The organism is Williamsia serinedens, from assembly GCF_024171725.1.
Classification (GTDB): Bacteria; Actinomycetota; Actinomycetes; order Mycobacteriales; family Mycobacteriaceae; genus Williamsia_A; species Williamsia_A serinedens.
The window spans coordinates 115343-173013 of sequence record NZ_JAMTCG010000007.1 but is presented as its reverse complement, the minus strand read 5'-3'; the positions used below and the strand labels follow the sequence as shown (position 1 = coordinate 173013).

Annotated in this window: 55 protein-coding genes (2 of these 55 running past the window's edge); 41 read left to right on the top strand and 14 right to left on the bottom strand. The window is 72.3% G+C overall.

From position 1 onward, the window contains the following. The 7 genes from LX12_RS18800 to LX12_RS18770 all read left to right on the top strand — a co-directional run. Positions 1–136: the 3' end of a glycosyltransferase family 4 protein gene (locus tag LX12_RS18800; protein WP_253656118.1), read on the top strand. The gene continues 998 nt to the left of window position 1, outside the view; only the last 136 of its 1134 coding nucleotides appear in the window; the start codon falls outside the window, past its left edge; it ends in the stop codon at positions 134–136. Between the two features lie 62 nt (positions 137–198). Beyond that, the gene (locus tag LX12_RS18795; protein ID WP_253656117.1) at positions 199–609 is read left to right on the top strand and encodes a hypothetical protein; all 411 of its coding nucleotides are present in this window, start codon (positions 199–201) and stop codon (positions 607–609) included. 1 nt (position 610) lies between these two features. Beyond that, entirely contained in the window at positions 611–1057 is a 447-nt protein-coding gene (locus tag LX12_RS18790) for an SRPBCC family protein (protein WP_253656116.1), read from the top strand. A 23-nt stretch (positions 1058–1080) separates the two neighbouring features. Further along, positions 1081–2244, top strand: a complete 1164-nt coding sequence (locus LX12_RS18785; RefSeq protein WP_253656115.1) for an ArsA family ATPase — start codon at positions 1081–1083, stop codon at positions 2242–2244. Between the two features lie 71 nt (positions 2245–2315). Further along, positions 2316–2699, top strand: a complete 384-nt coding sequence (locus LX12_RS18780; RefSeq protein ID WP_253656114.1) for a hypothetical protein — start codon at positions 2316–2318, stop codon at positions 2697–2699. Continuing rightward, entirely contained in the window at positions 2696–3667 is a 972-nt protein-coding gene (locus LX12_RS18775; RefSeq protein ID WP_253656113.1) for an ROK family protein, read from the top strand. Before LX12_RS18780 ends, LX12_RS18775 begins: the two co-directional genes overlap by 4 nt. A 113-nt stretch (positions 3668–3780) precedes the next feature. Further along, entirely contained in the window at positions 3781–4506 is a 726-nt protein-coding gene (locus LX12_RS18770; protein ID WP_253656347.1) for a lysophospholipid acyltransferase family protein, read from the top strand. Here LX12_RS18770 and LX12_RS18765 read toward each other — a convergent pair. Continuing rightward, positions 4464–5774: a glycosyltransferase 87 family protein gene (locus LX12_RS18765; RefSeq protein WP_253656112.1), complete on the bottom strand. Its 1311-nt coding sequence runs from the start codon at positions 5772–5774 to the stop codon at positions 4464–4466. The two genes, LX12_RS18770 and LX12_RS18765, sit on opposite strands and share 43 nt — an antisense overlap. Positions 5775–5818: 44 nt before the next feature. On the opposite strand from LX12_RS18765, the gene LX12_RS18760 reads away from it, so the two are divergent. Next, positions 5819–6304 carry a polyadenylate-specific 3'-exoribonuclease AS gene (locus LX12_RS18760; protein WP_253656111.1) on the top strand — a complete coding sequence of 162 codons (486 nt, stop codon included), beginning with the start codon at positions 5819–5821 and terminating at the stop codon, positions 6302–6304. Positions 6305–6372: 68 nt separating this feature from the next. Next, a complete protein-coding gene (locus LX12_RS18755) occupies positions 6373–7773 on the top strand; it encodes a class II 3-deoxy-7-phosphoheptulonate synthase (protein ID WP_253656110.1) in 1401 nt (466 codons plus the stop codon). On the opposite strand, the gene LX12_RS18750 is transcribed toward LX12_RS18755, so the two are convergent. Continuing rightward, on the bottom strand, positions 7729–9066 hold the full coding sequence (locus tag LX12_RS18750) for a protein kinase domain-containing protein (protein WP_253656109.1): 1338 nt from the start codon (positions 9064–9066) through the stop codon (positions 7729–7731). The genes LX12_RS18755 and LX12_RS18750 overlap by 45 nt on opposite strands. 124 nt (positions 9067–9190) lie before the next feature. Between LX12_RS18750 and LX12_RS18745 the strand changes: the two genes are divergently transcribed. Next, positions 9191–9556 carry an Rv2175c family DNA-binding protein gene (locus LX12_RS18745; RefSeq protein ID WP_253656108.1) on the top strand — a complete coding sequence of 122 codons (366 nt, stop codon included), beginning with the start codon at positions 9191–9193 and terminating at the stop codon, positions 9554–9556. 33 nt (positions 9557–9589) lie between these two features. On the opposite strand, the gene LX12_RS18740 is transcribed toward LX12_RS18745, so the two are convergent. The 4 genes from LX12_RS18740 to LX12_RS18725 are packed head-to-tail and all read right to left on the bottom strand — an operon-like array spanning position 9590 to position 14770. Continuing rightward, a complete protein-coding gene (locus tag LX12_RS18740) occupies positions 9590–10624 on the bottom strand; it encodes a phytoene/squalene synthase family protein (protein WP_253656107.1) in 1035 nt (344 codons plus the stop codon). Then, on the bottom strand, positions 10621–12153 hold the full coding sequence (locus LX12_RS18735; RefSeq protein WP_253656346.1) for an alpha-(1->6)-mannopyranosyltransferase A: 1533 nt from the start codon (positions 12151–12153) through the stop codon (positions 10621–10623). The genes LX12_RS18740 and LX12_RS18735 overlap by 4 nt, the downstream gene beginning before the upstream one ends. Next, positions 12150–13688 (bottom strand): phytoene desaturase family protein, encoded by a 1539-nt coding sequence (locus LX12_RS18730; protein ID WP_253656106.1) that lies wholly within the window; start codon positions 13686–13688, stop codon positions 12150–12152. The genes LX12_RS18735 and LX12_RS18730 overlap by 4 nt, the downstream gene beginning before the upstream one ends. After that, entirely contained in the window at positions 13688–14770 is a 1083-nt protein-coding gene (locus tag LX12_RS18725; protein ID WP_253656105.1) for a polyprenyl synthetase family protein, read from the bottom strand. The genes LX12_RS18730 and LX12_RS18725 overlap by 1 nt, the downstream gene beginning before the upstream one ends. A 60-nt stretch (positions 14771–14830) precedes the next feature. Here LX12_RS18725 and metF point away from each other — a divergent pair, with 60 nt between their 5' ends. Beyond that, the gene (metF, locus tag LX12_RS18720) at positions 14831–15799 is read left to right on the top strand and encodes a methylenetetrahydrofolate reductase [NAD(P)H] (protein ID WP_372505095.1); all 969 of its coding nucleotides are present in this window, start codon (positions 14831–14833) and stop codon (positions 15797–15799) included. A 25-nt stretch (positions 15800–15824) separates the two neighbouring features. Here metF and LX12_RS18715 read toward each other — a convergent pair whose 3' ends face one another. The 5 genes from LX12_RS18715 to LX12_RS18695 are packed head-to-tail and all read right to left on the bottom strand — an operon-like array spanning position 15825 to position 20883. Continuing rightward, positions 15825–17012 carry a glycosyltransferase family 2 protein gene (locus LX12_RS18715; RefSeq protein ID WP_253656103.1) on the bottom strand — a complete coding sequence of 396 codons (1188 nt, stop codon included), beginning with the start codon at positions 17010–17012 and terminating at the stop codon, positions 15825–15827. A gap of 5 nt (positions 17013–17017) precedes the next feature. Then, entirely contained in the window at positions 17018–17758 is a 741-nt protein-coding gene (locus LX12_RS18710; RefSeq protein ID WP_253656102.1) for an LppM family (lipo)protein, read from the bottom strand. Next, positions 17755–18612 carry a carotenoid biosynthesis protein gene (locus LX12_RS18705; protein ID WP_253656101.1) on the bottom strand — a complete coding sequence of 286 codons (858 nt, stop codon included), beginning with the start codon at positions 18610–18612 and terminating at the stop codon, positions 17755–17757. Before LX12_RS18705 ends, LX12_RS18710 begins: the two co-directional genes overlap by 4 nt. Beyond that, positions 18609–20252: a phytoene desaturase family protein gene (locus LX12_RS18700; RefSeq protein WP_253656100.1), complete on the bottom strand. Its 1644-nt coding sequence runs from the start codon at positions 20250–20252 to the stop codon at positions 18609–18611. Before LX12_RS18700 ends, LX12_RS18705 begins: the two co-directional genes overlap by 4 nt. Before the next feature lie 46 nt (positions 20253–20298). Then, positions 20299–20883, bottom strand: coding sequence for a GNAT family N-acetyltransferase (locus LX12_RS18695; protein ID WP_253656099.1), 585 nt, complete (start codon positions 20881–20883; stop codon positions 20299–20301). Between the two features lie 286 nt (positions 20884–21169). Here LX12_RS18695 and LX12_RS18690 point away from each other — a divergent pair, with 286 nt between their 5' ends. From LX12_RS18690 to ileS, 23 genes are all read left to right on the top strand, one after another. Further along, a complete protein-coding gene (locus LX12_RS18690; RefSeq protein WP_253656098.1) occupies positions 21170–21622 on the top strand; it encodes an SAV_6107 family HEPN domain-containing protein in 453 nt (150 codons plus the stop codon). A 165-nt stretch (positions 21623–21787) separates the two neighbouring features. Further along, the gene (locus LX12_RS18685) at positions 21788–22195 is read left to right on the top strand and encodes an SCO2097 family morphological protein (protein ID WP_253656097.1); all 408 of its coding nucleotides are present in this window, start codon (positions 21788–21790) and stop codon (positions 22193–22195) included. 382 nt (positions 22196–22577) lie between these two features. Next, positions 22578–23009 (top strand): division/cell wall cluster transcriptional repressor MraZ, encoded by a 432-nt coding sequence (gene mraZ / locus LX12_RS18680; protein WP_253656096.1) that lies wholly within the window; start codon positions 22578–22580, stop codon positions 23007–23009. A gap of 212 nt (positions 23010–23221) precedes the next feature. After that, complete coding sequence (gene rsmH, locus LX12_RS18675; RefSeq protein ID WP_253656095.1) at positions 23222–24196, top strand: 16S rRNA (cytosine(1402)-N(4))-methyltransferase RsmH; 975 nt, start codon at positions 23222–23224, stop codon at positions 24194–24196. A gap of 70 nt (positions 24197–24266) precedes the next feature. Next, positions 24267–25148, top strand: coding sequence for a cell division protein FtsL (gene ftsL / locus LX12_RS18670; RefSeq protein WP_253656094.1), 882 nt, complete (start codon positions 24267–24269; stop codon positions 25146–25148). Between the two features lie 110 nt (positions 25149–25258). Beyond that, entirely contained in the window at positions 25259–27205 is a 1947-nt protein-coding gene (locus tag LX12_RS18665; protein ID WP_253656093.1) for a peptidoglycan D,D-transpeptidase FtsI family protein, read from the top strand. Positions 27206–27296: 91 nt separating this feature from the next. Next, positions 27297–28904 (top strand): UDP-N-acetylmuramoyl-L-alanyl-D-glutamate--2,6-diaminopimelate ligase, encoded by a 1608-nt coding sequence (locus tag LX12_RS18660; RefSeq protein WP_372505094.1) that lies wholly within the window; start codon positions 27297–27299, stop codon positions 28902–28904. Continuing rightward, entirely contained in the window at positions 28901–29383 is a 483-nt protein-coding gene (locus LX12_RS18655) for a UDP-N-acetylmuramoyl-tripeptide--D-alanyl-D-alanine ligase (protein ID WP_253656092.1), read from the top strand. The genes LX12_RS18660 and LX12_RS18655 overlap by 4 nt, the downstream gene beginning before the upstream one ends. A 62-nt stretch (positions 29384–29445) precedes the next feature. After that, entirely contained in the window at positions 29446–30543 is a 1098-nt protein-coding gene (gene mraY, locus LX12_RS18650; RefSeq protein WP_253656091.1) for a phospho-N-acetylmuramoyl-pentapeptide-transferase, read from the top strand. A 1-nt stretch (position 30544) separates the two neighbouring features. Beyond that, positions 30545–32089, top strand: coding sequence for a UDP-N-acetylmuramoyl-L-alanine--D-glutamate ligase (gene murD, locus LX12_RS18645; RefSeq protein WP_253656090.1), 1545 nt, complete (start codon positions 30545–30547; stop codon positions 32087–32089). Beyond that, positions 32086–33660, top strand: a complete 1575-nt coding sequence (gene ftsW / locus LX12_RS18640) for a putative lipid II flippase FtsW (protein WP_425581060.1) — start codon at positions 32086–32088, stop codon at positions 33658–33660. The genes murD and ftsW overlap by 4 nt, the downstream gene beginning before the upstream one ends. Next, positions 33654–34781, top strand: coding sequence for an undecaprenyldiphospho-muramoylpentapeptide beta-N-acetylglucosaminyltransferase (gene murG, locus LX12_RS18635; RefSeq protein WP_372505110.1), 1128 nt, complete (start codon positions 33654–33656; stop codon positions 34779–34781). Before ftsW ends, murG begins: the two co-directional genes overlap by 7 nt. Further along, positions 34778–36271, top strand: coding sequence for a UDP-N-acetylmuramate--L-alanine ligase (murC, locus tag LX12_RS18630; RefSeq protein ID WP_253656088.1), 1494 nt, complete (start codon positions 34778–34780; stop codon positions 36269–36271). The genes murG and murC overlap by 4 nt, the downstream gene beginning before the upstream one ends. After that, positions 36268–37035, top strand: a complete 768-nt coding sequence (locus LX12_RS18625) for a cell division protein FtsQ/DivIB (RefSeq protein ID WP_253656087.1) — start codon at positions 36268–36270, stop codon at positions 37033–37035. Before murC ends, LX12_RS18625 begins: the two co-directional genes overlap by 4 nt. Positions 37036–37206: 171 nt before the next feature. Further along, positions 37207–38478 (top strand): HNH endonuclease signature motif containing protein, encoded by a 1272-nt coding sequence (locus LX12_RS18620; protein ID WP_253656086.1) that lies wholly within the window; start codon positions 37207–37209, stop codon positions 38476–38478. 229 nt (positions 38479–38707) lie between these two features. Beyond that, positions 38708–39877, top strand: a complete 1170-nt coding sequence (gene ftsZ, locus LX12_RS18615; protein WP_253656085.1) for a cell division protein FtsZ — start codon at positions 38708–38710, stop codon at positions 39875–39877. A 5-nt stretch (positions 39878–39882) separates the two neighbouring features. Then, positions 39883–40611: a peptidoglycan editing factor PgeF gene (pgeF, locus tag LX12_RS18610; RefSeq protein ID WP_372505093.1), complete on the top strand. Its 729-nt coding sequence runs from the start codon at positions 39883–39885 to the stop codon at positions 40609–40611. Next, positions 40608–41363 carry a YggS family pyridoxal phosphate-dependent enzyme gene (locus LX12_RS18605; RefSeq protein WP_253656084.1) on the top strand — a complete coding sequence of 252 codons (756 nt, stop codon included), beginning with the start codon at positions 40608–40610 and terminating at the stop codon, positions 41361–41363. The genes pgeF and LX12_RS18605 overlap by 4 nt, the downstream gene beginning before the upstream one ends. An 86-nt stretch (positions 41364–41449) precedes the next feature. Next, positions 41450–42160 (top strand): cell division protein SepF, encoded by a 711-nt coding sequence (locus tag LX12_RS18600; protein ID WP_253656083.1) that lies wholly within the window; start codon positions 41450–41452, stop codon positions 42158–42160. 45 nt (positions 42161–42205) lie between these two features. Continuing rightward, positions 42206–42493 carry a YggT family protein gene (locus tag LX12_RS18595; RefSeq protein WP_253656082.1) on the top strand — a complete coding sequence of 96 codons (288 nt, stop codon included), beginning with the start codon at positions 42206–42208 and terminating at the stop codon, positions 42491–42493. A 303-nt stretch (positions 42494–42796) separates the two neighbouring features. Next, the gene (wag31, locus tag LX12_RS18590; RefSeq protein WP_253656081.1) at positions 42797–43645 is read left to right on the top strand and encodes a DivIVA-like cell division protein Wag31; all 849 of its coding nucleotides are present in this window, start codon (positions 42797–42799) and stop codon (positions 43643–43645) included. Between the two features lie 48 nt (positions 43646–43693). Then, positions 43694–44149: a hypothetical protein gene (locus tag LX12_RS18585; RefSeq protein ID WP_253656080.1), complete on the top strand. Its 456-nt coding sequence runs from the start codon at positions 43694–43696 to the stop codon at positions 44147–44149. Positions 44150–44447: 298 nt separating this feature from the next. After that, the gene (ileS, locus tag LX12_RS18580) at positions 44448–47690 is read left to right on the top strand and encodes an isoleucine--tRNA ligase (protein WP_253656079.1); all 3243 of its coding nucleotides are present in this window, start codon (positions 44448–44450) and stop codon (positions 47688–47690) included. Here the strand turns inward: ileS and LX12_RS18575 are convergent, their stop codons facing one another. Continuing rightward, on the bottom strand, positions 47691–48362 hold the full coding sequence (locus LX12_RS18575) for a TetR/AcrR family transcriptional regulator (RefSeq protein ID WP_253656078.1): 672 nt from the start codon (positions 48360–48362) through the stop codon (positions 47691–47693). Positions 48363–48472: 110 nt separating this feature from the next. On the opposite strand from LX12_RS18575, the gene LX12_RS18570 reads away from it, so the two are divergent. After that, positions 48473–48952, top strand: coding sequence for a nitroreductase family deazaflavin-dependent oxidoreductase (locus LX12_RS18570; RefSeq protein ID WP_253656077.1), 480 nt, complete (start codon positions 48473–48475; stop codon positions 48950–48952). A 60-nt stretch (positions 48953–49012) separates the two neighbouring features. Continuing rightward, positions 49013–50485, top strand: a complete 1473-nt coding sequence (locus LX12_RS18565; protein WP_253656342.1) for a DNA polymerase IV — start codon at positions 49013–49015, stop codon at positions 50483–50485. On the opposite strand, the gene LX12_RS18560 is transcribed toward LX12_RS18565, so the two are convergent. Further along, positions 50451–51380, bottom strand: a complete 930-nt coding sequence (locus LX12_RS18560) for an asparaginase domain-containing protein (protein WP_253656076.1) — start codon at positions 51378–51380, stop codon at positions 50451–50453. The two genes, LX12_RS18565 and LX12_RS18560, sit on opposite strands and share 35 nt — an antisense overlap. A 199-nt stretch (positions 51381–51579) precedes the next feature. Between LX12_RS18560 and LX12_RS18555 the strand changes: the two genes are divergently transcribed. Beyond that, positions 51580–52110 carry a WKL family lipoprotein gene (locus LX12_RS18555; protein WP_253656075.1) on the top strand — a complete coding sequence of 177 codons (531 nt, stop codon included), beginning with the start codon at positions 51580–51582 and terminating at the stop codon, positions 52108–52110. A 77-nt stretch (positions 52111–52187) separates the two neighbouring features. Here the strand turns inward: LX12_RS18555 and LX12_RS18550 are convergent, their stop codons facing one another. Continuing rightward, the gene (locus tag LX12_RS18550; protein ID WP_253656074.1) at positions 52188–53171 is read right to left on the bottom strand and encodes a hypothetical protein; all 984 of its coding nucleotides are present in this window, start codon (positions 53169–53171) and stop codon (positions 52188–52190) included. Between the two features lie 32 nt (positions 53172–53203). Between LX12_RS18550 and lspA the strand changes: the two genes are divergently transcribed. The 4 genes from lspA to dnaE all read left to right on the top strand — a co-directional run. Then, positions 53204–53812, top strand: a complete 609-nt coding sequence (gene lspA, locus LX12_RS18545) for a signal peptidase II (RefSeq protein ID WP_253656073.1) — start codon at positions 53204–53206, stop codon at positions 53810–53812. Then, positions 53805–54731: an RluA family pseudouridine synthase gene (locus LX12_RS18540; RefSeq protein WP_253656072.1), complete on the top strand. Its 927-nt coding sequence runs from the start codon at positions 53805–53807 to the stop codon at positions 54729–54731. The genes lspA and LX12_RS18540 overlap by 8 nt, the downstream gene beginning before the upstream one ends. Next, entirely contained in the window at positions 54721–55434 is a 714-nt protein-coding gene (locus tag LX12_RS18535) for a hypothetical protein (protein ID WP_253656071.1), read from the top strand. The genes LX12_RS18540 and LX12_RS18535 overlap by 11 nt, the downstream gene beginning before the upstream one ends. 172 nt (positions 55435–55606) lie before the next feature. Beyond that, positions 55607–57671, top strand: the 5' portion of a protein-coding gene (dnaE, locus tag LX12_RS18530) for a DNA polymerase III subunit alpha (protein ID WP_253656070.1). Its footprint extends 1478 nt past the window's final position; the window shows 2065 of its 3543 coding nt (coding positions 1–2065); the start codon lies at positions 55607–55609; its stop codon lies beyond the right edge, outside the window.

Sequence of the window (57671 nt, the reverse complement as noted above, 5' to 3'; positions counted from 1 at the left end):
GATCGGCGGTCTGCTCGCCGACCGCGACCGTGCCGCGCGGATGGGCCGTGCCGGTCGGGCATGGGCCACCGGCACCTGGGAATGGGATGCCATCGCCGAGCGGATGCGCGAGCTCCTCGGGGGAGGACCGCGGTGACGGTGCTCGCAGCGCGCCACGCGGGGGTCGGCGACCGCGACGGGGTATGTGAAGCTAGACCGGTGAACAGCGTCCAGGTGGCCGACGAGACCTTCGTGGCCGCGTCGCCCCGCGCTGTCGCCGCCGTCGTCGGCGACCGGACACGCTGGCGACGCTGGTGGCCCGACCTGCACCTGGAGGTGGTCGAGGATCGCGGCGAGCAGGGCGTGCGCTGGCGCGTCGGCGGTGCTCTCACCGGCACGATGGAGATCTGGTGCCAGCCGGTGCTCGACGGCTTCGTGCTGCACTACTTCCTCCACGCCGAACCGACCGGCGGGGCGGCGGGCCGTGCGGGCGCGGAGAACCACCGTCGTCGCGTGGCGGGCCGTCGGATGTCCACGGAGGTGAAGCGTCGACTCGAGTCCGGCAGGGCGGCGGGTGAACCCGCCGTCGGCGCCGACGGGGCGGACGTCGCGGTGACAGGAGGGGTGTGAGATGGCCGACAGCACAGAGCAGTCCATCGTCGTCAGCGCCGACCCGGACGCCGTCATGGACGTCATCGCCGACTTCGAGCGCTACCCCGAATGGGTCTCGGCCGCCGACGAGGTGACCGTGACCGAGCCCGGCGACCCGGACGGGCCCGGACGCGCTCGACGGGTCCGCTTCCGTCTCGACGCGGGTGTCCTCCGTGACACCTACGAACTCGCCTACACCTGGGGGGCCGACGGTCGGTCGGTGGAGTGGGACCTCGTCAGGAGCGAGCTGCAGACGGCGCAGCACGGCCGATACACGTTGGTGCAGCAGGCATCCGGTTCCACGAAGGTCACCTACCAGCTGACCGTGGACCTCGCCATCCCCATCATCGGGGCCCTGAAGCGCCGCGCGGAGAAGGCCATCACCGACGCGGCCCTGAAGGAACTGAAGAAGCGGGTGGAAGGCTGATCGACGTCGCACCCGTCCACGTCGTGCTCGGCCCGGGGGGCGCGGGCGTCTCGACCGTCGCCGCCGCCGTCGCCGTCGGTGCGACGTCGAGTCGTCGTGTGCGACAGGCCATCCCGGACCGGTCCGATGCCGGCGGCACCCTGCTCGTCACCCTCGACCGCTTCCGACAGGCCTCGCGGGTGTTCGGCGTCTACTCGACCCCGGGCACACCGGTCGCGGTGTCCCAGCAGGCGCACCTGCTCGAGCTGGACACCCTGGCGATGCTGGGGGAGAGCTGGGCGATCCTGCGGGGGCCGGTCTCGCTCGCCGGCGGTCTCGCCGCCGACGTCGCGGCCATCGACCCCGAGGAACTCGCGGGCATGCCCGGTGTGGAGCAGATGCTCGCCTGGCGACGCATCCGCGACGAGGCCGTGTCCGGCCGGTGGAGGCGGATCGTCGTCGACTGCTCGGGCGGCATCGACCCCATCGGGTTCCTGGGCGTGCCCGGCCTCGTCGCGGGGTACCTGGAGCGGATCTGGCCGCGGCACCGACGACTCGCCGGCGCCGCGGAGACCCCGCGCCTCGCGGGCGGGGCCGGCGTCGTCGACCAGCTCGCCGCCGACTGCGCGGACATCGCCGGGCTCCTCGTCGACCCCAGCGTCACGCGCGCGCACCTCGTCACCCCGGCGGGCGACCACGGGCGCGAGGCCACCCACCGTCTGCTCGCCGCGCTCGACCTGATGGGGATCAGCACCTGCGGTGTCGTCGTCAACCGCGGACGCGACGACGGTCGGGATCTCGTTCCCGCGCACCGTGGTCCGGCATTGCCGGTCACCGTCGCCCATGAGCTGTCGGTGGAACCACGCACGGTCGCCGCCCTGCGTCGCCTGGGGATCGAGGTCCCCGACGGCCCGCCCGCGCCGGCGGGCTCCGCGGCGGCGGAGGTCGAGCACGTGTCGGGAACCGGTCTGTCGTCGGTCTACCGGCTCTCCTGGCGTCAACCGCTGCCGGACCCCGACACGCTGGCCCTCGGCCGCTCCGGCGACGACCTGCTGGTGACGCTGAGCGGTGTCCGGCACCGGGTGACACTGCCCTCGGTGCTGCGCCGGTGTACGGTCCTGGACGCCCGATGGGATGATGGGACGCTGAGTGTCCGGTTCACCCCGGATCCCGCGGTGTGGCCGCGGGCGGGTCACGCCGACGACTGAGGACCGACGACCGCGGGACGCCACCGGCGCCGCACGACGTCGACATCGATCGCCAGGGAGTACAGGAACGCATGGACAGCTCGGGTGCCGACGGGCGTCGCGACGCCGCGGACACCGACCCGCTGCGTGCGCTCGTCCTCGCACTGCTGGACCGGGTCGAGAACTTCGCGACGACCGTCATCGGGGAGAACGTCGAGGTCCGTGACCCCGCCCGGCCGCCGGTCGACATGGGCCCGGCGGTCCGCGCCGCCGTCGACGCGATCGTCGTCGAGATCACCGAGCTGGTGAACCGCGTCCTCACCGCTCTCATCGCCGCGCTGCAGGCCATCTCGGCCGCTCTGGATGAGGTCGGCGGCGACCGGGGGCGTCGGACCCGCGTCCGGACCGACGGCCGTGGTCCGGCCGGACGAGGCGGCTCGTTCCAGCCGATCACCGTCGAGGTGCACCCCACGTGAGCGGGCCGCTGACGATCGGCATCGACATCGGGGGCACCAGCATCCGCGCCGCCGTCGTCGACGACCGCGGGCAGATCCACGACTCGCAGCGGGCGCAGACCCCCACCACCGCGCCGGCCCTCGAGCAGTGCCTGGAGTGGCTCGTCGACGACCTGCGCTCGCGGTCCGAGGTGGCCGCCGTCGGACTCGCCATCGCGGGGTTCCTCACCCCCGACCGGTCCGTCGTCCGGTTCGCCCCGCACCTGCCGTGGCGTGAGGTGCCCGTCGCCGCCCGGATGAGCGAGCGGATCGGTCTGCCCGTCTCGTGTGAGCACGACGCGAACGCCGCGGCCGTGGCCGAGCGACGCTTCGGTGCCGCCGCGGGCGGGCACGTCACCCTGGTCCTGGCCATCGGAACCGGCATCGGTGCCGGTCTGCTGCTCGAGGGCGAGGTGTTCCGGGGCAGCAACGGTGTCGCCCCCGAACTCGGCCACCTGCCGGTCGTCCCCGACGGCCGTCCCTGCCCCTGCGGCAAGCGCGGGTGCTGGGAGCGCTACTGCAGCGGGACGGCCCTGGTGGACAACGTCGTCGAGCTGGTGGCCGCCGGGAAGCACCGGACGAGCCCGCTCGCGCGGGAGACCGCGGTCGACCCGGGGTCGTTGACCGGTCGGCGCGTCGCCGCCGCCGCACACGACGGCGACCCGATGGGCCTCGCCGCAGTGGCCGACTTCTCCCGCTGGCTGGGCTACGGCCTGGCGCTGATCGCCGACGTCTTCGACCCCGACCTGATCGTGTTGGCCGGGGGCGTGGGTGCGTCGAGCGGCCTGTTCCTCGACGAGGCGCGCGACCACTACGGGACGTTGCTGACGGGCAGTGGGCACCGTCGGCTGGCCCGGATCCGGGGCACCCAACTCGGTGAGGCGGCCGGGGTCATCGGCGCCTCGGCCATCGCGCGCAGCGATCTGTCACCGGTACACGCCACCCGCTGAGGGTGGGTAGAGTCGGCACCCGGCGCGGTGGTGTCGCAGGCGACATCGGCGCGCGGTTGTGTCGGGTGTGACACGCCGGTGGGCCGGGTGTGAGCGAGGATCGGAGTCGGGCGATGTGGTACTGGCTGTTCAAGTACGTCCTGCTGGGGCCGTTCCTGAAACTGATCGGTCGGCCGCGCGTCGAGGGTCTGGAGAACCTGCCGTCGCGGGGGCCGGCGATCCTCGCCAGCAACCACCTCGCGGTCGTGGACAGCTTCTACCTGCCGATGGCCGTGCCGCGTCGCATCTACTTCCTCGCGAAGAGCGAGTACTTCACCGGGACCGGTCTCAAGGGCGGCTTCCAGCGCTGGTTCTTCACGGCCGTCGGACAGATCCCCATCGACCGCACCGGCGCCGACGCGGCGGCGGGTGCACTCATCGCCGCGCGCCGCAAGCTCGAGGAGGGTGAGCTGATGGGGATGTACCCCGAGGGCACCCGTTCCCCGGACGGGCGGCTGTTCAAGGGCAAGACCGGTCTCGCCCGTATCGCCATGGAGACCGGCGTGCCGGTCATCCCGGTCGCGATGATCAACACCGAGAAGCTCAACCCGCCCGGGACCACCATCCCGCGTCCCGCGCAGATCACCGTCAAGATCGGCAAGCCGCTGGACTTCTCACGGTTCGAGGGCATGAACGGCAACCGCTTCATCGAGCGGGCCGTGACCGACGAGATCATGTACGAGCTGATGCGCCTGTCCGGTCAGCAATACGTCGACATCTACGCGGCGAGCCTGAAGAAGGCCGCCGACGGCACCTCTCAGCCGCCGGCGACGACCGTCCGGTCCGAACCCGCCGCCTGACCGTCCCGCGGCGTGGACGGGCCGGCCCGTCCGAGCACGACCATCACGACCAGCAGGCCGAGTCCCCACAGGCAGAACGCGTTGCCCAGCACCGTCTGCACCGCCGACCACCGCGTCGGGTCGCCGTGGAAGAACTGGAACGGCGCGACGCCGACGACGACCAGTCCGGCCATCGCGGTGGCGAGCAGTGATCGCCGCGTCCGTAGATGATCACTGCGCCAGGCGGCTGCGGCGAGCGCCAGCACCGCGGGGACCGCCCACACCCAGTGGTGCGCCCACGACGTCGGTGACACCATCACCGCCCACACCGCGGTGACGCACACGCCGAGGACGTCGCCGCCGACCCGCCGCGCCCGCGCGATGGCGACCCACGCGAGTGCGGTCAGCACGAGCACCGACGACGCCCACACCAGTTGCTCCCCGGCACCGGATCCGAGCAGCCGGATCCACATCCCGTTGACGCTCTGGTTGATCCCACCGGCGAGGTCGCCGATCCGGTCGGTGTGGAAGACCGTGTGGCTCCAGTACCGGATGGAGTCCGACGGCGCCCACACGAGCGCGATCACCGCGGCGGCGGCGAACGTCGCCAGGGCCCTGGCCACCGCGCGTCTGTCCCGTCGGACGACCAACCACAGGACGAAGGCCAACGGGGTCAGCTTGATGGCGGCCGCGACACCGACGAGGACGCCGTGCCAGCGGGAGCCGCGCGGTCCGAGCACCAGCAGGTCGTAGGCCACGAGCACGAGCAGCACGACGTTGATCTGCCCGAAGCCCAGGGTCATCCAGTACGGGTTGGTCCACAGCGCCACCGTCGACACCGCGAGGACGATCCACCGCTGGTTCGTCGACGACCCGATCCGCAGTGCACGCACCACGATCGCCGTGCCCACCACCGTCGCCACCAGCGTCACGACCGCCATGACGGTCCCGGCCACCACCAGCGGCACGACGGTGAACGGCAGGAACGACAGCGCCGCGAACGGCGGGTAGGTGAACGGCAGCCAGATGCCGTCGGTGGTGAACGGCATCGACCCGGAGGCGTACAGCGAGCCGCCGTTGCGCCACATCTGCGCGCCGAGGCGGTAGACGTCGATGTCGATGCGGTCGAACCGGCCGAACGAGTGCGTGAAGGGGGTACCCGTCACCCGGATCATCGCGGTCAGCGCGAACGCGACGACGATGGCGGAGATCACCGCGCGGGACGGGGACCACCCCGTGAGGAGCGGTCGGGCCGGCACGGTCGCGACCGCCGGACGGAACGTGGACATGACGGCGATCATCGCGCATCGCCCCCGGCGCCTACGCTCGGTGGGTGCGCTTCTTCTACGACACCGAGTTCATCGAGGACGGTCAGACCATCGAACTGGTGTCGATCGGCGTCGTCGCGGAGGACGGCAGCGAGTACTACGCGGTCTCGACCGAGTTCGATCCCGACCGCGCAGGGGACTGGGTGCGAGCCAACGTCCTGCCACATCTGCCCCCACCGTCGTCGAAGACGTGGGCCGGCAGGCAACGGATCCGTGACGAGCTGTTGAACTTCCTCACCTCCTTCGACGGCGACATCGAGCTGTGGGCGTGGATCGGCGCCTACGACCACGTCGCGCTCTGTCAGCTGTGGGGCTCCATGCCGCAGCTGCCCCGGCCCATCCCGCGGTACACCCGCGAACTCAAGCAGCTGTGGGAGTCACTGGGCCGGCCCGCGTTGCCGCCGTCCCCGGCCGACGCGCACGACGCCCTCGTCGACGCCCGTCACAACCTGCGCAAGTGGGAGGCGATGCAGGCCGCCTCGTACGCCTGACAGCTCGCCGCGGCGCCGCACCCCGGCGGGTGACGGAGGTGTTCGGCCCGCCGATTACGCTGGTCGCCGTGGTGAACTGGACCGTGGACGTACCCATCGACGAGCTGCCCGAGCTCCCGCCGCTCCCCGGCGACCTCGCCGGCCGCTTCGCCGACGCGCTGTCGAAGCCGGCGCTGCAGCAGCCGACGTGGCCCGAGGACAAGGCCCGGGCCATGCGGACTGTGCTGGAGAGCGTCCCGCCGATCTGCATGCCCGAGGAGGTCGCGCAGCTCCACGACAGCCTCGCCAAGGTCGCGCGCGGGGAGGCGTTCCTGCTGCAGGGCGGCGACTGCGCGGAGACGTTCGTCGCGAACACCGAACCCCACATCAAGGGCAACATCCGCACGCTGCTGCAGATGGCCGTCGTGCTCACCTACGGCGCGAGCCTGCCGGTGGTGAAGGTCGCCCGCATCGCGGGCCAGTACGCCAAGCCGCGGTCGTCGAACACCGACGCGCTGGGCCTCACCTCCTACCGCGGCGACATGGTCAACGGGTTCCCCGCCGACGAGGCCGCCCGCATCCACGACCCGTCGCGCCTCGTGCGTGCCTACGCCAACGCCAGCGCCGCGATGAACCTGGTGCGTGCGCTGACCGGCGCGGGTCTCGCCGACCTGCACCGCGTGCACGACTGGAACCGCGAGTTCGTGCGCACCTCGCGCGCCGGCGCCCGCTACGAGGCGCTGGCGTCGGAGATCGACCGTGCCCTGCGTTTCATGGACGCCTGCGAGGTCCGGGACAGCAACCTCGAGTCGGCGAACATCTACGCCTCACACGAGGCTCTCGTGCTCGACTACGAACGCGGCCTCCTGCGACTCGCCGAGGATCCACGCGACCCGGACGGTGACCCCGTCCTGTACGACCTGTCGGCCCACTTCCTGTGGATCGGCGAACGCACCCGCGACCTCGACGGCGCGCACATCGCGCTGGCCGAGCTCATCGCCAACCCGATCGGCGTCAAGATCGGCCCGGGCACGACACCCGACCAGGCCGTCGAGTACGTGAAGCGCCTCGACCCGAAGAAGGTCGACGGTCGACTGACGCTGGTCGCGCGGATGGGCAACGGCAACGTCCGGACCGTGCTGCCGCCGATCGTCGAGGCGGTCGAGGCCACCGGGCACAAGGTCATCTGGCAGTGCGACCCGATGCACGGCAACACCCACGAGTCGTCGACGGGCTTCAAGACCCGTCACTTCGATCGCATCGTCGACGAGGTGCAGGGCTTCTTCGAGGTGCACCGGGCCCTGGGCACGCACCCCGGCGGCGTGCACATCGAGCTCACCGGTGAGGACGTCACCGAGTGCCTCGGTGGCGCGCAGGACATCTCCGACATGGACCTCGCGGGCCGCTACGAGACCGCCTGCGACCCGCGCCTCAACACCCAGCAGTCACTGGAGCTGGCGTTCCTCGTCGCGGAGATGTTGCGCGGCTGAGGTGCCCGGCGCGGCGCTCGCCGCCGCGGTGCCCGACGACGCGACGAGGGTGTCGGCACCGGCGATCGCCGCGCCCGCCCACCAGCCGAGGCCGGCGAGGGCGACGGCCATCACGACGACGAGGCCGGCGACGATCCAGCCGCGGCGCCGACCCGCCCGTCGACGTCCCACCTCGCGCTGCGCGGCCGCCAGCAGAGCCGGGCGCGCCGGCTCCACGTGGCCGTCGTGGTCGTACCCGCGGTCGTCGGGCTCGTCGAACGCGTCGCGCCGCTCCACCCGGGTGCCGTCGCCCATCATCCGTGTGGTGCGAGGACGCCCCGCGCCGAGATCGTCGGGCGCGAGGTCGTCGAGGTCGGCGTCGTCGGACGGCCGTGCCTCGGCCACGCGGCGGGCCAGGGCGGTGGCGCGTTCGGCGGAGACACGCGGCGCCGGGACGGTGAACGACGGGAGGCGCAGCTCGGTGACGACGTCGGAGAGGGCGTCGAGCATGTCGTCGCCGTCGGCGAAGCGGTCCCGGGGGTCGCGTGCGGTCGCCGTCAGGACCAGGTCGTCGAACGGTCGCGGGACACCCCGGATGACGCGGCTCGGCGGCGGGACGTCGCCGCGGAGACGGGCGTAGGCCAGAGCGAGGGGCGTGTCGCCGCGGAACGGCGTGGTGCCCGTGAGCATCTCGAAGAGCATGATCCCGAACGAGTAGACGTCACTGCGGGCGTCGGCGTCGGCGGACTCGACCTGCTCGGGGGAGAGATAGGCCGCGGTCCCGAGGATCACGCTGTCGCTGGTGATCCCGGCGGCCGCGATCGCGCGGACCAGGCCGAAGTCGACGACCTTGACCTCCCCGGCGTCGGAGATCAGGACGTTCTCGGGCTTGACGTCGCGGTGGACCAGTCCGTGGGCGTGGGCGGCGCCGAGGCCGCCGAGGACGGGGATGCCGACGGCCGCGGCCGCGTGCGGCGGCATCGGTCCGCGTTCGGCGAGCAGTTCCCGCAGGGTCCCACCCTCGACGAGTTCCATCACCAGGAACGCCCACTCGCCGTCGACACCCTGGTCGTAGACGGGGACGAGGCCGGGGTCCTTGAGGCGTGCCACGGACCGCGCCTCGAACTCCAGGCGCGAGAGGAACCGGGGGTCGGCGCTGTAGCGGGGGTCCATCACCTTCACCGCGACAGGCCGGTCGAGCCGGAGGTCGACGCCGAGATACACCCCGGACATGCCGCCGCGGGCGATCAGCGCGTCGATCCGGTAGCGGCCGTCGAGTGCGACACCGAGCAGGACGTCGCGTGCCGTGCTCACGTCGTCGACCCCTTCCGGCGGGAACTCCCGCCCCGCGTGCGGCGCGTGGCGACCCTGCCGGGCAAGCCTAGTCGGGCCCGGACACGCGGGGACGCCGCGCGCCCGCCGGGTACCGTGTCCCCTCGTGGCCTCACTGCCTCTCTCCGCTGACGTCCTGCCCGCCGACGAGCCGGTCCTCGACCTGTCGGCCGTCGCCCGCCGACTCGGCGTCTCCGTCGGCCGGACCCGGACCCTCGTCGCCGACCATCACCTCCTCGCGGTCTCCCGGGACGGCGAACCCGTCGTCCCCGAGGTCTTCTTCGACGACGACGGCATCGCCAAGCACCTGACCGGTCTCATCGAGGTCCTGCTCGACGGCGGCTTCAGCCGCGACGAGGCCATGGAGTGGCTGTTCACCGTGCAGGACGACCTCGGCGAGTACCCCGCGCGGGCGCTGCACGGGCACTCGGCGCGCGAGATGATCCGGCGCGCACAGGCTCTCGCCTTCTGAGGCCGCGGCTCAGCCGCCGGATCGACGGGCGGCTCAGCCGCCGCGGACGACGGCGGCCGCGGCACGGCGCGCGCGACGCGGACCACCGACGACGACCCGTCGCCCCAGCACGTGGTGATCGGCCGCCTCGACCTGTTCGAGGATGTCGCGGTAGAGCTCGAACGCGGCCCGGATCGCCGGCCGGCTGCGTCGGTCGAGCAGGGCGATGCCCGGCTCGGCGACGCGATACCGCGCCCGGGTCACCGCGATGCAGTGCGCTAGGCCCCGCTGCAGGGGCCGTGGGCTGATCCCGGTGCGCCGCGCGTGGGCGAGCATGTCCTCGTCGACGCCGAACGCCGCGAGTTCCTCGGTGGGCAGGTAGATCCGGCCGCGGTCGAGGTCCTCGCCGACGTCACGGATGAAGTTGGTGAGTTGGAACGCCTCGCCGAGCGCCGCGGCCAGGGGGAGGGCGGCGTCGGGGTCGCTCGAGCCGAGGATCGGGACCATCTGCAGACCGATGACCGACGCCGAGCCGTACATGTAGACGTCGAGCTCGTCGAAGGTGGCGTAGCGCGTGGTGAACAGCGGGTCACCCGGCAGGTCCATCCGCATCGACGTCATGAACGCCCGGAAGTGGTCCTCGGGGATGTCGAACGCGACGATCGTGTCCGCGAGGGCGAGGATCCGGTCGTCGGCGTCCTCCGGCAACCGTGCACCGGGTGTGCGGCGGGCCTCGAGTGCGCGCCGCAGGCTGTCGTCGAGGGCGTTCACCACGGCGGTCGGGTCCAGGGCCTCGGCACCGTCCACCGACCACACCGACTCCGACGCGTCGAGGACACCGTCGGTCACGGCCGAGTCCGGGTCGACGTCGACGACGTCGTCGACCAGCCGGGCGAAGCCGTACAGCGCGTAGACCGCGCGGCGACGCGGCGCCGGGAGCAGACGCGTCCCGAGGTGGTAGGTCCGGCCGTGTTCGGCGGTCACACGTTCGGCGATCGCGTAGCCGCGCTCGACGCGGGCACGGTCGGCGGGGTGCAGGTCGTCGGGGGAGGGCCCATCGGGGACCTCGAGGGTGGACGAGCGGGTCATGATGCGGCCTCCGTCGGGGCTGAGGGGGCGGGTGTCGCGGCGACCGACGGGTCGTCCACGGGGTCGGCACGGGGTGGGATCTGCGTGCGCCACAACCAGATCCCGGCTGCGAGCGCCGGGACGAGGCAGAGCAGGGCGTCGACGGGCTCGTACAGCAGGATCGAGTCGTCGGGTTGGAACACCAGCAGCAGGTACACACATGCGCCGGCGATCAGTGCGAGGCCCCGGCGACCGATAGAGGCGGCACCGGCGACCACGAGCGCCCAGCTGTAGTACCAGGGCAGCGTCGAGGGTTCGAGGAGCAGGACCGCGGCCATCGCGACGGCGATGCCGACCACCGCCGAGGTGACCCCGCCCCGGGACCGCCACCACACGACGACGAGCGTCACGGCGAGGACCACCGCACCGACGAACCGTGCCGTCGCGAGCACACCGGGCAACGGCAGCGCGACGAACGGCGTGGCGACGAGGGTGACGAGGTGCGCGATCGCGGTCGGCAGGGTGAGCCAGTTGATGATCCGGTCGGCGTAGCCGAGTCCGGTGAGCCACCCCAGGCCGTGCCCGACGACGACGGTGAACACGCCGAAGATCGCCAGGCTGATGCCGACGATCGCGGCGACCAAGCCGGCGACCGCGCGGGGCCCGACGCGTCCGCGCTCGCGGTCGTGCGCCCACCAGATCCACAGGACGAACGGCAGTGCGATCCCCGCGGTGATCTTCACCGCGACCGCGAGGGCGAGCACCACGACACCCCAGATGTGGTGGCGGAGCACGGCGAGGGTCACGCCGGTGACGAGCATCCCCGCCATGAGCATCTCGACGTGGGGGCCACCCACGAGGTGGACGAGGAGCATGGGATTGAGCACCGCGAGCCACAGCGCGATCCGCGGGTCGCGGCCCAGCGCCGTCGCGAGGCGGGGCACCGCCCAGATGGCCAGCGCCCACCCGGGCAGCATCACCGCGCGCATCGCGAGCACCCCGGAGATCGGGTCGTCCCCGGTCAGCTCGGTCACCCACCGGGTGATCGTCATGAACAGCGGTCCGTACGGCGCGGTCGTCGTCGCCCAGACCTGTGCCATCGAGTCGAGCAGGGGCCCGGGGTTCGTGGCGGGTCCGTCGGCGTAGGGGTTGAAACCGTCGCGCAGCAGCGCGCCCTGGGCGAGGTAGGCGTAGACGTCGCGGCTGTACACGGGCACAGCGAGCAGCAGCGGCGCCGACCAGCCGGCGGCCGCCCAGCGCAGCCGGCGCACGTCGTCCCCGAGAGAGGAGGTCGGGCCCGCAGGGGTGGTGAGGATGCGTCGCCCCAGCACCACCCATGCCGTCACCAGGACGGCGACGCCGCCCCAGAACAGCAGCGCGGACAGCGATTTTCCGTGTCCGTAGGTGACCCAGGCCATGTCGGCGTCCTGCAGCCACGTCTGCGCGCGGGGGATGTCGCCGACGCCGAAGCTGCCGAGCGTGACCAGCACGGCTCCGACGACGCCGAGGACGACGACGCCGGTGCGTGCGCCGCCGTCGGACCCGCTCAGGCGGTGATCCGATCCGCGGCGAGTCGCCCCGAGATGAGCACGGGCGGGATGCCCACGCCGGGGACGGTGCTGCTGCCGGCGAGCACGACGTTCTCCGCGCCGCGCCACAGGTTGGGGGTGCGCAGCGGACCGGTCTGACCCAGCGTGTGCGCGGCGGCGAACGGGGTTCCGGCGGACATGCCGTCGGCCGCCCACGTGCCCGGGTGGTCGATGCGGTGCACCCGGGCGTCGGTGATGCCCTTGTAGCCCCGCTCCTCGAGCACACCGAGGTACTCCGCGACGTAGGGCGCAGCGATGTCGTTCCAGGCGAGATCGGCCGAGTCGAGATTGGGGCACGGCGCCAGGACCGACACCGACTCCGCGCCGTCGGTGACGAAGTGGTCGGGGTCGGTGACCGCGGGCCGGTTCATGAGGATCGACGGGTCGCTCATCAGACGACCGCGACGGGCGGTCAGCTCACGGAACGTGCTCGTCCACGCGGCGCCGAAGTCGATGGTGTGGTGCCCGCCGGGCCACCCGGCGGCGATGTCGGCGTCCACGGTCACGTGGGCGACGACCGCGCTCGGTGAGTGCCGCACCGTGCGGGTGCGTCCGCTGTCGCCCAGGAGGCGACGGGTGACCGGCGTGTCGGTGGTGAGGACGACTGCGTCACAGGCGATCTCGCCCGCCTCGGTCCGGACGGCGACGGCCCGTCCGCCGGCCAGACGCACCGACGTCGCGGGCTCGTGGTAGTGGATCCGGCCTCCGGCCTCGGTGAGGGCCTCGGCCATCACCGCGCCGACCCGCCCCATGCCGCCGATCGGGTAGTCGACGCCCAGGCCGACGTCCATGTGGGCGATCACGGCGTAGATGGCCGGGGCCTGGCTCGGCGGTACGCCGGCGTAGAGCGCCTGGAACGTCACCGCACGCTGCAGTCGCTCGTCGTGGATGAAGCGGTCGACCGCGGCGGTCAGGCGACGGACGGCCCCCATCGTCAGCAGGTCCTTGACGCCGGAGCGCATCTCGGTGCTCGCCACGTAGTCGAGGACGGAGTCGTGGTTGCGGTCGAGGAAGCGGTCGAACTCGACGTCGTAGAGGCGGTGCAGCCACTGGTCGAAGCGGCGGTACCCGTCGGCCTCGGCCGCGCCGAAGATGCGCTCGATCTCGGCGACGCGGTCGTCGAGCCCCCGGCGGACGGCGAACTCGACGCCGTCGGCGTAGCGCATGTGATAGGTCGGGTCGAGCGGTCGCAGGTCGAGCCGACGCAGTGCCTCGTCGTGGTCGATGCCGACCGCGGTCATCGGCCGGGTGATCAGTGCGGGCATCGTCAGCACCGACGCGCCGGTGTCGAACGGGACGCCGTCGATGACCTCGGTGCGCACCCGACCACCGGGCGTCGCGGCCGACTCGACCACGGTGACGTCGATCCCGGCACCCCGCAGGTGCAGTGCCGCGGCCAGGCCCGACAGGCCCGCCCCGACCACGACGACGTGACGGACGGGGCCGGGGACGCGGCGCGCGCGGGACGGGCGGGGGATGGCGATCGGGGTGGACATCAGGAGCGTCTCCGGGTGAGGGCGTGGGCGACGGCGGTCAGGTCGGCGCGGGCGTCGGCCGGGGCGTCGAGGTCGTCGAGGACGGCGAGCGCCTCGTCGACCAGTCGACCGATCTCCTCCTCGATCTCCGCGGCGGCACCGCAGTCGACGAGGAGGGCACGGGCGTCGTCGAGGTCGGTCGGGGTGAGCGGTCGTCCGACGAGCCCGCGCAGGCGTGCGGCGGCGGCCGGGTCGTCGGAGTCGAGGCGCCGCAGCGCGACGGCGAGCAGTGCGGTGCGCTTGCCGGCCACGAGGTCGTCGCCGGAGGGCTTGCCGGTCACGGCGGGGTCGCCGAAGACGCCGAGCATGTCGTCGCGGAGCTGGAACGCGACACCCAGCCCGTCGCCGATGCGGCCGAGCACCTCGACGGTCTCGTCGCCTGCGCCGGCGAGGGATGCGCCGAGCTGCAGCGGACGGGACACGGTGTAGCCGGCGGTCTTGAAGCGCATCACGCGGTAGGCGGCGTCAACCGACTCGTCGGCGGCGGCCTCGGTGACGATGTCGAGGGTCTGCCCGGCGAGCACCTCGGTGCGCATGGCGGTCCACACGGCGACCACGCGCTCACGGACGGCCGGGTGCAGCGGCGCCTGCGCGACGATGTCGTCGGCCCAGCTGAGTGCGAGGTCGCCGAGGAGGATCGCGGTCGAGGTGCCGAAGTGGTCCGGGTCGCCGAGCCAGCCGCGCTCGCGGTGGCGGGCGGCGACGGCGCGGTGGACGGTCGGTCGTCCCCGGCGGGTGTCGGAGCGGTCGATCACGTCGTCGTGGATGAGGGCGCAGGCCTGGATGAGCTCGAGAGCGGCGCACACCTCGAACGCCGTCGCGGCGTCGCCGTCGTCGGTCCGTCCACCCGCCAGGCGGAACCCGGCCCACGCGAACGTCGGACGCACCCGCTTCCCGCCACCCATGACGAAGTCGCCGATGAGGTCGGTCAGGTCGGCGACGCGGTCGGAGACGGCGGCGGTCGCGGAGCGGCGCTCGGTGAAGACGTCGGCGAGAAGGCGGCCGACGGCAGCGGGGACGTCGTCGATGGTGGCCGGCAGCACGACACGAGCCTACCGACGAGCCCCGGCCGAGCACGTCTGCGGTGTTCCTCACCACGGCCGATGGACGCGTCGGGGCACCTCTATGCTTGTCGCGTGACCTCACCGACCGCATCGCAGTCCGTCATCGCACGGCTGTCGGCGCCGCACGTCGGCCCGGTGCCCTTCTCCGTGGAGTTCTTCCCGCCCAAGGACCAGGCCGGAGAAGAGCGTCTGTGGCGCGCCGTGCGCGTCTTCGAACAGCTGCGGCCCGCGTTCGCGTCGCTCACCTACGGTGCCGGCGGCACCAGCCGCGACCGCACCGTCCGCATCGCCGGCGAGATGGCCCGGGAGACGACCCTCACGACGGTCGCGCACCTGACCGCGGTCAACCACAGCATCGACGAGCTGCGCGCGCTCGTCGGCTCCTACGCCGACCAGGGCATCACCAACATCCTCGCGCTGCGCGGCGACCCGCCGGGAGATCCGTTGGGCGAGTGGACCAAGCACCCCGAGGGGGTCGCCTACGCCGAGGAGCTCGTCCGCCTGGTCGACGAGCTCGGTGACTTCGAGGTCGGTGTGGCGTCGTTCCCCGAGGGACACCATCGTGCGCCCGACCTCGAGGAGGACACCCGCAACCTGGTGGCGAAGCTGCGCGCCGGTGCGGAGTACTCGATCACGCAGATGTTCTTCCGCGTCGACGACTACCTGCGTCTGCGCGACCGGGTGGTCGCCGCCGACCCGGAGCAGGGCGCGAAGCCGATCATCCCGGGCATCATGCCGATCACCTCGTTGGCGTCGGTGCGCCGGATGATGGAGCTGTCGGGCTCGACGATGCCGTCGGATCTCGACGAGCGCCTCGCGCGCGCCGCGGGCAACGACGAGGCAGCCAACCGGGACGCGATCCGCGCGGTCGGCATCGACATCGCGACCGAGATCGCCGAACGTCTGATCGCCGAGGGCGCGCCGTGCCTGCACTTCTGCAGCCTGAACTTCGCCAAGGCCACCGGTGAGGTGCTGCAGCGCCTCGGGATGGACGCGCTCGTCGCCTGACGGCAGATCAGGGGTCCGGGGGGCCTCAGGCGCCCAGGCGCCGACCCTTCCACCGCAGCGTGCCGGCACGGGTGCGCCGGACCGACTCGATCACGAGACCGACCGCGGCCGCCACGGCGGGACCGTGCGCGAGTGCCGACAGCACGTCGGCCGGTGTGGTCCGGGGGCTCTCGGCGGACCGGGCGAGCAGTCGTGTCGCGACGGTGGCCGCGTACAGCGACCACGCCTGCGTGTCGTGGGGACGCCGGAGGACGGCGACGGTCGGTGCGGCCTGCGCGACACCCGTCGCGACCACCGCGGCCAGGGCGGCCGGTCGTCCGAACTCGGTCCCCACCCATCGCAGGTACCCGCCTGCCAGGGACCGACCGTCGGTGTACATCCGGCAGCTGACCTGGTCGCGTCCGAGGCGGATGATCGCGGCCAGGCCCGCCTCGCGCACGGTGCGGGCCAACGCCAGGTCGTCGGCGGGTGAGCCCGCCACGCTGCGGTGGCCGCCGACGAGGCGGTGCACCCGCGTGGGCATGAGCAGGAACTGGCCGTTGGCCAGGGCGGTCGCGGCCGACGGGCGCAGCTCGCTGAGCCGGATGGGCACGGTGGTGAACCACGACCAACAGGGCAGCGGCTGCAGCAGGGTCTCGGCGACCGAACCGACGTCCTGACGCGGCCACAGGCTCAGCAGCCCGACGGGACGGCCCCCCGGTCGACGGCGGTCCTCGTCCTGCAGGAGTGCGACGGCCGAGGCGATCGCGTCGGGACGCAGTCGCACGTCGGCGTCGACGAGGCAGAGCCAGCCGTCGGCGGGCGCGGCGGTCAGCCGACCCCGCGTCATGCGTTCGATCGCCCAGGCCTTGCCCGTCCACCCCGGCGGCGGGTCACCTCCGCCGTCGAGCACCTCGACACGCGGGTCACCGGCGGCGGCCGTGCGGGCGAGATCGCCGGTCCCGTCGGTGGACCCGTCGTCGAGCACGACGATCCGCAGGGCGCCGAGACCGCGTTGGGCCCGCAGGTCGCCGACGACGGCGCCGATGTGGTCGGCCTCGTCGCGGGCCGGGACGCACACGGTGACCGGGTCGGCGACGTCGTCGCGCGCCCCGGGCGACGGCGCATCGAGCCCGCGGACGGTGAGTCGGTTGACCGCGGCGATCGACAGCTGCGCGAGCACCGTCGCGGTGACCCACGTGGGCAGGCCCGGGGGCCGCGCCGATGCGCTCACGCCGGTCAGGAGTCGCGCGGTGTGGCGCCGACGCGCGGGCTGGAGTCGCGCGCCAGGTAGGCGATGCCCCCGACGATCAGCACGACCGCCAGGGTGATGCCGATCAGCAGCCAGGTCCAGTCGTCGAACGCGGCGGTGCCGGGGTCGGGGTAGTCGGCCTCGGCGGACAGGTCGGCGGTGGTCCCCGGCTGCGGGGTCCACCGGACCGTGTCGTCGGAGGTCTGTTGGCCGTTGGTCGCCGAGATCGACCCGGCGAACCGGACGGTCATGACGATGAGGTCCTTCCCCGCGGTGAGGGGCGTCAGGTCGGCCGAGGCGCGCAGCCGCACGACGTCGCCGCTGCGCTTGGTCGACAGCTGCATGCTCACCGACGAGTTGGGGTAGGCCTCGAGCAGCAGGTCGCCGAGCTGGTTGAACACCCCGACCGGCAGGGCGCTGTAGGTGATGCGGGTGCCGCGGAACCCGTCGGCGTCGTAGTCCTCGGCGACGACGTTGCCGGCCATCGACTGGGGCACCTCGATCCGGGGGACGCCGTTCGAGGTGCCGGTGGCGCCGTTGGCGTCGCCGCTCGACTTCTGCGCCACGATCAGGTCGCCCCACAAGCGGTCGCCGACGTAGGACGAGCGCTCCATGCACGACGTCAGCGAGGCCGACGCGGCGAGCAGCAGGAGGACCGCGACGACGGCGCGGACGGCGCGCCGGGTGCGTGCGGGCCGGATCGGACGCGGGGTGGGCGAGGACGTCACGCGGACATCGTGCCAGCCCGCACCACCCGTCGTCGCGGACGCGCCGCGACGACGAGCGCGGGCACGGCCAGCACCCCCATCACGACGATCCCGTAACCGAGGCCCGACCGCAGGTCCCCGTCGTGCAGGAGGAACGCCTGCGCGAACGCCGACCCGATCCAGGTCCACACCACCCAGACGAGCGCGGCGACCGGGACGCGACGGTTCGGGTCGGTGTCCATGGGCACGCCGCCGCGTCGACAGATCTCGATGAGTGTCATGGCCACGACACCCACGAGCGCCCACCCGGCGAAGTTGGTGAGCGGGATCTGCTCCATGCCCGGCAGGCCCGCGTCGGTGCTGCGCCAGGCCCACAGGTCGTCGGCGACCATCTGCGGGTCGAGGTACAGGTCCCAGCCGACGAGCCCGACCGTCGCCAGCGCGACGCGCGGCAGGGCGCGGTCGCCGACGACGATCCCGGCGACCCGCCACACCGCCCACACACCGATGAGCCACGCGGCGCTGATCCAGATCGGCACGCCGGCGATCTGCGGGTGCAGGCGGTCGGCCGCGTAGGAGTACGTCCCGAACGGGAACCCGGTGTGCGTCCCCGACCACTCCGCCGCGAACGCCAGCACGGGCACGCCGACCACGACGACCAGACCGCGGCGGACGCCGAGGGCGACGAGCGCGTCGGCCGCCATCGCGACGACCGCCGACGCGAGCACGACGACCGTGACCGTGTCGCGGACGCCGGGACCGGCCAGCGGGTAGGCGATCTGCGCGGCGATCGACACGCCCACCGCGGCGAGGGCGAGCGGCGCGAGGGCATGGGGCGCGGGGGCCGCCGTCGGACGTGTCGCGGCGGCCGTCATCGTCGACCCGCTCCCAACAGCCCCGGCAGGGCGCCGATCACCGATCGCACGCGGTCGACCGGTCGGGTGCGGGAGGCCAGCACCGCCTGCGCGGCGATGGAGCCCGAGAGTCCGGACACACCGCCACCGGGATGGGTCGACGCACCCGCGAGGAACAGGCCCTCGGCGCCGGGCACGCTGTGGCCGCCGAGGTCGGGATGCGGTCGGAAGGTGAACATCTGGTCGGCGGACATGTCGACGTGCATGACGTTGCCGCCGATCAGGCCGAGCTCGTCCTCGAGGCGATCGGGGGTCTGCGCGTAGACGTGCTCGACGGTGTCGGCGAAACCCGGTGCCCACGAGTCCATCTCGGTGAGGACGGCGTCGGTGGCCTCCTCGCGCACCGATTCCCACGACCGCCCGCCGGAGAGTCGGTAGGGGTGCCACTGGGTCCACAGGGTGAGCATGTGCCGGTCCGGCGGGGCCAGTGACGGGTCGATCGCCGAGAAGCCCATGGGCAGGACGACGGGTCGGCGCGGCAGGTCGCCGGCCCGGGCGTCGCCGTGCGCCCGGGCGAGGTGCCCGCGGTCGGTGACGAGCAGTCCCAGGCCGGAGTGCACCCCGTGCTCGGGGAGACCGGCGGGGAGGTTCGCGTATTGCGGCAGCGCCGTGGTGCCGACGCGGATCGCGCTGCCCACACCCGGGCCGACGTCGATCCGTGATCGCCACCGGTCGAGGGTCGACCCGTCGTGTCCGCCCGCGGAGAGCATGTCGAGCGTGGTGAGGATGTGACAGGCGGCGATGACCTGTGTGGCGGTGTGCTCGTCGCCGGACGCCGTCCGGACCCGCCAGCGATCGCCGTCGGGCGCGATCTCGACCGCCGCGTCGCCGAGATGAACCGAGCCGCCGTCGGATTCGAGGGACGAGATGAGCGCGGTGGTGAGTGCACCGCTGCCCCCGATCGCGCGTCCGGGCGGTCCGGAGTGCATGAGCGCGGCGATGCCGACCATCGGTGCGGTTCCCGGCTCGCTCATCGGCGGCCCCGACTGCGCGCCGAACCAGGCCAGCGCCGCCTTCAACCGCTCGGAGGTGAACCAGCTGTCGAGCAGGGCGTCGCCCGACCGGAGGAACTCCTGCGCCAGCTCGGGTCCTGCGGTCCGCCCCGACCGGCCGTCGCGGGTGGGCATGCCCCAGAACGCCCGCACGAAGGTGGCGGGCGCGGGTCGCGCGCCGAACATCCGCATGACCGCCTGCGAACGCGGTCCCCACACCCCGACGAAGTCGCGGTAGGCCTGGGCGTCGCGGGCGCCGCACGACGCCTCGATGGACGCGCAGGTCGCGTCCAGGTCGACCCGGAACACGATGGCGGGGGAGTCGCCGACCGCGGGTGCGAACGCCCACGGGTCGCAGTCGACGTAGCGGAGCCCGTGGCGGGCGAGGTCCAACCTCTCGACGAGACCCGTGTGCCGGATCATGATGTGGGCGCTCGAGCCCCGGTCGACCTTGTAGCCCGGGAAGCGTTCGACGGTGGACACCGCGCCGCCGGGGACGGTGTCGCGCTCGACGACGGCGACGTCGAGTCCGGAGCGCGCGAGCAGGGCCGCCGCGACCAGACCGTTGTGTCCGGCGCCGACCACCACCACGTCGTGAGGTGTGTGCATCACTCCATGGTGCCCGGTGCCGGCCGGGGCGAGACGAACCGCCGGGTCAGTGGTCCGCGCGCATCGGCAGCCGCCGCCCGAGGACGGCGAACGGCCGTGGGTCGCCGGTGAAGCTGAAATGCCGCAGCAGGTCGTCGAACCCGAGGCGTCGGTAGAGCCGCCACGCCCGGTTGTCGTCGCGGGCGACCTCCGGGGTCGACAACAACACGCTGCTCTCGAGCCGGTCCCGCAGCAGTCGGACGAGGACGCGCTGGCCGAGGCCCGCGCCCTGACGCGCGGGGTCGACGTGTAGTTCGGTGAGCTCGAAGTAGTCGCGGGTGATCTCGGTGATCTGCGGTGCGGTGAAGCCCGCGAGCCGCAGGCCGGCGCACAACTGCTGGTTCCACCACTGGTCGGGGGCGCCGCGGTAGCCGTATCCGATGGCGACGAGGCGGTCGGACCCGTCGACGGTGTCGGTCTCGACCGCGCCGACGGCCTGCCATCCGGGTCGCCGGGTGTGGTCGGTCCAGAGCGGGGCCCGGTGCGCCTGGGTGCCGCGTGGATACCCCATCGCGGCGACATAGATGTCGAGTGCGGGGGCCAACCATGTGTCGATGTCATCGACGGTCAGGTCGACGAGTCGGACCGGCACGGGGTCTGCGCCTCCTCTTGAGCACTGCGCGGGGGGTGGCCTATATTGAATAGGTCGAACGGGTGTTCGAGTGCTCAACCTCCGCGACGAGTGACTTCCCACCCGGCGACCTCCGGTCGGCCCGGTGGTGGACGAGGGAAGCGTCTGCCGCCGGGCCGGTCCGTCTCCGGGCCGGTTGTCGGTGGTGGCGGGTATCACCGACATCGTCAGCGGGCGAGGGACGCAGCGGCGCGGACGCGACGTTGAACCGGACACGAGCAGAAACGCCGACGGAGAGGGGAGCGCGATGACGACACGACGGTCGACACCTGATCCGAGGGCGATCCTGCGAGCGCGCGACCTGCTCGCCCGCGCCGACACCATGACCGTGCACGCCGACGACGTCGACGACACCACCGAGCAGGTGCGCGGGCTGTACCTCGCGGCACTGCGCGCGGCGGGCGCCGCGCTGGCCGTCGGCGAGACGTCCACCCGGCGGCGCGGCCCGGCGAGTGCGTGGGCGCGGCTGCCGCGCAGCGTCCCGGCCTTCACGCGGTGGGCCACCTACTTCGCCGGGCTGTCCCGGCTGCGCACGGACATCGAACTGGGCGTCGTGCACGACGTCCCAGGGGAGACGGTCTCGGCGACGCGGTCGGCCGTGGTCGACTTCCTCGCCGATGTCGAGGCTCTCGTCGACGCCTGCGCCCGCGGCGAAGTCGCCCCGCAGCGGTGGTCGCCGTCCGACATGCAGACGGCGTGACACAGTGGTCCTGTGTCGGGTGAGTAATGGTGGTCGCATCGCCGAACACCTCGTAGTATTGGCTCACTGGCCCGGGACGCGGGCCCGAGCCGCTCGGACACGCCAACTGGGCGAGACGACTCGCAACGAATCCGGTCACCGGACCGAGTGCTGTTAGGAGGGGCGGTGCCACTCTCGGAGCACGAGCAGCGGATGCTCGAACAGATCGAGAACGCGCTCTACGCCGAAGACCCGAAGTTCGCGTCGAACGTACGTCGGCGTCGGTTCGGCGGGTCGGCGGCACGGCGTCGGTTGCAGGCGGCTGTCGTCTTCGTGATCGGCCTGGCTCTCCTCATCGGCGGGGTCGTCGTCGACGTGACCGTCGGCGGGTTCCCCATCCTCAGCCTCATCGGGTTCCTGGTGATGTTCGGCGCGGGTCTGCTGGCGCTCTGGGGCGTCGGCTCGGCGCCGGCGGCGTCGGCGGGCGAGAGCTCCGGCGGCGACGGGCAGTCGCGTCGGGGACGCAATCGCTCGTCGCGATCGTTCAGCGAGCGCATGGAGGAGCGGTTCAACCGCCGGTTCGACCAGGAGTGACCTCATGGTGACGCGTCCGTACTGACGGGCGCCCACACCGACAAGGCCGCGTACCCATCCGGGTGCGCGGCCTTCGTCGTGTCGGGGGTCCGGCCCTGTCGCCCCCCGGGTCCCCACTTTCACCCACCTGCGGCCACCCGGGTCCCGTCACGGTGGCGGCGGTCGGTGCGACCTGCGGTTTCGTCGGAGAGCGACGCGACGCGACCGCGGATTTGGCGATGATCGCCCCACCGGAAAACCTGCATTTCACGGCTCTTTTTGGCGACCTGAAGCGGCAACTGCGCCCAGACATGGTGGCAAGTGGGGGAAAGTGGGGTAGAGTGGCTCGCGGAGGCAGGGAGTGCCGGACCCCCTTCCTTCACCGGCGGGAGGTGTCGCGGACGTGTTCGTCGGCACCCATGCACACAAGTTGGACGACAAGGGGCGGCTCACGTTGCCCGCGAAGTTCCGCGAACAACTGGCGGGAGGGATGTTGGTGACACGCGGTCAGGACCGGTGCCTCGTCATCTACTCGCCGGAGAAGTTCGAGGAGATCGCGCTGCGTGCCGCAGCGGCGTCCAAGGTCGACGAGAAGGCGCGCATGTTCCAGCGCACCCTCATGTCGAGCACGGAGGAGATGGTCCCCGATGCTCAGGGACGCATCACGCTCTCGGCGGAGCACCGGCGCTACGCCGGCCTGTCGAAGGCGTGCACCGTGATCGGCAACTTCGACAACGTGGAGGTGTGGGACTCCCAGGCATGGGAGGCCTACCAGTCACAGCACGAGGAGAGCTACTCGCGCGGAGACAACCCGGCACTGGGATCGATCCTGTGATCACGGTCCCGCCACCGGAGACGACGGCGGGACGCACCGCGACCGCACTCGGCGAGGCCAGGCCTTCGCCCGATCCGACCCTGACGCACTTCCCCAGCGCCAGGTTCGGTCCGACCCTGACGCACTTCCCCAGCGCCAGGTCCGGTTTCGGGCGGAGACCCGGCCTCACCGCAGCGGTCACCGCCGCCAGCCGTCGCGAAAGGGTGCCGCGGATGTCCATCACCGGCGATCACGGCCACATCCCGGTCATGGCCCGGCGGATGCTGGAGCTCGTCACACCGGCACTCACCCGCACCGCCCCCGACGGGCGGGACGCGGTCTTCGTCGACGGGACCCTCGGTGCCGGCGGACACACCGAACTGATCCTGCAGACCTTCCCGGAGGTCCGTGTGGTCGCCCTCGATCGGGACAGCGCCGCCATCGCCGGTGCGCGAGCGCGCCTGGCTCCCTTCGCCGACCGGCTGACGATCGCCCACCGTCGGTACGACGCCGTCGACGAGGTGCTCGCCGACGCCGGCCTCGACGCGGTGGACGCGGCGCTCTACGACCTCGGGGTCTCGTCGATGCAGCTGGACCAGGCCGACCGCGGGTTCGCGTACTCGGTCGACGCCCCGCTGGACATGCGGATGGACACATCCCACGGCCCGACGGCCGCCGACGTCCTCAACACCTACGAGCACGGCGACCTCGCACGGGTGCTCTCGACCTACGGCGAGGAGCGGTTCGCGGGGAAGATCGCCTCGGCCGTGCTGCGCGAGCGCGCCGTCGAACCGTTCGCCACCAGCGGCCGTCTCGTCGAACTGCTCTACCGCGTCATCCCGGCCGCGACCCGTCGCACCGGGGGACACCCGGCCAAGCGCACCTTCCAGGCGCTGCGCATCGAGGTGAACGGTGAGCTCGACTCGCTGCAGGACGCGATCCCGCGCGCCCTCGATGCGCTCGCCGTCGGCGGACGCCTGGTGGTGATGAGCTACCAGTCGCTCGAGGACCGGATCGTCAAGCGCGAGTTCGCCCGTCGCACCACCTCGTCCACACCACCGGGGCTGCCCTTCGACCTCCCCGGCACCGGTCCGACCTTCGTCGCCGTGACCCGCGGCGCCGAACGGGCCGACCAGGACGAGCTCGACCGCAACCCCCGATCGGCACCGGTGCGCCTGCGCGCCGTCGAACGCACGGCGCCCGCGTGAGCGACGACGCGTACCGAGACTCTTCCCACCCCGCACCATCGACCGCCCGCACCCCGAGGGAGACCCGCCGATGACCGGTGACGACCACGACGACGGCCTGCTGCGCGACCCCGCCGGCGCCACTGCGGTCCTGGAGGCCGACGATCGAGCCACCGACCGGCGCCCGCGTCGTGAGGCCCGGGAGTCGACGACGCGGACGCGAGGGACACGGTCTCCGGCCGCCCAGCGCGCGATCGAGCGCCGCCGGCGACGGACCGTCCAGCGGTCGACCGCCGAGCTGACCGGTGCGCGCGACCGGTCCCGCGGGGTGTGGGCGCGGCTCGTCGGTTCGCCCGCGGACGCGTTGCGCCGCATGCCGTTCGCCGTCCTCGTCGTCGCGATCCTCGCCGTCGGACTCGCGCTGACACTCTGGCTGTCGACCACCGCCGCAGAGGACTCCTACGGACTGTCCGACGCGCGGGAGCAGAACGCCACCCTCAGCGCGCAGCGGGACGCGCTGAACAAGTCCTACGAACTCGCCAACAGCGCACCGGAACTCGCCAAGAAGGCGGCGCAGCAGGGACTCATCCCGTCGAAGGACGTCGCCCGCATGGTCGTGGGGCCCGACAACCGGATCCGCATCGTCGGTGACCCGGCGCCCGCCTCGGGTGCGCCGGCCCCTGCCCTCAACGAGGGCACCCCGCGCGCCGTCGTGCCGCAGCCGGGCTCGTCCACCGACGGCAACACCGCCGCCGCCCCCGCCTCCGGTGCGGTGTCGGGCGCGACGGATCCCGCCGTGGCGCCCGCCCCGAACGTGTTGCCCGGCAGCGGGACCGCGACGAACACCGCACCGGCCGCGTCGGCGGCCACCGCTCCCGCGCCGTCCGCGGCCACCGCACCCGCGGGCACCACACCGACGACGGCCGGTCGACAGGCGCAGTCCGGGTCGACGGACTCGTCCGTTCCCCGATGACGGATCGGCGCCACGCCGGGCGCGGTGCGTCACGCAGCGCGTCTCGCGGAGCAGACTCGGGCCATGCCCCGGACCCCGACCGCTCCGTGCGCCGCGGCCGCACCGGCGACATGAGCACCACACGCACCCGTCGCCCGCCGTCCGGCGCGCGCAAGGCCTCCTCGGGCGCGCGCAACCGGGACGACGCGCCGCCGCGTGCCGGACGGCCGCACTCGGGCAGCATCCGCGGCGACGGTCGCGTCAGCGCCGGCGCCCGTGTCCGCACCGCCGTGCCCCAGTTCGTCACCCGCACCCGGATCGGCGCGCTCGTCCTCGGGCTCGCCGTCGTGCTCGTCGCGGGGAAGCTTGTGTCGCTGCAGATCTTCGAGTCCTCGTCGTTGTCGGCGCAGGCGGCCGACCAGCGCGCGGTGACCGAGGTCCTCGCGGCCAAGCGCGGGCCCATCGTCGACCGCAACGGGAAGCCCATCGCCTACACCGAGGAAGCGCGCGCCCTGACCTTCCAGCCGGTGAAGGAACGCGCCGCGATGGACGCCGCGCACGCGAAGGACCCCGCCGCCCCCGACGCCTCGACGCGCATCCGACAGATCGCCGACGGGGTCTACACCGCCCTGGGCGGGGCGGTGTCCCGCGAGTCGTTGATGTCCGAGCTCACCAGCTCGCAGCCGTTCGTGTACCTCGCGCGCTCCGTGGGCATGTCGGTCGCCACCAAGATCACCGACGACTTCCCCGAGGTCGGCGCCGAACGCCAGGACATCCGCCTGTACCCGGGCGGGTCGCTGGCCGCGAACGTCGTCGGCGACGTCGACTTCGACGGCAACGGCCTCATCGGCCTCGAGTCGTCGATGGACTCGACACTGCACGGCACCGACGGGTCGAAGACGTACGACCGCGGCAGCGACGGCGCGGTGATCCCCGGCAGCACCCGCAACGTGCACCCCGCGGTGGACGGACGCCGCGTCGAGCTGACCATCGACTCCGACATCCAGTGGTTCGTGCAGGCGCAGGTGCAGAAGGCCAAGCAGCTGTCGGGGGCGAAGAACGCCTCCGCGGTGGTGCTCGACGCGCACACCGGTGAGGTGCTCGCCATGGCCAACGACGGCACCTTCGACGCGTCGAAGCCCCTGGGGCAGCAGCAGGACGCACAGCTGGGCAACCTGCCGGTGACGTCGCCCTTCGAGCCCGGGTCGGTCAACAAGATCGTGACCGCGTCCGCCGCCATCGAGTACGGCCTGACCACCCCCACCCAGGTGCACCAGGTCCCGGGCAGCATCCAGATGTCCGGTGTGACCGTCCACGACGCCTGGGAGCACGGTGTCGCCCCGTACACGACGACCGGCATCTTCGGGAAGTCGTCGAACGTCGGCACCCTGATGCTCGCGCAGAAGGTCGGCGAGGACCGGTACGCGGCGCTGCTGCAGAAGTTCGGACTCGGTCAGCGGACCCAGGTCGGCCTCCCCGGCGAGAGCGCCGGCGACGTCCCGGCGCGCAGCCAGTGGTCGGGCGGCACATTCGCCAACCTGCCGATCGGGCAGGGCCTGTCGATGACGCTGCTGCAGATGACGAGCATGTACCAGGCCATCGCCAACGACGGGGTCCGCGTACCCCCGCGCATCGTGCGGGCGACGGGATCCGACGACCCCACCGCGCCGCCGGCGGGTGTCCGGGTGGTCAGCCCGCAGACCGCGCAGACCGTGCGGGACATGTTCCGCGCCATCGTGCAGAAGGACCCGATGGGCGAGCAGCAGGGCACCGGCTCGAAGGGTGCGGTGCCGGGGTACCAGGTGAGCGCCAAGACGGGAACCGCCCAGCAGGTCGACCCGAACTGCGGCTGCTACTCGAACTCCAGCTACAACATCACCTTCGCGGGGATCACCCCGGCCGACGACCCGCGGTTCGTCGTCGGGATCATGCTGGACAACCCGTCGCGGAGCAGCGACGGCAGCGGCGGCCAGTCCGCGGCACCGCTGTTCGAGACGATCGCGTCGTGGATGCTGCAGCGCGAGCACGTGCCGATGTCGGCGCGGCCGGCGCCCGAGATGATCCTGCAGGCGACCTGACGGGTCGTCCGTGGCGGCCCGCGTAGGCTGACGTGCTCGGGAGAGCCCGCACCCGGTGCGGGGCGGCGTGGTCGACAGGAGTGGTGATCGGGTGAGCGAGGGGACGTCGCGATCGGTGCTGCGCCCGGCCTCGGTCACCCCGGTCGCCGTCGACGCGATCGCCACCGCGGTGTCCGCCCGCCTCGACCTGCTCGGCGGCGCCACCACGGCGACGACCGTCACCGGCGCGACGCTGCGGGCCCAGGACGTCGCCGCCGGTGACCTGTTCGCGGCGCTGCCCGGCGCACGGGTGCACGGCGCGCAGTTCGCGGTCGACGCGATCGACGCCGGGGCTGCGGCGGTCCTCACCGACACCGCCGGAGCGTCCCTGCTCGAGACGTCGGTGCCTCCGGGCACCACCGTCGCCGTCCTTGTGCACCCCGACCCGCGCAGTGTCCTGGGCGCCGTCAGTGCCCGCGTCTACGGGGAGCCGTCGCGACGGCTGCGGCTCATCGGGATCACCGGCACCTCGGGCAAGACCACGACGAGCTACATGCTCGAGTCGGCCCTGATGGCGGCCGGGCAGCGCGTCGGCCTGATCGGCACCGTCGAGACCCGCATCGCCGGTGTGCGACAGCCCAGTTCGCTCACCACGCCGGAGGCGCCGACCCTGCAGGCCATGCTCGCCGCGATGGTGGAACAGGGTGTCGACACCGTCGTCATGGAGGTGTCGAGCCACGCCCTCGCGTTGGGACGCGTCCGTGGAGCGCATTTCGCGATCGGTGCGTTCACGAACCTGTCGCAGGACCACCTCGACTTCCACCCGACGATGCTGGACTACTTCGAGGCGAAATCGCGGCTTTTCGTGGCGGAGGCGCCCGAACACGCTGCGCGCGCGGTGATCTGCGTCGACGACGAGTGGGGTGAGCGGCTCGCGTCGATGGTCGGCCACGGCGCGATCACCACGTCGACACGTCACAGCGCGGCCGCGTGGTTCGCCGGACCGTCCCGACTGCGCGACGACGGGTCGCAGGCCGTGACCGTCCGCGCGCCGATGGGGGAGACCCACACCCTGTCCGTCCCGCTGCCGGGCCGCTACAACGTCGCCAATGCGGTCATCGCGCTCGCCGTGGCCGACGCGGCCGGGGTGACGATCGGCGACGCCGCCCGCGGCATCGCCGAGGTCCGGGTGCCCGGACGCGTCGAACTCGTCGACCGCGGCCAGGACTTCCTCGCCGTCGTCGACTACGCCCACAAGCCCGCTGCGCTCGACGCGGTGATCGCGACCCTGCGCGGACAGACGCAGGGTCGGCTGGCCGTCGTGGTCGGGGCCGGCGGCAACCGCGACGTCGGCAAGCGACCCCTGATGGGCGCGGCCGCCGCGCGGGGTGCCCACCTCGTCGTCGTCACCGACGACAACCCCCGCGACGAGGACCCGGCCCTGATCCGGGCCGCGGTGCGCGCCGGTGCCGAGGGCGTCGACCCCGACGAGCGTCCGGTCGGTGCGGAGGAGGTCGTCGAGATCGGCGACCGCGCGGCGGCGATCGCCCATGCGGTGGCCTGGGCCCGCCCCGGCGACGTCGTGCTCGTGGCCGGCAAGGGCCACGAGACCGGCCAGGAGGTGGCCGGGGTGAAGTCACCGTTCGACGACCGTGCCGTCGTGGCCGAGGCCGTCGAGGCGCTCGCGGGACGGACCGAGGAAGGGGAGGACGCCACATGACCGCCGAGGACAGCACCGTCTGGGTGATCGACCGGTCCGGCGCCCCCGCCGGCCCCGACGACGTCTCCGACGCCCTCGCCGATCTCGTGCGCACCGCCCGTGCGCGCGTCGTCCCCGACGGTCCGGCCCGCACCTGGGCGGTGCTCGGCGACCTCGACGTCGAGGAGACCGACGACGCCACCGGGTCGGACCGGGCCGTCGCGCACGACCGCGTCGGACGCCGTGCGGTGCGTCTGGCCGTCGACACCACCGTGTCGGTCGGGGAGTCGCGATGGGTGCGGGCCCTGCACCAGGGCGCGGTCATGGAGGGCTCCTGGGGCGACGAGGCCCGCCTCGTGGCCGACGCCGACGCGGCCTGGGAGACCCTCGACGCCGAACTCGGCGCCGGCGACGTGGTGCTCGTGGCCGGTGGCGGGGCCGAGTTGTCCCGGCTGGCGCGGACATTGTTGGATGACGAACGGTGCACGGCCCGACCGTGACGCCTCGTGGAGGGTTCCGGCCCGCACCCGCGGGGACGATGGCGACGATGGGGACGACGTAGGTGACGCAGATCCTGGTGGGCGGCGCGGTCGCGCTCGCGGTGTCGATCCTGCTGACCCCGGTCCTGATCAAGGTCTTCTCGCGACAGGGCTTCGGTCAGGAGATCCGCGTCGAGGGACCGCAGAGCCATCAGACCAAGCGCGGCACCCCCTCGATGGGCGGCGTCGCGATCATCGCGGCCCTGTGGGCGGGCTACTGGGCCGCCCACCTCACCGGCCTGATCAACGGCGGTCAGGGTCCGAGCGCGTCGGGGATGCTCGTCCTCGGTCTGGCGACGGTCCTGGGTGGTGTCGGCTTCCTCGACGACTTCATCAAGATCCGCAAGCAGCGCAACCTGGGCCTGAACAAGACCGCGAAGTCGGTGGGGCAGCTCGTCGCGGCGCTGCTGTTCGGTGTCCTCGCGCTGCAGTTCCGCAACGGCAACGGCGACGCACCCGCCTCGGTGAAGCTCTCCTATGTCCGGGACATCAACGCCGTCACGCTCGGGTCGGTCGCGTTCGTCGTCTTCTGCTGGCTCGTGGTGGCGGCGTGGTCGAACGCGGTGAACTTCACCGATGGCCTCGACGGCCTCGCGGCCGGGTCGATGGCGATGGTCCTGGGCTCCTACGTGCTCGTCACGTTCTGGCAGTACCGCAACGCCTGCTCCGGCGGCCCGAAGCTCGGCGCCGACGTCAGTTCCGGGTGCTACGACGTCCGCGACCCCCTCGATCTCGCGCTGATCGCCGTCGCCGGGGGCGGCGCCTGTCTGGGGTTCCTGTGGTGGAACGCGGCGCCGGCCAAGATCTTCATGGGCGACACCGGATCGCTGGCGCTGGGCGGCATGCTCGCCGGGCTGTCGATCACGACGCGCACCGAGTTGCTCGCCGTCGTCCTCGGTGCGCTGTTCGTCGCCGAGATCGTCTCGGTGGTCATGCAGATCGCGTTCTTCCGCACCACCGGCCGACGCGTGTTCCGGATGGCGCCCTTCCACCATCACTTCGAGCTCGGCGGGTGGGCGGAGACGACCGTCATCATCCGCTTCTGGCTGCTGACCGCCATCGCGTGTGCCCTCGGCCTGTCCCTGTTCTACAGCGAGTTCCTCACCACCAACGGTGGCTGACGTGAGCGGGCACGCGGCTCTGCTCACCGACATCGGGTCCCTGCGCGTCGTCGTGGCGGGTGCCGGGACCGCGGGTGCGTCGGCGGCACGCTTCCTCGCCGACCGCGGTGCGCACGTCGTCGTGGTCGACGACCGCGCCGGCGCCGCGCTCGCCGGTCTGGACGTCGTGCCGACCGCTGCGGTGGTGGGCGACGGTGTCCTCGACGCCGACCTGCTGGTGGTGTCGCCCGGTTTCCGGCCGGAGTCCGGCGTCGTCGCGGCGGCGCGGGCGTCCGGCGTGCCGGTGTGGGGCGAGGTCGAGCTGGCCTGGCACGTCGACGTCTCCGGCCTGCTGGGCCCGCCGCGCACGTGGATCGTCGTGACCGGGACCAACGGCAAGACGACGACCACCTCCATGGTCGAGGCCGTCGTCGAGCGCTCGCCGCACACCGTCGCCGCCTGCGGCAACATCGGACTGCCCGTGCTCGACGCCCTCGTCGCCGAGCCCCGGGTCGACGTCCTCGCCGCGGAACTGTCGTCGTTCCAGCTGTTCTGGGCGCCCTCGGTGACCCCGGCCGCCGGTGTGGTGCTCAACATCGCCGAGGACCACCTCGACTGGCACGGGTCGATGGACGCCTACGTCGCGGCCAAGGCCGGCGCCCTGCGGGGCCCGCTGGCGGTGGTCGGCGGCGACGACCCGGTCGCGGGGTCGATGTCGGCGACGACCCCCGACGGCCGGACCGTCCGAACGCGACTCGGACCGCCCGCCGACGGGGAGGTGGGTGTCGCCGACGGACACATCGTCGACCGCGCGTTCGGTCCAGGTCGCACACCCCGCCGCGTCGTCCCCGTCGCCGGGCTGCGTCCCCCCGGGCCGCCGGGCGTCGCCGACGCCACCGCGGCGGCCGCCCTGTGCCTCGGCATCGGGATCGACCCCGCCACGGTCGCCGACGGTCTGTCCGGGTTCGTGCCGGGCCGCCACCGCGGCGAGGTCGTCGCGCGGTGGGGCGACGTCGTCGCCGTCGACGACTCCAAGGCCACCAACCCCCACGCCGCCCAGGCCTCGGTCGCCGCACGCCGCCGCGTCGTCCTCGTCGGGGGAGGGCAGCTCAAGGGCGCGGCCGTCGACGACCTGGTGCTCGCGGTGGCGGACCGCGTCGCGGGTGCGGTCCTGCTCGGCGTCGACCGCGACGTGATCGCCGCCGCGATCACGCGACACGCCCCTGCAATCCCAACAGTCACACTGTTCACAGGGGACGATGGCCGGGTGAACGCCATGCCGGTCGTGTCCGGAGCCGACGACACCGCCGTCGACCGTGCGCAGGCGGCGGCCGCCGCGGCGTCGGCGCACCCGGCCGACGGGTCGACGACCGCTGCGGACCAGGTGATGGCCGCCGCCGTCGCCGCAGCGCACGCGCTCGTCGGGACCTCCCCGGAACCCGTCGACGCCGTGCTCCTCGCGCCCGCGGCCGCATCCCTCGACATGTTCCCCGGCTACGGGGCCCGCGGTGACGCCTTCGCCGCCGGGGCGATCGCGTGTGGGGCCACCGCGGAGGTCCGCGCGTGACCGCGACCCCGACATCCGACCGCACCTCGCGGGTCGCCGGGTGGTGGGAGATCCCCCGCGGCATCGTCGACCCGATCCTGCGGCGACCGCTGGCCTCGTTCCACCTGATCGTGACCCTCGCGGTGATCCTGACCGTCTTCGGTCTCGTCATGGTGCTCTCCGCGTCCTCGGTGGAGGGCTACTCCCGCGACGGGTCCGCGTACGGCCTCTTCGCCACCCAGGTCGTCTTCGCGATCCTGGGATCGGTCCTGTTCTACGTCGCGCTGCGTGTGCCCGTCCGCCACATCCGGCGGCTCGCCGCGCCGATGATCGTCGTCACCACCGTGCTGCTCGCGCTGGTCCTCATCCCCGGCGTCGGCACGCTGAGCAACGGCGCGCGGCGCTGGTTCGTCGTCGCCGGCTTCTCCGTCCAGCCCTCGGAGCTGGTGAAGCTGGCCCTGTGCGTGTGGGGCGCCCACCTGCTCTCGTCGCGGCTGCGGGAGCAGGCGTCGCTCAAGGAACTCCTGGTGCCGCTGGTACCGGTCGCGTTCCTCGTCTGTACCCTGATCATCCTGGAGCCCAACCTCTCCACCACGATCACCATCGCGATCATCGTGGGCACCCTGCTGTGGTTCGCGGGCCTGCACATCCGGGTGTTCGTGATGTTCGTGGTCACCGGCGCCGCGCTCGCCGTCGTCCTCGCCCTCGTCGAGGGCTACCGCTCGCAGCGCGTGCAGAGCTTCCTGGGCAACATCGACGACCCGCAGGGCGCCGGCTACCAGGCCCGACAGGCCCGCTACGCCCTCGCCAACGGCGGGCTGTTCGGCCAGGGTCTCGGACAGAGCCGGGCCAAGTGGAACTACTTGCCCAACGCGCACAACGACTTCATCTTCGCGATCATCGGCGAGGAGCTCGGCCTGCTCGGCGGGCTGACCGTCATCGCGTTGTTCGTGCTGCTCGCGTTCGTGGGCCTGCGGATCGCGCTGCGTGCGGTGGACCCGTTCCTGCGCATGATGACCGCGGCGATCACGGTGCTCATCAGCGTCCAGGCGCTCATCAACATCGGCTACGTCATCGGGTTGCTGCCGGTCACCGGGATCCAGCTGCCGTTGCTGTCCGCCGGTGGCACCTCGACGTTCACGGTCCTCGTCATGCTGGGGCTGCTGGCCAACGCCGCCCGCCACGAGCCCGAGGCCGTCGCCGCGTTGGCCGCGACCGGTGACGGGCGCCTCGGCCGGTTCCTGCGGCTCCCGCAGCCCGAGACCTACGTCCCGCCGCGGGTGCAGCAGTGGCGCGCACGTCGTGCCGCGACCGGGCCCGCACCTCGTCCGACACGACGGACCGGGCAGGTCCCTCCGCGGGGCGACGTCCGCCGCGCGCCCGACGCGCGAGGTCGACGCCGCGGCCCCGTAGCGTATTTCGGGTTCGGACAGCAGGCCCCGGCGCCGCAGCCGCGTCGACGCCCCGCCCCCGAGCCGACCTGGGACGACCCGGGATGGCGATCGGCGCGGCCTGTCCCGGTGCCCCGGGCACGTAACCGCTCGTCGGTCGGTGGCGACCGGTGGCCCGGCCCGCCGGGGACCCGGTGGTGACCGCGGACGGTCCGCTGTCGGTGGTGGTCGCCGGGGGCGGGACCGCCGGTCACATCGAACCCGCCCTCGCCGTCGCCGACGCCGTGCGTCGACTCGCGCCGGACACCCGCATCACCGCGCTCGGCACCGCGCGTGGGTTGGAGACGACGATCGTCCCCGACCGCGGCTACGACCTCGAACTGATCCCGCCGGTCCCGTTGCCGCGCAAGCTGTCCCGCGACCTCGCGGCCGTCCCGCTACGTCTGCGTGCCTCGGTGCGCGCCGCGCGTCGGGTGCTCGACGCGGTCGACGCCGACGTGGTGATCGGGTTCGGCGGGTACGTCGCCCTGCCCGCCTACATCGCCGCGCGCGAGAAGGTGGCCCGGCGGTCGCGGATCCCCGTCGTCGTCCACGAGGCGAACGCCAGCGCCGGCATCGCCAACCGTGTCGGTGCCCGACTGGCGGACCGCGTGCTGGCCGCCGTGGACGGTTCCGGCCTCGACGCCGAGGTCGTCGGGATCCCCGTCCGAGGCTCGCTGACCACCCTCGACCGCGGTGCGGTGCGCGCGCAGGCACGGCACTACTTCGGCCTCGACCCCGACGCACCGACCCTCCTGGTCTTCGGCGGGTCCCAGGGGGCGCGGACCATCAACGAGGCGGTCGCGTCGTCGGCGGAGGCGTTGGGCCGCGCGGGGATCGGTGTCCTGCATGCCCACGGGCCGAAGAACACCGTGTCGCCGTCGTCGCCGGCCGGGGCACCGCCCTACGTCGCCGTCGGCTACCTCAAGCGGATGGATCTCGCCTACGCCGCAGCCGATCTCGTCCTCTGCCGGTCCGGCGCCATGACCGTCGCCGAGATCTCCGCCACGGGGCTGCCCGCGATCTACGTCCCGCTCCCGCACGGCAACGGCGAGCAGCGACTCAACGCGCTACCGGTCGTGCAGGCCGGGGGAGGGCTGCTCGTCGACGACGCCGACCTCACCACCGACCGTGTGTCCACCGAGGTCGTCGACCTGCTCACCGACGCCGCTCGACTCGCCGAGATGTCACGTGCCGCAGCCGGTGTCGGCCACCGCGACGCGGCCGCGGTGGTCGCCCGGGCCGGACTGGAGGCGGCGCGCGCCCACCGGGGGCGGCGATGAGCACCGGCGGTGCACCGCTGCCCGAGCAGCTGCGCCGTGTCCACATGGTCGGCATCGGGGGAGCCGGGATGTCGGGGCTGGCGCGGATCCTGCTCGCCCGCGGTGCGCAGGTGTCCGGATCCGACGCCAAGGACGGACGCGGCGTGATGGCGCTGCGGGCGCGCGGCGCGGTCATCCGCGTCGGGCACGACCCCTCGGCCCTGGACCTGCTCGACGGTGGGCCCACCGTCGTGGTGACGACCCACGCCGCCATCCCGAAGACGAATCCCGAACTGGTGGAGGCGAACCGGCGCGGCATCCCGGTGATCCTGCGCCCGCAGGTGCTCGCCGACCTGATGGCGCCGTACCGCACCACCCTCATCGCGGGTACCCATGGCAAGACCTCGACCACGTCGATGACCGTGGTGGCACTGCAGCACTGTGGTCTCGACCCGTCCTTCGCCGTCGGCGGGGAGCTGAACGAGTCGGGCACCAACGCCCACCACGGCTCCGGCGAGGTGTTCGTGGCCGAGGCCGACGAGAGCGACGGCTCGCTGCTGGCCTACCGCCCCGACGTCGTCGTCGTGACCAACGTCGAGGCCGACCACCTCGACCACTTCGGCACGGTCGAGGCCTACGTCGCCGTCTTCGACGCCTTCCTCGACCGGCTCGCCCCGGGCGGCGTTGTCGTGGTGTGCCTCGACGACGAGGGGTCGGTGGCGCTGGCACAGCGGACCGCGTCGCGTCTGCTCGATCGCGGCGTGCGGGTGATCGGCTACGGGCGCGGCCTGCACGCAGACCGCGTGCCGGACGTCGATCATGCTGTGCGCCTGCGTGACTGGTCCGCGCACGGGTCCGGCGGGCGCGGACGCGTCGTCATCGACCTCGACGGCACCGGTCCCGGTGAGCACACCATCACGGTGGGCGTGCCCGGGATCCACATGACCCTCAACGCACTCGGGGCGATCGCCGCCGCGGTGTGCTCGGGCGCACCCGTCGACGGGGCCGTCGCCGGCATCGAGTCGTTCACCGGGGTGCACCGCCGCTTCCAGCTGCGCGGCCGCGCCGCCGGGGTGTCGGTGTACGACGACTACGCCCACCATCCGACGGAGGTCGCCGCCGTGGTCACCGCGGCCCGCGAACTCGCCGAGCAGACCACGGGCGGTCGCGTCGTCGCCGTGTTCCAGCCGCATCTGTACTCGCGCACCGCCACCTTCGCCGACGAGTTCGCGGCAGCACTCGACGGCGCCGACGAGGTCGTCGTGCTCGACGTCTACGGGGCCCGCGAGGAACCTCTCGACGGGGTCACCGGACGGACGATCGCCGACCGCGTCCGCGCCTCGACCACCTACGTCGCCGACCTGTCCGAGGTCGCGCGCACCGTCGCCGACCTGGCCCGCCCCGGGGACGTCGTGCTCACCCTCGGCGCCGGCGACATCACCATGCAGGCCCCCGAGATCGTCGCCGCGCTGGCGGACCGGGACGAGACGGACAAGGGAGATCTCCGATGACCGCATCGCTCACCGACGACCGCGACCTCGACCGGGACGACGACGGCGAGCCCAGGGCAGACCGACGACCGGTCGACCGTCGGGACCGGCGTGGACGTCGCCCCGTCGGCGGGGTGAAGCGCCTCGTCGGGACGATCGTCGCGATCCTCGTCCTGATCGGTGCCGCGCTCGCCTCCTACTTCACTCCGATCATGTCGGTGCGGTCGATCGACGTGTCCGGGACACAGGTCCTCGACCCCGCACAGATCGTCGCGACCTCGCAGATCCGCATGGGCACCCCGCTGCTGCAGGTCGACACCACCCCGGCCGCCGAGCGGATCGCGGCCATCCCGCGGGTGAAGTCGGTGCGGGTGCAGCGCTCGTATCCGTCGGGCATCGACATCACCGTGCAGGAGCGGGTCGCCGTGGCATTCGTCGCGCGCAACGGCTCGTGGCACCTCGTCGACGTCGACGGCGTCGACTTCGACCGACAGAAGGCGCTGCCGCGACTGCCGCGTCTCACCGACGACCGGTCGACCGACACCGCAGCCGATCGCGCCGCGCTGTCCGTGGTCGCCGGACTCCCGGCCGACCTGCGGTCCCGTGTCACCGAAATCGGTGCCGACGGCGTCGCCGGGGTGCAGCTGACGCTCGCCGGCGACAAGAAGGTCATCTGGGGCGACGACGAGGACGGCGCGGCCAAGGCACGCACCCTCGGCTATCTCCTCACCCAGGACGGCACCGAGTACAACGTGTCGGCGCCGCAGTTCCCGACGTACCGCTGATCGAGGTCTGCTGTCGCTGACGTCGGCACGACGTGACGCGACATCGGCACGACGCGAGGCCGCATCGGCACGACGTGACGCGGAAGCGAGTGACTGCGATGCCGAAAATTGTTGTGCACAACAGTCTTTCGTCGGCAACTGTTGTCGGACCCCTCGGGTAGACATGTCCGTATGGAGCTCACCGGCACGGTCGACGCGCAGGACGTGCTGCGCGAGATGCTGACTGTGCTCGGTGGGTTGCCCGCGGCCGACACCGAGGTTGCGGCGATCGATCTGATCTCGCTGGCGGAGTCGGTGAAGTCCTCGTGTGCCGCGGTGCAGGCACAGCAGACGCTGCGTCTGCAGGAGTTGCGGTCGGCAGCCGAGGCGGAGGCCGGGGTGCCGGTCGAGCGGCGGTGTCGGGGGTTGTCGGGTGACGTGGCGTTGGCGCGGCGGGTGTCGGGCACCGCCGGCGGTCGGCATCTGGGGTTTGCTCGGGCGATGGGCGAGATGCCGAACACGTTCGCCCGCCTCCGAGATGGGTCGCTGTCGGAGTGGCGGGCGACGATCCTGGTCCGTGAGACCGGCTACCTGCAGGTCGAGGACCGTCGCGTGATCGATCACGTGCTGTCCGCGGACCCGGCGACCCTCGACGGTGTCGGGGACCGGGCGTTGGAGGCGTTGGCCAAGCGGATTGCCTACGCTCGGGACCCGCAGGCCGTGGTGGACCGCAACGCCAGCGCGCCGAAGGACCGCCGCGTGACGATTCGTCCGAAACCCGATGCGATGGTGCAGCTCTCAGCGCTGTTACCCATGAAGGCAGGTATCGCCGCGTACGCCGCGTTGAAGCAGTACGCGGACGGGCTGGTGGGCGACGGCGACCGGACCCACGCGCAGGTCATGGCCGACACCCTCCTCGAACGACTCACCGGCAAGGCCGCGGTGGAGGACCTGCCCGTCGCGGTCGACGTCGTGATCGCCGGTGATGCGCTCGTCGGGTTCTCCGACGCCGCGGCGGACGTTCCCGGTTACGGGCCGATCCCGGCTGACACTGCGCGGTCGCTGATCGCCGACGCGCTCGACGCCGACGCCCTGGTGACGATTCGACAGCTGTTCGCCGCCCCGGACTCCGGCGCGCTGGTCGCGATGGAATCTCGGGCCAGGATTTTCCCGTCCGGCCTGCGGCGGTTCATGACCCGCCGCGACGTGTCGTGCCGGATGCCGTACTGCGACGCCCCGATCGCCGAGATCGACCACGCCCACCCCCACGCCGACGGCGGATCCACCGACAGCGTGAACGGGAACGGCCTGTGTCGGACCCACAACCTGCAGAAAGAGAACCCCGGCTGGGCGGTCACCACCGCCATCGACGACCACGGCACTCACGAGGCACGGATCCGCACCCCAACAGGACACGACCACCGCTCGCGTGCCCCTGTGTGCGGATCCACCGCGGCGGCGTGAGCGATCCCGCCGACGGACATGTGATCCCGGGTTCTCCCGCGAACACGCGCGACACGCGGCGCGCCTCCTGGCCCACACCGGGTCTCGTGCCTAGCGTTTCCCCCATCACGTCGCTACTTGACATAACTCTGAACCTGTGGTTGAGGTTGAGACTTTCGTCGGGCGAGGTGGTGACGTACCCCCGGCACGCACCGGTCGGGGGGCAGGACCCGAGGAGAAGGCGAGTCTCATGACGCCACCGCACAACTACCTGGCCGTCATCAAGGTCGTCGGCATCGGCGGTGGTGGCGTGAACGCCGTCAACCGCATGATCGAGCAGGGCCTCAAGGGCGTGGAGTTCATCGCCATCAACACCGACGCCCAGGCGCTGTTGATGAGCGACGCCGACGTGAAGCTCGACGTCGGCCGTGACTCCACGCGCGGACTGGGCGCCGGCGCGGACCCGGAGGTGGGACGCCGTGCGGCCGAGGACGCCAAGGACGAGATCGAGGAGCTGCTCAAGGGCGCCGACATGGTGTTCGTGACCGCGGGCGAGGGCGGCGGGACCGGCACGGGCGGTGCACCCGTCGTCGCGAGCATCGCCCGCAAGATGGGCGCCCTCACCGTCGGCGTCGTGACGCGACCGTTCTCCTTCGAGGGCAAGCGTCGTGGCGGGCAGGCGGATTCGGGCATCGCATCGCTGCGGGAGTCCTGCGACACGCTCATCGTCATCCCCAACGACCGGCTCCTGCAGCTCGGCGACGCCGCCGTGTCGCTCATGGACGCGTTCCGCAGCGCCGACGAGGTCCTGCTCAACGGCGTGCAGGGCATCACCGACCTCATCACCACCCCCGGCCTCATCAACGTCGACTTCGCCGACGTCAAGGGCGTCATGAAAGACGCGGGCAGCGCGCTGATGGGCATCGGCTCCGCGCGTGGTGACGACCGGGCGAAGAAGGCGGCCGAGGCGGCCATCAACTCGCCGCTGCTCGAGGCGTCCATGGACGGCGCCCGCGGCGTGCTCATGTCGATCGCGGGAGGCAGCGACCTGGGTCTGTTCGAGATCCACAACGCCGCGACCCTGGTCCAGGAAGCCGCCCACGAGGACGCGAACATCATTTTCGGGACGGTCATCGACGACAACCTCGGCGACGAGGTGCGGGTGACCGTCATCGCGGCCGGTTTCGACGGCGGTGCCCCGCAGCGCCGGCGGTCGGAGACGGTCTCGGCCGGTCGGGCGACCGTCGAGTCCGCCAGCGCGGGGACGGTCGGGGGATCGGCCCCGGCGTCGGAGGCGATCTTCTCCTCGAGCGCGCCGTCGCGGGGCGAGTCGTTCGCCGACGCGCCGGCGCCGCGCCGCAACGCGGTCCAGCTCGACGACGACGACGACGTCGACGTGCCGCCGTTCATGAAGCGCTGAGCGCCGTGACCGGTCCCGGGCGGGTGCGCCGGGTCACCACCACCCGCGCGGGTGGGGTGTCGGTCGCGCCCTACGACTCGTTCAACCTCGGCGACCACGTCGGCGACGACCCCGCCGCCGTGGCGGCCAACCGTGCCCGGCTCGCCGAGCGGATCGGTGTCGCCGACGACCACCTCGTCTGGATGGAGCAGATCCACGGACGGGCGGTAGAAGTCGTCGACGGGCCGCGCACCGACGCGGTGCCCGCGACCGACGCACTCGTCACGGCGGTGCCGGGTCTGGCGTTGGCCGTGCTCACCGCCGACTGCGTGCCCGTCCTGCTCTCCGACGACGAGGCCGGCGTCATCGCCGCCGTCCACGCCGGACGCGTCGGTGCGCGGATCGGGATCATCCCGCGCGTGCTGGACGCGATGGTGGGCCTCGGCGCCGAGATGGGCCGTATCGGCGCATTCCTCGGGCCGGCCGCGAGCGGGGAGCGCTACGAGGTGCCCGCGGAGATGCAGCGGGACGTCGAACAGCACCTGCCCGGGAGCGCGACCCGCACCCGGCAGGGCACCTGCGGTCTCGACCTCCGCGCCGGTCTGGCGCGCCAGTTGTTGTCCGCAGGGGTCGCCGCCGTCGCGAGCGACCCGCGGTGCACCATCTCCGACCCGACGCTGTTCAGCCACCGGCGCGGTGCGCCGACCGGCCGACTGGCCTCGGTCATCTGGATCGACCCCGACGGGGCGGCGTGAACGAGCCCGAACCGGCGGACGTCGCGTCGCCGGAGCGCGTCGCCGAACTCACAGCCGGCCTCACCGCGGCACGAGAGCGGCTCGCGGCGGCGGCCCGTGACGCCGGGCGCGACGTCGCCGACATCGAGCTGCTGGTCGTCACGAAGTTCCATCCGGCGTCGGATGTGCGCGCCCTCGTCGATCTCGGCTGCCGCGCCTTCGGGGAGAGTCGCGAGCCCGAGGCGGGGCGAAAGGCCGCCGCGGTGCGTGAGTCCGTCGCCGAGTCCGTGCGCTTCGACATGATCGGGACGGTGCAACGCCGCAAGGCGACGTCGGTGGCCCGATGGGCCGACAGGGTCCACTCCCTCGACCGCGAGGCCGTCGCCGACGCGCTGGCCCGCGGCGTCGCGACCGCCCGTGAGGAGGGGGACCGCGACGGCCCCCTCGACGTCCTCGTGCAGATCAACCTCGACGGGGACTCGAACCGCGGCGGCGTCGTCCTCGACGAGCTCGACGCCCTGGCCGACCACGTCGCCGGTCTCGACGGACTGCGTCTGCGCGGGTCGATGGTCATCGCGCCGCAGTCCCACACACCGGCCCACTGGATGGAGCAGGCGGCGACCGCACACGCCCGTCTGGTCGCGTCCCACCCCGAGGCGGTCGAGTTCTCCGCCGGCATGTCGGGGGACCTCGAGGACGCCGTGCGACACGGCTCGACATGCGTGCGTGTCGGTACCGCGATCCTGGGAGAGCGGCCGTTACGCTCGCCGTAGCCAAATCACATGAGCACCATGCGGATCAGCGACACCAGTTTTCACACGGGACTCCCGGCACCTGCCGACGGCGAGGAAGGCACCACATGACCACCATGCAGCGGTTCAAGGCGTATTTCGGCATGGTCCCGCCCGGCGACTACGAGGACGACTACCTCGACGACGGTCCGGTGCGCCGCGACGACCACCACGACGAGCGGTGGGCCCGCGAGGAGCGCCTGCGCGCCCGTGCCTACGACGCCGACCCGCGTGCCGGCTACGACTCCTACGGCGAGGACCTCGAGTACGAGTACGACCGCGTTCCCGACTACGCCTACGCGGGGTCGGTCCGCGGCCCCGTCCCGTCCATGGAGCGGTCCGGTCTCGAGCGGTCGTCGATGGAGCGTCTGGGCCGCAGTGGTCGCCTCGAGCCGCTGAGCGCCGGCCGCGGCGGCGTGGTGCGCGGCGGGGGTGCCCGGATGACCCGCGGTGCGCTCGCGATGGACTCGATGGAGCGTGTGTTCGAGGAGGGCAGCCCGTTGGCCAAGATCACGACGCTGCGCCCCCGCGACTACAGCGAGGCCCGCACGATCGGTGAGCGCTTCCGTGACGGCAACCCGGTGATCATGGACCTCGTCGAGATGAGCAACGAGGACGCCAAGCGCCTCGTCGACTTCGCCGCGGGCCTGGCGTTCGCCCTGCGTGGCGCGTTCGACAAGGTCGCCACCAAGGTGTTCCTGCTCTCGCCCGCCGACGTCGACGTCTCCGCCGAGGATCGTCGCAAGATCGCCGAGACCGGCTTCTACAACCAGAGCTAGCAGGGGGTTCGGCGGACAACGGGCGAATCAGGCAGAGTTGACCGCGTGACAGTCGCCCGTGAGGTCATCTACTACCTGCTCTTCCTCTTCTGGTTGCTGCTGCTCGGCCGCCTGGTGATCGAGCTCGTGCGGTCGTTCGCCCGCGAGTGGCGACCCACCGGTGCGTCGGTGGTCGTGATCGAGGGCGTGTTCACCGCCACCGACCCGCCGATCAAGGCGTTGCGCAGGGTGTTGCCGCCGATCCCGCTCGGTCCGGTGCGTCTGGACCTGTCCCTGATGATCACGATGATCGTGGTGCTGGTGGCCATGGCGTTGGTGTCGCCGGGCCCCTGATCCGGACCGATCCGTGGCCCGCACCTGTGCCGTCGGCCCAGGGGTCGTTACTGTGACGGCTGGGTGAACTCGTTGTGCGTCGACACAGGGGACACCGTCGTCCGTGCTGACGGGCGTGAGGTCGGAGGAATCCGACGTCGCGTCAGAGAGGTGCGACGAACGGTTCTCCTGTGACAGGATGGGACGCCAGTTACTCTGATGCGAGGCGTTCGCGCGCCATCGCTTTAGGTGACCCGGTCCCGAGCAGCCCGCACCGAGACCACGACACGTCCACACGATGATTGATGTTGAAGGGGACCGACAATGCGGCTCACACCGGCTGATGTGCACAACGTCGCGTTCAGCAAACCGCCGATCGGCAAGCGCGGCTACAACGAGGACGAGGTCGACCAGTTTTTGGACTTCGTCGAGGCCGAACTGGCTCGCCTCCTCGAGGAGAACTCGGATCTCAAGGCGCGCGTGAGCGAGCTCGAGGGCGACCTCGAGCAGGCCAAGTCCGGCGCGGCTGCCCAGCAGCCCGCCCGTACCGAGGAGCCCGCACCGGCGGCACCGACGCAGGCGTTCGCCGCCGCGGCCCCGGCCGCCCCCGCAGCGCAGGAGTCGGCGTCGCCGGCCAGCACCGAGGAGGCGCACGTGCGTGCGGCCAAGGTCCTCGGCCTCGCACAGGAGACCGCCGACCGCCTCACGGCCAACGCGCGGACCGAATCGGAGAGCCTGCTCGCCGACGCCCGCGGTCGGGCCGACTCGATGGTGTCCGAGGCGCGACAGAAGTCGGAGACCATGCTCGCCGACGCGCGCCAGCGGTCGGAGGCGATCCTCGCCGACTCGCAGACCCGCGCCGAGGCCACCACGCGCCAGGCGCAGGAGAAGGCCGACGCCCTGCAAGCCGACGCCGAGCGCAAGCACACCGAGATCATGGGCACCATCAACCAGCAGCGGTCGGTGCTCGAGGGCCGGATCGAACAGCTCAAGACCTTCGAGCGCGAGTACCGGACCCGCCTCAAGACCTACCTGGAGTCGCAGCTCGAGGAGCTGCAGCAGCGCGGGAGCGCGGCCCCGGTCGACAACTCGCGCGGTGGCGACGCCTTCTCGTCGGACCCCGGCAACGGCGGCTTCACCAGCTCGGGCGGGTACGCCAACCCGTCGAACTGACACCGGCGGCCGCCGACCGGCGGCTGTGCGTGAGTGGAGGGTGGATCCGTGCTCGTGTCGGCTCTCGGGGCGACGCTGGTCGGGTTCGCCCTGCTCGTCCTCGCACTCGCGACGGGCACGTTGTGGCTGGCGGTGGCGTGCATCGTCATCTGCGTCGTCGGCGCCCTGCTGTTGCTCGCCGACACGCTGGGGGTCCGGCCGCACCTGCCCCGTCGGCGGCCAACCGCCACCTCGTCGCAGGCGCAGGAGTCGGAGGCGGATCGCTCCGACGACGACGCCCCGACCGAGCAGTTCGCGCGGATCACCGACGAGACCGTCGTGACCCTCGACGACGATCCCGCCACCGGGCAGACCTCGTCCGTGGAGCATGACCCCGCCGCACCGGCGCACCACGGTCGCCATGAGCGACCCGACCTCGACGACGCCGGGACTCCCGTCGACGACGCCGCCGACGAGTCGGCAGCCGACCCGCCCCGACGCGGTCGGCACGGCACCCCGGACTGAGCCCGCGACCGCAGGTTGGGACCGGGCACCGCGCTGACCTACACTTGCGTCGCGTCGATCCGGCCATCACCGGGGAGCATCCGGAAGAACAGGGCCCGCCGTCCGTCGCGGGATCGCCTCAGTAGACCCGGACGGGAGCGGCCCGAGACAGCCGCTGTCCACACCGCCCCCGCGGCGGCGATGGCACCGAGAGGCACCGGACACCGGTGCAAGCGGGGTGGTACCGCGGCGAGAACCTCGTCGTCCCCGTGTCCGCGACAGGCCGCACCCGCGGCCCGACCGACACGAGGGAGAGTCAGTGTCCACCGCACCCGAGCGCGCCGAGCAGGACCCCACCGGGCAGGAACCCACCGGGACCGCGGCACGCGTCTACCCGGTCGTCGACCTCGTCGGGACCGGCTCGCGCGCACCGGTCTTCCCCGACCTGGAGACCGCGGTGCTCGACTCCTGGGCCGCCGACGACACCTTCCGCGCGTCCATCGACAACCGGGACGGCGCCGAGGAGTTCGTCTTCTACGACGGCCCGCCGTTCGCCAACGGTCTCCCGCACTACGGCCACCTGCTGACCGGCTACGTCAAGGACCTCATCCCGCGCTACCAGACGATGCGCGGCCGCAAGGTCGAGCGCCGCTTCGGCTGGGACACCCACGGTCTGCCCGCCGAACTCGAGGCAGAACGCCAACTCGGGATCACCGACAAGTCGGAGATCGAGACCATGGGCGTGGAGAAGTTCAACGACTTCTGCCGGGAGTCGGTGCTGCGCTACACCGGTGAGTGGCGCGACTACGTCACCCGACAGGCCCGCTGGGTCGACTTCGACGACGACTACAAGACCCTCGACATCGACTTCATGGAGTCGGTGATGTGGGCGTTCTCCCGCCTGTACGAGAAGGGGCTGATCTACCAGGGCTACCGCGTGCTGCCGTACTCCTGGTACGAGCAGACACCGCTGAGCAACCAGGAGAGCAAGCTCGACGACGCCTACCGGATGCGTCAGGACCCGGCCGTCACCGTGCGCATGCCGCTGACCGGGGGAGTCCCCGACTCCCTCGTCGGCGTCAACGCGCTCATCTGGACCACGACGCCGTGGACGCTGCCGTCGAACCTCGCGATCGCGGTCAACCCCGACGTCGAGTACAGCCACGTCCGGGGCGAGGACGGCCAGGAGTACCTGCTGGCGACCGCCCGCCTGGGCCACTACGCGCGTGAGCTGGGGGAGAGCCCCGAGGTCCTCGGCACCCACACCGGCCGCGATCTCGCCGACGCCACCTACACGCCGCCGTTCGACTTCTTCGTCGGGCACCCCCGCGCCCACCGGATGCTGCTCGGTGACTACGTCACCACCGACAGCGGCACCGGGATCGTCCATCTCGCACCGGCTTTCGGTGAGGAGGACATGGAGCTCGCGACCGCCAACGGCATCGAGGTGGTGCAGCCGCTCGACCCGGGCGGCCGCTTCACGTCGATGGTCCCGCCCTACGAGGGGCAGATGGTGTTCGACGCGAACCCCGTCATCATCGCCGACCTGAAGACCGCCGGACGGATCCTGCGGCACGAGACGATCGAGCACAGCTACCCGCACTCGTGGCGCTCGGGCAAGCCGCTGATCTACATGGCGGTGCCGTCGTGGTTCGTCGCGGTCCAGCCGATCAAGGAGCGGATGCTCGAGCTGAACCAGGAGATCACCTGGTCGCCGGCGCACATCCGCGACGGCCAGTTCGGGAAGTGGCTCGAGGGCGCCAAGGACTGGAACATCAGCCGAAACCGGTTCTGGGGGGCGCCGATCCCCGTCTGGGTCTCCGACGACCCCGAGCACCCGCGCGTCGACGTCTACGGTTCGCTCGACGATCTCGAGCGGGACTTCGGGGTGCGTCCGACCAACCTGCACCGGCCCTACATCGACGAGCTGACCCGCCCCAACCCCGACGACCCGACGGGGCGCTCGACCATGCGCCGCGTCCCCGAGGTCCTCGACTGCTGGTTCGAGTCGGGGTCGATGCCGTTCGCGCAGGTGCACTACCCGTTCGAGAACGCCGACTGGTTCGACGGCGACGAGGCCGCCGGCGTCCCGGCGCGCAACCCGGGCGACTTCATCGTCGAGTACAACGGTCAGACCCGCGGCTGGTTCTACAACCTGCATGTCCTCGCGACCGCGCTGTTCGACCGGCCGGCGTTCCGCACGGCCGCCGCACACGGCATCGTCCTCGGCGACGACGGTCAGAAGATGAGCAAGTCCAAGCGGAACTACCCCGATGTCAACGAGGTCTTCGACCGCGACGGCGCCGACGCGATGCGGTGGTTCCTCATGGCCTCGCCGATCCTGCGGGGCGGCAACCTCATCGTCACCGAACAGGGCATCCGCGAGGGCGTCCGCCAGGCGATGCTGCCGCTGTGGAACGCCTACAGCTTCCTCGCGCTGTACTCCGACCGCCCGGCGACGTGGCGGACCGACGCGACCGGCGTGCTCGACCGGTACATCCTGGCCAAGCTCGCCGCGACCCGTGACGAGATGACCGCCGCCCTCGACGTGTACGACATCGCCGGCGCGTGTGAGTCGTTCCGCGAGCTGTGCGAGTCGTTGACGAACTGGTACGTGCGGCGCTCGCGGCCGCGGTTCTGGGCCGGTCAGGGTGAGTCGGTGGACGGTGCGCCGGCCGACGACGCCTTCGACACGCTGTACACCGTCCTCGAGGTCGCCTGCCGCCTGGCCGCGCCGCTGCTGCCGATGGTCACCGAGGCGATGTGGCGTGGCCTCACCGGGGGCCGGTCGGTGCACCTCACCGACTGGCCGACGGCCGACGAGATCCCCGCCGACGCCGATCTGGTCGCGGCGATGGACGAGGTGCGCGGGGTCTGCTCGACCGCGTCGAGCCTGCGCAAGGCGAACAAGCTGCGTGTCCGACTCCCGTTGCCCGCCATCACCGTCGCCGGCCCGGCGGCGTCGCGTCTCGCCGACTTCACCGGCCTCGTCGCCGACGAGATGAACGTCAAGGCAGTCCATCTCGCCGACGACGCCGAGGAGTTCGGCCGGGTCGAGGTCGTCGTCAACGCGCGTGCCGCGGGCCCGCGCCTGGGCAAGGACGTCCAGCGCGTCATCAAGGCCGTGAAGTCGGGCGACTGGCAGCTGCAGGAGGTCGACGGCGCCGAGACGGTCGTCGCGGACGGGATCGCCCTCGTCGACGGGGAGTTCAGCCGCAAGCTCGTCGCGGTGGAACCCGAGTCGACGGCCGAACTGCCCTCGGGCGGTGGGCTCGTCGTGCTCGACACCACGGTCACCGAGGAGCTCGAGGCCGAGGGCTGGGCGAAGGACCGGGTCCGCGAACTCCAGGACGCGCGACGCTCGGCCGGGTTCGACGTCTCCGACCGCATCGAGGTGCGTCTCGGGGTGCCGGAGCAGCGGCAGGAGTGGGCCCAGCGGCATCGGGATCTCGTCGCGGGCGAGGTGCTGGCGGTCCGGCTCGACGTCGTCGCGCCCGACGATCTCGGTGTCGACGCAGTCGATCTCGGCGACGGGGTGCGGGCGGAGCTGTCCCGGGTCTGATCAGGCCGGCGGGAACGCGGCGTCGATCGCCGATCGCAGCTGCAGCCCGAAGAGCGCTTCGGCGTCGGAGAAGGTGTCCCGGCCATACTGGCCGAACACCTCCGAGCTGATCGCGCCGACCATGACCGACCACAGCGACAGCGCCCGCACCAGCCCGGCATCGGTGACCGGACTCGCGAACTCGGTGCGGATGCGGTCGAAGTCGGCGCCCAGCGCCTGCGGCACGGCGTCGACCGGTGCGGGTGTCATCGTGGCGGCGATGGCGACGGCCCGCGCCATGACGCGTGTGCCCGGGCCGGTCGTCTGTTCCCCCGGGGCCTCGTAGCCGGGCACGGGCGTGCCGTAGAGCAGTGCCCACCGGGCGGGCTCGGCCAGCGCCCACCGCCGCATCGCCGTGCCCGCCGCGTACAGGCGCGAGTGGCCGTCGTCCGCGCCGTCGACGGCCTCGTCGACGGCGTCGGCCAGCTCGGTGTAGGCGTCGACGACGAGCAGGGTGAGCAGCTCGTCGCGGCTGCGCACGTACCTGTACACCGCCGACGACACGACTCCCAGGTCGCGGGCGACCGCCCGCAACGACAGTCCGCCGGGCCCGGAGGCGACGAGGTGCTCCCGTCCGATCCGCAGGATGTCGCGTTCCGTCTCGGCGCGGGCGTCGGCGCGGCGGGGGCTCATGGGGTCATGGTCGCACATTTCGAGAGCAGTGCTCTTGCTTTTGGTCGGCGGGCGATGCATACTCATTTTCAGAGAGCAGTGCTCTCGTTCACCGAGTCGAGGAGACCGTCATGACCACCACCCACTACGCCCGCCCGACCGGCCGCACCCAGGCATCGTTCAACGCCGCCGTCCGGTGGCTGTCCGACCACGGGATCGGTCTGGCCGGCGCCCGCACGCTCACCGTCGTCGGCCGCACCAGCGGCGTGCCGCGCACGACGCCGGTCAACCCGATCACCGTCGACGGCCGCACGTACCTGATCTCCCCGCGCGGCAACACCCAGTGGTCGCGCAACCTGCGTGCGGTCGGGGAGTGCGAGATCCGCCACGGCCGGTCGGTACGGGCCTTCCACGCCACCGAGGTCACCGACGCCGACAAGGTCGCGCTGCTGCGGCCGTACCTGAAGCGGTGGGGATGGGAGGTCGCGAACTACCTGCCCGCCAAGGTGTCGCACCGCTCGACCGACGACGAACTCCTCGCCGTCGCACCCCACGTCCCGGCCTTCGTCCTCACCCCGCACCCTGACCACCGGTCGTCGCGCGCTGCCTAGGCTGGACCGGTGGTGCAGCCTGACCGGACACGGACGTCGCGGTGGGTCCTGCACATCGACATGGACGCGTTCTTCGCCTCCGTCGAACAGCTAACCCGGCCGACGCTGCGCGGTCGCCCGGTCCTCGTCGGCGGCGTCGGCGGACGCGGCGTGGTCGCGGGCGCGAGCTACGAGGCCCGGCGGTTCGGCGCCCGCTCGGCGATGCCGATGCACCAGGCGCGGCGTCTCGTCGGGGCCGGCGCCGTCGTGGTCCCGCCGCGCGGGTCGGTCTACCGGGTCGTCAGCGCGCGGGTGTTCGCACTGGTCCGCGAGTCCATCCCGGTCATCGAGACCCTGTCCTTCGACGAGGCGTTCGGCGAACCGGAGTTGCTGGCCGGCGCGGACGCGGACGCCGTCACGCGCTTCGCCGAGGAGGTGCGTCGGCGCATCCGCGACGAGCTCGGTCTGGCCGCGTCGATCGGCGCCGGCAGCGGCAAGCAGATCGCGAAGATCGCGTCCGGGCTCGCCAAACCCGATGGCGTCGTCGTCGTCGACCCGGCGCAGGACCGGGAGTTCCTCCGCCCGTTGTCGGTCCGCAAGTTGTGGGGCATCGGACCCGTGGCCGGCGACAAACTGCACCGGCTCGGCATCGACACCATCGGAGACCTCGCGGACCTGTCGTCGGTCGAGGTCGCGTCGGTACTCGGGGCGACGGTCGGCCCGGCGCTGCACCGGCTCGCCCAGGGCATCGACGACCGGCCCGTCGCCGAGCGCGCGTCGGCGAAGCAGATCAGCGCGGAATCGACCTTCGCCGAGGACATCACGGCGCTCGACCGCCTCCGCGCCGCGATCGACGGCGCCGCCGCGGGGGCCCACCGCCGACTGCTCGCCGACGGTCGGGGAGCACGGACCGTGGTGCTCAAGCTGAAGCGGTCGGACATGTCGGTGCTGACCCGGTCGACCACGTTCAGCCCCGCCACGAGCGAGTTGTCGGTGCTGGCCACGGCCGCGCAACGCCTCGCGCTCGATCCCGTCGACATCGGGCCGGTACGGCTCGTCGGTGTCGGGTACAGCGGGCTGACCGCCGACGAGCAGTTCCAGCTGTTCGGCGCGGGCGAGGACCCGACGACGACCCCGACGGCCGAGGCGAGCTCTGGCGACGAGAACGACACGCCCGCACCGGATGTCGGTGTGCAGACGATGACCGGGCGGACCGTCTCCGACGACGGTGCGGTGACGTGGCTGACCGGGACCGACGTCGTCCACCCCGACCTCGGGCACGGCTGGGTGCAGGGCAGCGGACACGGCGTGGTGACCGTGCGGTTCGAGACGCGGACGACGGGTGTCGGACCGGTCCGCACCTTCGAGACGTCGACACCGGAGCTGCGCGTGGGCGACCCCCTCGACAGCCTCGACTGGCCGGACACGCTCACCGGACGCGATCCGGCCGGTGGCCCTGGCGTCGGGGACATCCCCTCCGACGGGCGGGCCGTCGAACAGGAACGCGACCTCGACGACGTCAGTGCGGTGTCGTCAGATCCAGGAACGGCCTGATCGTCGCGGCGTCCCAGCCGCGCGCGAGGCCCTCGGCGACGACCACACGCGCCTGCGACGCGCGCAGCCACGGCGAGACCAGCACACCGGCGGCGACCAGGTCGACGGCGCCCCCGCCGCCGCCGTAGGTCACGACCACCGGTCCGTCGGGCACACGCGTCGTCACGACCACGACGACGCCGGCCCGCACGGCCGCCCGCAGCCGGTCGGCGAGGTCGGGGTGGACGTTGCCCGACCCGTGCGCGGAGATCACGAGTCCCGCGGCGCCGCGGTCGAGGCAGACGTCGACGAGACCGACGTCCATGCCCGGGTGGGCGGCGAGCAGGTCGACGCGCGGCGTCGGACCGTCGGCGGGGGGCATGAGCGGGCGAGCGGGCGACAGCACGGGTGCGGCGAAGGCGTCGACGTCCGTCGTCGACCGCTTGGCGACACCCCGCGCCGGGAGCACCGAGCCGCCGAGCGCCACGAGGACGCCCCGGTCGCGGCTCGCCGGATCACGGGCGAGCGCGATGGCCGCGGCGAGATTCGCGGGGCCGTCGGGGTCGGGGTCCGACGCCGGGCGCTGCGCCCCCGTCATCACGACAGGCCGGGGGTCGGTGTGGGTGAGGTCGAGGAGCACGGCGGTCTCCTCGAGGGTGTCGGTGCCGTGGGTGACCACCACGCCGACGACGTCGGGATCGTCGAGCGCATCCCGGACGGCCCCGAGGACCTGTCGCTGCAGAGCCGGGGTCATCGCGGACGAGTCGACGGCCATCACCGATCGCGCCTCGACCGCGGGGTCGTCCGTGCCGACCAGCACGCCGACGTCGACTCCCGGCACCGCGCCGCCGGGACCCTCGACGGCGGCGATGGTCCCGCCGGTGCCCAGGACGACGACCCGCTCGTGCGCGCTCATGATCGATCACCTCATCGTGTCGTCCCGATGCTGGTCAACTCGGCCGACATCGTGTGGCGGACACGGTGCGGGGCGCGGTCCGGGGCCCGCTCCGCGACCCGTTTGGCATAGTGGTGTCCGATCCGGGGGGAATCACGGCCGGTCGCGGCCGTCTCCCCACGACGACGACGTCACCCGACAACGAAGGAGCCCACGCCTCGTGAAGCTGCAGAAGATCCTGACCGCCGGCCTCGCGGTCGTCGCCGCCCTGACCTTCACCGCCGCGTGCAGTGACAGCAGCGACGACGGCGCCACCGCCGACCCGGCCGCGTCGTCGGCGACCAGCTCGGCCGTCGACACCGGGGGCACCTCGGTCACCGATCCGTCGCAGCCGCCGAGTGCCGCGACCCTGAACGGGCTGCTGGAGAAGGCGCTCAACCCCAGCATCCCGGCGTCGCAGAAGACCGACCTGGTCCAGGGTTCCTCGGCCGACCCGCAGCTGTTCGACAAGCTCGTCAAGGCCAAGCAGGACAACCCGACCGTGACCTACCGCCTCGTGCCGCCGGTGATCGCGACCGGCAACGGCCAGGCCACCGTCAAGGTGCAGGTCAAGCTCCCCAACGTCCCGGAGCAGACCGTCGACGCCGCGATCGTCTACGACCAGGGCAAGTGGAAGCTCGCCAAGACCACGGTGTGCCCGCTGCTGCTGGCCAACAACGTCCAGAGCGCGATGTGCCCGGCGGCCAGCTGACACCGCACCTCGACTGACCTCCGCCCCGTCACCCATCCGGTGACGGGGCGGAGTCGTCTGCGGGCTGCGACCGGGCGCTACTGCCAGGTGACCGCAAGCGACGTCTGCTGCACCAGCGGACGCGCGGGGTCGTCGCCGATCAGGGTGCGGCCGCCCGTGAGGGTCAACGTGCCGGCGACCGGGAGGCCCCGCGCGAGGTCGATCGTGACCGTCCCCTGGCCGCCGAACGAGTACGACCCGATGGTCAGGCGTTCGCCCCGCCCCGGGACGGTGAACACGGAGTCGACGGGGACCTCGTCGACCGCGACATCGAGGACCACGCGGGACCCGGTCCGTTCGCGCAGCGTGGCGGTCGTCGTCTGCGTGACCGTCGCGGCGCCGTCGAGCGTGCGGACCGCGCGCCACCGAGCCCCGACACCGACCGGCTGGGTCGGCACCGCGACCGCGCGTTGCAGCGCCGACAGCAGTGTCTGCTCGACCGCGGACCGTGCGGCGTCGTCGGCGGCCTGGGCGGGCAGGATCCGCAACGACACCGGCACGGACCCGGCCGCGACGGCGAGCCCGGCACGGGACCCGTCGACGGCCGCCAGCGACCCGGCGAGCCCGGTGTCCGGTGAGGCGGCCTGGCCGAGCTGCAGCTCGACGTCGGTCGGATCCGCGCACGCGACGCGCGCCGTGAGCGGGAGGGTGACGTCCTGCGTCGCGGTCGACGGCTGCTCACCCTGACGCGCCGTGGTCGACGAGGACACGACCCGCAGCGTCACCTGTTGCGCCGACGTCCGGTCCGGCGTGCCGATCAAGGCGGCCTGAGGAGCCGCGCCGGCCGTGTCGAGGGTGACGGCGGCCGGCGGGATGGGCAGCAGCGACGCGCCCGTCGCGCCCACCGTCGTCTGCGTGGCGCAGCCTCCCTGCGACGCCGACGAACTCGACGCGGGCGCATCCGGGCCGCCCGAGGACCCGCAGGCGGTCAGCGTGAGGAGGGCGACACCCGCGATCGACATCGCGGCCACGGGCAGTCGTCGGCCACCGGTTCGGGCGGGAGACGGGGCGGGGGCGGACACGCGATTCAGGCTAGCGACGGCGGTGGGGGATGATGGACCCCGTGACCGACGACTCTCGGACCGACCCCGCGCCGACACCGGTCGCCGACTCCGGGGATCCCGTCGACGCGGCCACTCCGGTCCGTCGATCGCGGGCGATCCTGGCCGTCCTGCCCGCCGTCGCGCTCGTGATCCTGCTTCTCGACCTGGTCACCAAGATCGTGGTCGTCGCGACCATCGACCCGCAGCGACCGGTGCAGATCATCGGTGACACCGTCACGCTGCGTCTGGTCCGCAACTCCGGGGCGGCGTTCTCCTTCGCCACCGGCTACACCTGGGTCCTCACGATCGTCGCCGCGGCGGTGGTTGTCGGGATCATCCGGTTCAGCGGTCGCCTGCGGTCGGCGTGGTGGGCGGTCGGTCTGGGGCTGGTGCTCGGCGGCGCCCTCGGCAACCTCGTCGACCGGTTCTTCCGGTCGCCGGGGCCGTTGCGTGGCCATGTCGTCGACTTCGTGTCCGTCGGGTGGTGGCCGGTCTTCAACGTCGCCGACTCCGCGGTCGTCTGCGGTGCGATCCTGCTGGTCGCGCTCACCGTGTTCGGCGTCGAGATCGACGGCACCCGTACCTCGTCCGGACGGCCGAAGCGGTCCGCCGATGCGTGACAGCCGGTCCATGCCCGTGCCCGACGGCATCGACGGCATGCGTCTCGACGCCGGGGTCAGCCGCATCCTGGGACTGTCGCGGACGGTCGTCGCGACCCTCGCCGACTCCGGCGACGTCACCGTCGACGGCACGGCGGTGGGGAAGTCGCACCGGTTGACCGCCGGCACCTGGCTCGAGGTGACACTGCCCGAACCGGCCCGGGCGCCGGAGAACCCCGTGGTCGAGATCGTGGACATGTCGGTCCTCTACGCCGACTCCGACATCGTCGTCGTCGACAAGCCCGTCGGCGTCGCCGCGCACGCGTCCGTCGGCTGGACCGGTCCCACGGTCATCGGCGGTCTGGAGGCCGCGGGCTACCGCATCTCGACCTCCGGCGCCCACGAGCGCCAGGGGATCGTGCACCGGCTCGACGTCGGCACGTCCGGGGTGATGGTCGTGGCCGTCTCCGAACGTGCCTACACCGTGCTCAAGCGCGCGTTCCGCGAGCGCACCGTCGACAAGCGGTATCACGCGCTGGTCCAGGGGCACCTCGACCCGTCGAGCGGCACCATCGACGCCCCGATCGGCCGCCATCCCGGCAGCGAGTGGCGGTTCGCGGTGACCACCGCGGGCAAGCCCAGCGTCACCCACTACGACACGGTCGAGATGTTCGCCGCGGCGAGCCTGCTCGACGTCCACCTCGAGACCGGCCGCACCCACCAGATCCGGGTGCACTTCTCGGCCCTGCACCACCCGTGCTGCGGCGACGCGACCTACGGCGCGGACCCCACCCTCGCCGCACGGCTCGGCCTCGAGCGGCAGTGGCTGCACGCCCGCGCCCTGGGGTTCGCGCACCCCGCCGACGGGCGGATGGTCGAGTTCACCAGCCCGTATCCCGACGACCTGCAGCACGCGCTGGACGTCCTGCGTGCCGGCTGACGGCCCCGTCGGGGCGGCCCGGGTCGCCCGGGCGGTCGGTGTCCTCGTCCTGGCGGTCGCCGTCGTGGTCGGGGGCCTGTACTGGCTCGGCGCGACGCACCCACCCCGATCGCCGGGCATCGCCACCGACCGCCTGGGACCCGACCCCGGCGAGACCGTCGACGACTACCGCGCGACGTCGCAGCGCTCGCTCGACGCGGCGTCGGGGACACGCTGGGCCCTGATCTCGCTGCGTGCCGCGGTGACCGACGACGTCGCCCGCACGATCGTCGCGGGGACGACGCCGGCGCGGGTCGCGCTCCACGTGCCGATCGCCGGCGTCGCGACACCGGTCGCGGTCGTCCCGGTCACACCCGATGCCGGATCGTTCACGACGGCGCGCACGCTGGCGATCGGTCTCCTCGACGGTTCCGCGGTGAACGGGACCGGGTTCGGGGGGATCGTCGCGCAGGACGGCGTCCGGGGCGAGGCGGTGTCGGGAGTGGTCGGGTCCCGGCTCGCCGCCGGGTGCGCGTGCGTCGTCGGCGTCGTCGTCCGTGGTGCCGCCGCGCGGCTGCGGGAGATCGCGGCCGACCGTCGCGTCCGGGCCGTCGAGGCGCTCCCGGCCGACGCCACCGCCCGGTTCACCGTGGTGCCCCTGCTGCCGGAGCAGACCGTCGGCGGCGCCCCGGTGCCCGACTCCGGGCCCGTCCCCGCGCGCTGACCGGCGCGTCGCCGGGCGTGTCGCGCCCCGTCGGCCGGGCACGCCGCGTCGGTCCCCGAGGACGTCGGTGCCGCCACCTAGACTGAGCGCGTCGCGTCGGCGCCCTCCCGCAGTCCCGGGGGTGCAGCCGCCGGTCGCGGCGACAGGGGATGCGGGTCAGGAAGGTCGTGGAGTGTCAGGTCAGTTCGTCCATCTGCACAACCACACCGAGTACTCCATGCTCGACGGGGCGGCCAAGGTCGCGCCGCTCTTCGCCGAGGCCAAGCGCCTGGGCATGACCGCGATCGGCATGACCGACCACGGCAACATGTTCGGCGCCAGCGAGTTCTACAACGTCGCGAAGAAACACGACATCACGCCGATCATCGGCATCGAGGCGTACATCGCGCCCGGCTCGCGCTTCGACACCAAGCGCGTCCTCTGGGGCGACCGCGACCAGAAGTCCGACGACGTCTCCGGCTCGGGTGCCTACACCCACATGACGATGGTCGCCGAGAACGCGACCGGCCTGCGCAACCTCTTCCAGCTGTCGTCGCTCGCCTCGATCGAGGGCCAGCTCGGCAAGTGGTCGCGCATGGACGCCGAGCTCATCGCCGCGCACGCGTCGGGGATCATCGCGACCACCGGCTGCCCGTCGGGGGAGGTGCAGACCCGTCTGCGTCTCGGCCACGACCGCGAGGCACTCGAGGCCGCGGCGAAGTGGCAGGACATCTTCGGCAAGGAGAACTTCTACCTCGAGCTGATGGAGCACGGCCTCGAGATCGAGCGCCGCGTTCGCGACGGCCTGCTCGAGATCGGCCGCAAGCTCGGCATCAAGCCGATCGTCACCAACGACTGCCACTACGTGCACAAGTCCGACGCCGTCACGCACGAGGCGCTGCTGTGCATCCAGACCGGCAAGACGCTGTCGGACCCGACCCGGTTCAAGTTCGACGGCGACGGCTACTACCTGAAGTCCGCCGAGGAGATGCGCGCCCTCTGGGACGACGTCGTGCCCGGCGCGTGCGACACCACCGTGGAGATCGGCGAGCGCATCGGCGACTACTCCGAGGTGTTCACCCACCGTGACCGGATGCCGGTCTTCCCGGTGCCCGAGGGCGAGACGCAGGACAGCTGGTTGCGCCGTGAGGTCGCGACGGGTCTGACGCGCCGCTTCCCCGACGGCCCCGTCCCCGACGAGTACATCTCCCGCGCCGACTACGAGCTCGACGTCATCATCCAGATGGGCTTCCCGGCCTACTTCCTCGTCGTCGGCGACCTCATCCGGCACGCGCAGGAGGTCGGCATCCGCGTCGGCCCGGGCCGTGGGTCGGCGGCCGGGTCGCTGGTCGCCTGGGCGTTGGGCATCACCAACATCGACCCGATCCCGCACGGTCTGCTGTTCGAGCGGTTCCTCAACCCCGAGCGCGTGTCCATGCCCGACATCGACATCGACTTCGACGACCGCCGTCGCGGCGACATGGTGCGGTACGCGACGGAGCGGTGGGGCAGCGACAAGGTCGCCCAGGTCATCACCTTCGGCACCATCAAGACGAAGGCCGCGATCAAGGACTCGGCCCGCGTGCAGTTCGGGCAGCCCGGTTTCTCGATCGCCGACCGCATCACCAAGGCCCTGCCGCCGCCGATCATGGCCAAGGACATCTCGGTCAAGGGCATCACCGACCCCGACCACGAGCGATACGGCGAGGCCTCCGAGGTCCGCGGTCTCATCGAGACCGACCCCGACGTCAAGAAGATCTACGACACCGCACTGGGTCTCGAGGGCCTGATCCGCAACGCCGGCGTGCACGCCTGCGCGGTCATCATGTCCTCGGAGCCGCTGACCGACGCGATCCCGGTGTGGAAGCGCGCGCAGGACGGCGCCATCATCACCGGCTGGGACTACCCGTCGTGTGAGGCCATCGGCCTGCTGAAGATGGACTTCCTCGGTCTGCGGAACCTCACCGTCATCGGTGACGCGATCGAGAACATCAAGACCAACCGCGGCATCGACTTCGACATGGACGCGGCGCCCCTCGACGACCCGAAGACCTACGAGCTGCTCGCCCGCGGTGACACCCTCGGCGTGTTCCAGCTCGACGGCGGCGCCATGCGCGAACTGCTGAAGCGCATGCAGCCCACCGGGTTCGAGGACATCGTCGCCGTGCTCGCGCTGTACCGGCCCGGCCCGATGGGCATGAACGCCCACAACGACTACGCCGACCGCAAGAACGGGCGCCAAGAGGTCACGCCCATCC

Bases quoted from the DNA above. Each gene is read 5' to 3' on its own strand.
- LX12_RS18600 (WP_253656083.1), top strand. From the start codon at position 41,450: ATGACCACCATGCAGCGGTTCAAGGCGTATTTCGGCATGGTCCCGCCC.
- LX12_RS18770 (WP_253656347.1), top strand. From the start codon at position 3,781: ATGTGGTACTGGCTGTTCAAGTACGTCCTGCTGGGGCCGTTCCTGAAA.
- LX12_RS18665 (WP_253656093.1), top strand. From the start codon at position 25,259: ATGAGCACCACACGCACCCGTCGCCCGCCGTCCGGCGCGCGCAAGGCC.
- LX12_RS18560 (WP_253656076.1), bottom strand. From the start codon at position 51,380: ATGAGCGCGCACGAGCGGGTCGTCGTCCTGGGCACCGGCGGGACCATC.
- LX12_RS18730 (WP_253656106.1), bottom strand. From the start codon at position 13,688: ATGTCCACCCCGATCGCCATCCCCCGCCCGTCCCGCGCGCGCCGCGTC.
- wag31 (WP_253656081.1), top strand. From the start codon at position 42,797: ATGCGGCTCACACCGGCTGATGTGCACAACGTCGCGTTCAGCAAACCG.
- LX12_RS18690 (WP_253656098.1), top strand. From the start codon at position 21,170: ATGACGACACGACGGTCGACACCTGATCCGAGGGCGATCCTGCGAGCG.
- LX12_RS18780 (WP_253656114.1), top strand. From the start codon at position 2,316: ATGGACAGCTCGGGTGCCGACGGGCGTCGCGACGCCGCGGACACCGAC.
- LX12_RS18740 (WP_253656107.1), bottom strand. From the start codon at position 10,624: ATGACCCGCTCGTCCACCCTCGAGGTCCCCGATGGGCCCTCCCCCGAC.
- LX12_RS18790 (WP_253656116.1), top strand. From the start codon at position 611: ATGGCCGACAGCACAGAGCAGTCCATCGTCGTCAGCGCCGACCCGGAC.
- LX12_RS18765 (WP_253656112.1), bottom strand. From the start codon at position 5,774: ATGTCCACGTTCCGTCCGGCGGTCGCGACCGTGCCGGCCCGACCGCTC.
- LX12_RS18700 (WP_253656100.1), bottom strand. From the start codon at position 20,252: ATGCACACACCTCACGACGTGGTGGTGGTCGGCGCCGGACACAACGGT.
- LX12_RS18655 (WP_253656092.1), top strand. From the start codon at position 28,901: ATGACCGCCGAGGACAGCACCGTCTGGGTGATCGACCGGTCCGGCGCC.
- LX12_RS18625 (WP_253656087.1), top strand. From the start codon at position 36,268: ATGACCGCATCGCTCACCGACGACCGCGACCTCGACCGGGACGACGAC.
- LX12_RS18570 (WP_253656077.1), top strand. From the start codon at position 48,473: ATGACCACCACCCACTACGCCCGCCCGACCGGCCGCACCCAGGCATCG.
- lspA (WP_253656073.1), top strand. From the start codon at position 53,204: ATGGACCCCGTGACCGACGACTCTCGGACCGACCCCGCGCCGACACCG.
- LX12_RS18565 (WP_253656342.1), top strand. From the start codon at position 49,013: ATGGACGCGTTCTTCGCCTCCGTCGAACAGCTAACCCGGCCGACGCTG.
- murC (WP_253656088.1), top strand. From the start codon at position 34,778: ATGAGCACCGGCGGTGCACCGCTGCCCGAGCAGCTGCGCCGTGTCCAC.
- ftsL (WP_253656094.1), top strand. From the start codon at position 24,267: ATGACCGGTGACGACCACGACGACGGCCTGCTGCGCGACCCCGCCGGC.
- LX12_RS18620 (WP_253656086.1), top strand. From the start codon at position 37,207: ATGGAGCTCACCGGCACGGTCGACGCGCAGGACGTGCTGCGCGAGATG.
- LX12_RS18705 (WP_253656101.1), bottom strand. From the start codon at position 18,612: ATGACGGCCGCCGCGACACGTCCGACGGCGGCCCCCGCGCCCCATGCC.
- rsmH (WP_253656095.1), top strand. From the start codon at position 23,222: ATGTCCATCACCGGCGATCACGGCCACATCCCGGTCATGGCCCGGCGG.
- ftsZ (WP_253656085.1), top strand. From the start codon at position 38,708: ATGACGCCACCGCACAACTACCTGGCCGTCATCAAGGTCGTCGGCATC.
- LX12_RS18575 (WP_253656078.1), bottom strand. From the start codon at position 48,362: ATGAGCCCCCGCCGCGCCGACGCCCGCGCCGAGACGGAACGCGACATC.
- LX12_RS18540 (WP_253656072.1), top strand. From the start codon at position 53,805: ATGCGTGACAGCCGGTCCATGCCCGTGCCCGACGGCATCGACGGCATG.
- metF (WP_372505095.1), top strand. From the start codon at position 14,831: ATGGACGCGTCGGGGCACCTCTATGCTTGTCGCGTGACCTCACCGACC.